The 57,671-nt window shown below is 46.1% G+C and carries 43 protein-coding genes and 4 pseudogenes (1 of these 47 running past the window's edge); 7 read left to right on the forward strand and 40 right to left on the reverse strand.

The features are described from left to right. A partial coding sequence (locus L1028_RS19555) for an IS30 family transposase (RefSeq protein WP_234538209.1) occupies positions 1 to 556 on the forward strand: 556 nt, incomplete at its 5' end. A 183-nt stretch (positions 557 to 739) separates the two neighbouring features. Here L1028_RS19555 and L1028_RS19560 read toward each other — a convergent pair. From L1028_RS19560 to L1028_RS19590, 7 genes are all read right to left on the reverse strand, one after another. Next, on the reverse strand, positions 740 to 889 hold the full coding sequence (locus tag L1028_RS19560; protein ID WP_234538212.1) for a hypothetical protein: 150 nt from the start codon (positions 887 to 889) through the stop codon (positions 740 to 742). Positions 890 to 911: 22 nt separating this feature from the next. Further along, positions 912 to 2,639, reverse strand: a complete 1,728-nt coding sequence (gene cydC / locus L1028_RS19565) for a thiol reductant ABC exporter subunit CydC (protein ID WP_234538231.1) — start codon at positions 2,637 to 2,639, stop codon at positions 912 to 914. Further along, positions 2,636 to 4,468: a thiol reductant ABC exporter subunit CydD gene (cydD, locus tag L1028_RS19570; protein ID WP_234538245.1), complete on the reverse strand. Its 1,833-nt coding sequence runs from the start codon at positions 4,466 to 4,468 to the stop codon at positions 2,636 to 2,638. The genes cydC and cydD overlap by 4 nt, the downstream gene beginning before the upstream one ends. 68 nt (positions 4,469 to 4,536) lie before the next feature. Further along, complete coding sequence (locus L1028_RS19575; protein WP_234538260.1) at positions 4,537 to 5,553, reverse strand: cytochrome d ubiquinol oxidase subunit II; 1,017 nt, start codon at positions 5,551 to 5,553, stop codon at positions 4,537 to 4,539. Then, entirely contained in the window at positions 5,550 to 6,914 is a 1,365-nt protein-coding gene (locus L1028_RS19580; RefSeq protein ID WP_234538262.1) for a cytochrome ubiquinol oxidase subunit I, read from the reverse strand. The genes L1028_RS19575 and L1028_RS19580 overlap by 4 nt, the downstream gene beginning before the upstream one ends. 538 nt (positions 6,915 to 7,452) lie before the next feature. Continuing rightward, complete coding sequence (locus L1028_RS19585; protein WP_234538264.1) at positions 7,453 to 8,304, reverse strand: GNAT family N-acetyltransferase; 852 nt, start codon at positions 8,302 to 8,304, stop codon at positions 7,453 to 7,455. Between the two features lie 59 nt (positions 8,305 to 8,363). Beyond that, positions 8,364 to 10,214 carry a M28 family metallopeptidase gene (locus L1028_RS19590; protein ID WP_234538267.1) on the reverse strand — a complete coding sequence of 617 codons (1,851 nt, stop codon included), beginning with the start codon at positions 10,212 to 10,214 and terminating at the stop codon, positions 8,364 to 8,366. An 80-nt stretch (positions 10,215 to 10,294) separates the two neighbouring features. On the opposite strand from L1028_RS19590, the gene L1028_RS19595 reads away from it, so the two are divergent. Beyond that, on the forward strand, positions 10,295 to 10,624 hold the full coding sequence (locus L1028_RS19595) for a TetR/AcrR family transcriptional regulator (protein WP_234538269.1): 330 nt from the start codon (positions 10,295 to 10,297) through the stop codon (positions 10,622 to 10,624). 35 nt (positions 10,625 to 10,659) lie between these two features. Further along, a complete protein-coding gene (locus L1028_RS19600; RefSeq protein ID WP_234538271.1) occupies positions 10,660 to 10,929 on the forward strand; it encodes a hypothetical protein in 270 nt (89 codons plus the stop codon). 164 nt (positions 10,930 to 11,093) lie between these two features. On the opposite strand, the pseudogene L1028_RS31860 reads toward L1028_RS19600, so the two are convergent. From L1028_RS31860 to L1028_RS19655, 12 genes and pseudogenes are all read right to left on the reverse strand, one after another. Continuing rightward, a pseudogene (locus L1028_RS31860) lies at positions 11,094 to 11,663 on the reverse strand (chitinase N-terminal domain-containing protein); the annotation flags it as partial. 246 nt (positions 11,664 to 11,909) lie between these two features. Beyond that, a pseudogene (locus L1028_RS19605) lies at positions 11,910 to 15,638 on the reverse strand (CBM96 family carbohydrate-binding protein); the annotation flags it as partial. 178 nt (positions 15,639 to 15,816) lie between these two features. Further along, entirely contained in the window at positions 15,817 to 17,550 is a 1,734-nt protein-coding gene (locus tag L1028_RS19610; protein ID WP_234538285.1) for a hypothetical protein, read from the reverse strand. 89 nt (positions 17,551 to 17,639) lie between these two features. Continuing rightward, entirely contained in the window at positions 17,640 to 19,226 is a 1,587-nt protein-coding gene (locus L1028_RS19615) for an extracellular solute-binding protein (protein WP_234538295.1), read from the reverse strand. A gap of 62 nt (positions 19,227 to 19,288) precedes the next feature. Continuing rightward, positions 19,289 to 20,179: a carbohydrate ABC transporter permease gene (locus L1028_RS19620; RefSeq protein ID WP_234538298.1), complete on the reverse strand. Its 891-nt coding sequence runs from the start codon at positions 20,177 to 20,179 to the stop codon at positions 19,289 to 19,291. A 4-nt stretch (positions 20,180 to 20,183) separates the two neighbouring features. Further along, on the reverse strand, positions 20,184 to 21,158 hold the full coding sequence (locus L1028_RS19625; RefSeq protein WP_234538300.1) for an ABC transporter permease: 975 nt from the start codon (positions 21,156 to 21,158) through the stop codon (positions 20,184 to 20,186). A 201-nt stretch (positions 21,159 to 21,359) separates the two neighbouring features. Next, positions 21,360 to 23,672 (reverse strand): helix-turn-helix domain-containing protein, encoded by a 2,313-nt coding sequence (locus tag L1028_RS19630; RefSeq protein WP_234538302.1) that lies wholly within the window; start codon positions 23,670 to 23,672, stop codon positions 21,360 to 21,362. Positions 23,673 to 23,857: 185 nt separating this feature from the next. Beyond that, complete coding sequence (locus L1028_RS19635) at positions 23,858 to 24,661, reverse strand: polysaccharide deacetylase family protein (RefSeq protein WP_234538304.1); 804 nt, start codon at positions 24,659 to 24,661, stop codon at positions 23,858 to 23,860. A gap of 194 nt (positions 24,662 to 24,855) precedes the next feature. Next, on the reverse strand, positions 24,856 to 25,770 hold the full coding sequence (locus L1028_RS19640) for an N-acetylneuraminate lyase (protein ID WP_234538306.1): 915 nt from the start codon (positions 25,768 to 25,770) through the stop codon (positions 24,856 to 24,858). A 30-nt stretch (positions 25,771 to 25,800) separates the two neighbouring features. Further along, positions 25,801 to 26,640 carry a carbohydrate ABC transporter permease gene (locus L1028_RS19645; protein ID WP_234538309.1) on the reverse strand — a complete coding sequence of 280 codons (840 nt, stop codon included), beginning with the start codon at positions 26,638 to 26,640 and terminating at the stop codon, positions 25,801 to 25,803. A 115-nt stretch (positions 26,641 to 26,755) separates the two neighbouring features. After that, a complete protein-coding gene (locus L1028_RS19650; RefSeq protein WP_234538311.1) occupies positions 26,756 to 27,700 on the reverse strand; it encodes a carbohydrate ABC transporter permease in 945 nt (314 codons plus the stop codon). A gap of 84 nt (positions 27,701 to 27,784) precedes the next feature. Beyond that, positions 27,785 to 29,158 (reverse strand): ABC transporter substrate-binding protein, encoded by a 1,374-nt coding sequence (locus L1028_RS19655; RefSeq protein ID WP_234538313.1) that lies wholly within the window; start codon positions 29,156 to 29,158, stop codon positions 27,785 to 27,787. A 239-nt stretch (positions 29,159 to 29,397) separates the two neighbouring features. On the opposite strand from L1028_RS19655, the gene L1028_RS19660 reads away from it, so the two are divergent. Together L1028_RS19660 and L1028_RS19665 are read left to right on the forward strand one after the other, a co-directional pair. Then, on the forward strand, positions 29,398 to 31,197 hold the full coding sequence (locus L1028_RS19660) for a sensor histidine kinase (RefSeq protein WP_234538315.1): 1,800 nt from the start codon (positions 29,398 to 29,400) through the stop codon (positions 31,195 to 31,197). Beyond that, entirely contained in the window at positions 31,178 to 32,773 is a 1,596-nt protein-coding gene (locus L1028_RS19665) for a response regulator (RefSeq protein WP_234538316.1), read from the forward strand. The genes L1028_RS19660 and L1028_RS19665 overlap by 20 nt, the downstream gene beginning before the upstream one ends. Before the next feature lie 100 nt (positions 32,774 to 32,873). On the opposite strand, the gene L1028_RS19670 is transcribed toward L1028_RS19665, so the two are convergent. Further along, the gene (locus L1028_RS19670; RefSeq protein WP_234538318.1) at positions 32,874 to 33,437 is read right to left on the reverse strand and encodes a hypothetical protein; all 564 of its coding nucleotides are present in this window, start codon (positions 33,435 to 33,437) and stop codon (positions 32,874 to 32,876) included. A 411-nt stretch (positions 33,438 to 33,848) separates the two neighbouring features. Here L1028_RS19670 and L1028_RS19675 point away from each other — a divergent pair, with 411 nt between their 5' ends. Beyond that, entirely contained in the window at positions 33,849 to 35,315 is a 1,467-nt protein-coding gene (locus L1028_RS19675) for a LamG domain-containing protein (RefSeq protein ID WP_234538320.1), read from the forward strand. Between the two features lie 216 nt (positions 35,316 to 35,531). Here the strand turns inward: L1028_RS19675 and L1028_RS19680 are convergent, their stop codons facing one another. The 10 genes and pseudogenes from L1028_RS19680 to L1028_RS19725 form a co-directional block, all read right to left on the reverse strand. Continuing rightward, complete coding sequence (locus tag L1028_RS19680) at positions 35,532 to 36,518, reverse strand: alpha/beta fold hydrolase (RefSeq protein ID WP_234538323.1); 987 nt, start codon at positions 36,516 to 36,518, stop codon at positions 35,532 to 35,534. A gap of 231 nt (positions 36,519 to 36,749) precedes the next feature. After that, positions 36,750 to 40,046: a chitinase N-terminal domain-containing protein gene (locus L1028_RS19685; protein ID WP_234538325.1), complete on the reverse strand. Its 3,297-nt coding sequence runs from the start codon at positions 40,044 to 40,046 to the stop codon at positions 36,750 to 36,752. Between the two features lie 172 nt (positions 40,047 to 40,218). Further along, on the reverse strand, positions 40,219 to 42,159 hold the full coding sequence (locus tag L1028_RS19690) for an AraC family transcriptional regulator (protein WP_234538328.1): 1,941 nt from the start codon (positions 42,157 to 42,159) through the stop codon (positions 40,219 to 40,221). Positions 42,160 to 42,292: 133 nt separating this feature from the next. Beyond that, positions 42,293 to 43,240 (reverse strand): ABC transporter substrate-binding protein, encoded by a 948-nt coding sequence (locus tag L1028_RS19695; RefSeq protein ID WP_234538330.1) that lies wholly within the window; start codon positions 43,238 to 43,240, stop codon positions 42,293 to 42,295. 28 nt (positions 43,241 to 43,268) lie between these two features. Continuing rightward, positions 43,269 to 44,315, reverse strand: a pseudogene (locus L1028_RS19700) (NAD(P)/FAD-dependent oxidoreductase). 26 nt (positions 44,316 to 44,341) lie between these two features. Beyond that, positions 44,342 to 45,646, reverse strand: a complete 1,305-nt coding sequence (locus L1028_RS19705) for an NtaA/DmoA family FMN-dependent monooxygenase (RefSeq protein ID WP_234538350.1) — start codon at positions 45,644 to 45,646, stop codon at positions 44,342 to 44,344. 217 nt (positions 45,647 to 45,863) lie between these two features. Next, complete coding sequence (locus tag L1028_RS19710; RefSeq protein ID WP_234538352.1) at positions 45,864 to 46,661, reverse strand: helix-turn-helix domain-containing protein; 798 nt, start codon at positions 46,659 to 46,661, stop codon at positions 45,864 to 45,866. 176 nt (positions 46,662 to 46,837) lie between these two features. Next, on the reverse strand, positions 46,838 to 47,125 hold the full coding sequence (locus L1028_RS19715; RefSeq protein WP_234538363.1) for a HesB/YadR/YfhF family protein: 288 nt from the start codon (positions 47,123 to 47,125) through the stop codon (positions 46,838 to 46,840). Positions 47,126 to 47,148: 23 nt separating this feature from the next. After that, positions 47,149 to 47,508, reverse strand: coding sequence for a HesB/IscA family protein (locus L1028_RS19720; RefSeq protein ID WP_423803064.1), 360 nt, complete (start codon positions 47,506 to 47,508; stop codon positions 47,149 to 47,151). A 56-nt stretch (positions 47,509 to 47,564) separates the two neighbouring features. After that, positions 47,565 to 47,870: a hypothetical protein gene (locus tag L1028_RS19725; protein ID WP_234538365.1), complete on the reverse strand. Its 306-nt coding sequence runs from the start codon at positions 47,868 to 47,870 to the stop codon at positions 47,565 to 47,567. A gap of 310 nt (positions 47,871 to 48,180) precedes the next feature. Here L1028_RS19725 and L1028_RS19730 point away from each other — a divergent pair, with 310 nt between their 5' ends. Beyond that, positions 48,181 to 48,846, forward strand: a complete 666-nt coding sequence (locus L1028_RS19730; RefSeq protein WP_234538367.1) for a helix-turn-helix transcriptional regulator — start codon at positions 48,181 to 48,183, stop codon at positions 48,844 to 48,846. A gap of 347 nt (positions 48,847 to 49,193) precedes the next feature. Here the strand turns inward: L1028_RS19730 and L1028_RS19740 are convergent, their stop codons facing one another. The 10 genes and pseudogenes from L1028_RS19740 to treC all read right to left on the reverse strand — a co-directional run. Continuing rightward, positions 49,194 to 49,382: a hypothetical protein gene (locus tag L1028_RS19740; RefSeq protein ID WP_234538369.1), complete on the reverse strand. Its 189-nt coding sequence runs from the start codon at positions 49,380 to 49,382 to the stop codon at positions 49,194 to 49,196. A 131-nt stretch (positions 49,383 to 49,513) separates the two neighbouring features. Next, positions 49,514 to 49,783, reverse strand: coding sequence for a hypothetical protein (locus L1028_RS19745; RefSeq protein WP_234538371.1), 270 nt, complete (start codon positions 49,781 to 49,783; stop codon positions 49,514 to 49,516). A 171-nt stretch (positions 49,784 to 49,954) separates the two neighbouring features. Then, complete coding sequence (locus tag L1028_RS19750) at positions 49,955 to 50,212, reverse strand: glutaredoxin family protein (protein ID WP_234538373.1); 258 nt, start codon at positions 50,210 to 50,212, stop codon at positions 49,955 to 49,957. A 233-nt stretch (positions 50,213 to 50,445) separates the two neighbouring features. Beyond that, the gene (locus L1028_RS19755; RefSeq protein ID WP_234538375.1) at positions 50,446 to 51,372 is read right to left on the reverse strand and encodes a hypothetical protein; all 927 of its coding nucleotides are present in this window, start codon (positions 51,370 to 51,372) and stop codon (positions 50,446 to 50,448) included. Continuing rightward, positions 51,326 to 51,559: pseudogene (locus L1028_RS31730) on the reverse strand (hypothetical protein); the annotation flags it as partial. The gene L1028_RS19755 and the pseudogene L1028_RS31730, both read right to left, overlap by 47 nt. 72 nt (positions 51,560 to 51,631) lie before the next feature. Beyond that, the gene (locus tag L1028_RS19765; protein ID WP_234538377.1) at positions 51,632 to 51,982 is read right to left on the reverse strand and encodes a metal-sensitive transcriptional regulator; all 351 of its coding nucleotides are present in this window, start codon (positions 51,980 to 51,982) and stop codon (positions 51,632 to 51,634) included. A 116-nt stretch (positions 51,983 to 52,098) separates the two neighbouring features. Next, positions 52,099 to 53,544, reverse strand: coding sequence for an MFS transporter (locus tag L1028_RS19770; protein ID WP_076283737.1), 1,446 nt, complete (start codon positions 53,542 to 53,544; stop codon positions 52,099 to 52,101). A 577-nt stretch (positions 53,545 to 54,121) separates the two neighbouring features. Continuing rightward, entirely contained in the window at positions 54,122 to 54,841 is a 720-nt protein-coding gene (treR, locus tag L1028_RS19775; protein WP_234538379.1) for a trehalose operon repressor, read from the reverse strand. Positions 54,842 to 55,004: 163 nt separating this feature from the next. Continuing rightward, complete coding sequence (treP, locus tag L1028_RS19780; RefSeq protein ID WP_234538397.1) at positions 55,005 to 56,975, reverse strand: PTS system trehalose-specific EIIBC component; 1,971 nt, start codon at positions 56,973 to 56,975, stop codon at positions 55,005 to 55,007. 50 nt (positions 56,976 to 57,025) lie between these two features. Continuing rightward, positions 57,026 to 57,671, reverse strand: partial view of an alpha,alpha-phosphotrehalase gene (treC, locus tag L1028_RS19785; RefSeq protein WP_076299797.1) — the end only. The gene runs 1,058 nt beyond the window's last position; the window shows 646 of its 1,704 coding nt (coding positions 1,059-1,704); the start codon falls outside the window, past its right edge; it ends in the stop codon at positions 57,026 to 57,028.

Here is a 57,671-nt window from a genome sequence, read left to right on the forward strand (position 1 = left end):
GCGTAAGCCCATGGAGACACGCGGACGCTTTCTCGTAGGAAAACCCATTAGCCAGCGTCCTAAAGAGGTGCGGAAACGAGAGTCTTTTGGACACTGGGAATTGGATACAGTCGTATCCAGCCGAGGAAAGAGCCGAGCCTGTGCCGCGACATTCATCGAACGCAAGACACGTATGTATCTAGCCCTGAAAATGCCAGACCGAACGGCTCATTCGATGGAGATCGCTTTCGGTGTAATCGCTAGCCAGTACCCTCAAAAAACGTTCCTAACAGCTACGACAGATCGAGGGAAAGAAATCGCCTGCTATGACGCCCTAGAAACCTTTCATGGACTGGATGTCTACTTTGCCGACCCCTATTCGTCCTGGCAACGTGGATCCAATGAAAATGGGAATGGACTTCTTCGGGAGTTCTTTCCCAAAGGCCTTGACTTTGCACAGGTCACCGATCAGGAACTAGCTCATGCCTTACATCTCATTAACCATCGTCCACGAAAATGCTTAGGCTGGAAATCTGCTCATGAATCTTTCATGGACCATGTGTCGCACTTAGCTTGACAATCCGTCACCAGAAAAAAGACAATGTATTCTTAGGGTTGCAGCCGCATTTTTCCCACCTTCCCAACTGATTGCCTTATTGCGGTCATAGTTTAATTCAAGAGTCAAGTCAACATTAATTCAACAAAAAAGAGGGGTTCGCCGCCCCTCTTTACTATTTCCACCAATACATCTCCGATTTAATTATCCTTCCGTACTAACAGTGAACAGCACTCCACATGTGTGGGCTGCGTGCCAAGTTAGTCTGGCGGAAGACGCGCCACCGATGACAGTGTTGACCATGCCCTTCGGACCGTCCCCTTTTTTCCTACGGGTTACTTCTGATTTCTTCAAGTAAGATAGTTACAGGAGGTTATCAGACGCCAACCTCTCCGATCATTTGCTGTTCGATTTTTTTCATCTTATAAAAATAGCCTTTTTGTCCCATCAACTCCGAATAGGAACCCGTTTCGACTACCTTGCCTTGGTCCATGACCACAATCTGGTCCATCTCTTCCAATCCGGTAAGCCGATGACAAATCAGGAGAAGCGTATCTTTAGCAGCCTGCGCGTAGAGATGCTTCAAAACGTGCTCTTCTGTCACATAATCCAGCGATGATGTTGGTTCGTCCAGAAGCCATACCCGTCCTTTGCGGAGCATCGCCCGCGCCAGAGCCAGCCGCTGCTTCTCGCCGTCTGACAGATTCTCCCCTTTTTCATACACCATATCGGTCAACGCTGTATCGGGCAGCTGCATTTTAGCCAACATATTCAACAATTGTTCGTCAGCATATTCTTCTCCATTCAGCAGCAGGTTGTCCCGGATCGTTCCTCGGAAGAAATGACTTTGCTGAAATACCACATTAGCCGTTTGCCAAATGCTCGACTCATCTAGTTCCTTCACCGAAATGCCGTTTAATCGTATATCGCCAGCCGTTGGTGTTCGCAGTTTGAGCAGCAATTCGATAATCGTTGATTTCCCTGACCCACTCGGCCCGACAATCGCCGTTTTGGAGCCAGGTAAAATGTGCAGGGACACATCCCTGAGCGCTGGTCTCCACTCCCCTTCATATTGAAAAGTAACATCGGATAGTTCCATCGTAACAGCATGATTAACAGACAATGTGCCACTTGGCTGCGAAGACTGCTCATCAAAAGGCTGAACTGTTTCCGTCAGTCGTTTGGCTACGTGTTCGCTATCCTCTTTATACGAGGGTAATGTGGCCATAGCCGTCGCTTCTTCGAATACGGTTTGTGATGCCATGACCAACATGGCAAGAAATACGCCTGCAAGCGCACCTTCCATAATTAAATAGGCGCCAAGCGTCAGCACTCCCCAGGAAACGAGAAACGTTACAAAAGTGTGCATCGATTGCCCGCGTAGCAAGTGCCCGGCTGCTCGTTGCTGTTCAGCTGCCAATACAGCGGAAGCATGCTGAAGCTGCTCCTCCCGCTGTGCCAATTGACCGTATACTTTCAAATCCCGGAAACCGTACAACACTTCGGTAACTTCCGTGGACAGCTGCGCTCTCTGCTCACGAACGCGTCCATGTATTCTCCGCTGCCCAAGTAACACAATTCCCGGCACAACGAATGCTGTTATCAGCATACCTAGTACAAACAAAACGGCAATCCAGATCGAAAAGGTAGAAGTAAACAGCACCGTAGCCAAAAACACCATGACGACCATGATCGGGGGATATGCGACTCGCAAAAAATAGTTTTGCAAACTTTCCACATCCCCAACGATCCGAGCAAGCAGATCCCCGCTTCGATTTTTGTTCAATATACCCGGCGTTAAAGGAATTAGCTTGGCAAAAAAGGCTGTACGTAAACGGCTAAGCATGGAGAACGTCGCCCGGTGAGAATACAAGCGTTCTCCATAACGGCTCGCCGCCCGAAGCAGACCAAGCAGTTTGACCATCGAGGTGAGCACAATTAAAGTATAAAGCGGTGGCCCAAATACCGTTTGCGAAATTAGATACCCGCTCGCAGAAAAGAGTGCCACACCTGCTATGCCGGCGATAAATCCACCCAAAATTGAAAGAATGATATCCTTACGCTCCTGAATCATCGCTTTTGACAGAACAGCTAGCTCATTCATGAGGATACCCTCCCTTTCCGCTCTACATCAACCATCTCGGCATACTGAGGCAGGCGCTCCAGAAGCTCGTCATGTCGTCCGGAGTCCACCAGCACTCCATTGTCCATAAACAAAATCTTGTCGGCTTGTTGAATCGTATATAATCGGTGAGCCACCGTAATCATCGTAGCCGTTTTTGCCAGTTTGGCAATGGAGCTTTGCAGTACCCGCTCGGTGTGCAAATCCAGTCCAACTGTGGGTTCATCAAACAAAATGATGGCAGGGCGCTTCAAAAAAGCGCGTGCCAAGGCAAGCCGTTGCTTTTCCCCACCAGACAGTCCTCTGCCTCCTTCACCAACAAAGGTATCAAACCCATGATCCAATTGGGCTATAAGAGCTGCGAGTCCTGCTTCCTCCCCTGCCCGCTCAATTTCTGCCTTGGAGATGCTCCCGCGAGCACCAATCGCGATATTTTCAGAAAATGTGCCTGCAAAAATATACGGATGCTGTGTAATATAGCTAACATGTTCGAACCATGCGGTCTCTTCGTATTGCGAGAGTGGGCTTTCATTCACCAGAACCGTTCCCGATGCTGGTTTCAGCAAACCGGCAATGAGATGGAGCAAAGTCGTTTTGCCTGAACCGCTTTTGCCAACAATGGCAATGTGTTCTCCTGGACTAAGCTGGATCCGACCCGTCTTAAGCTCGAATGAATCTGGAGCATATTGAAATCGAAGATGGTCAATTACGATAGATGGCGGCAATGAAAGGTCTCCGGAATGGGTAAGTTCCAATTTGCTTACCCTGTCGACTCTATCCATGTTGTCGATCACGTCGATTCCATCGGATGTTAATGCTCCTTCATTGTCATTCGCGTTCATGCTCTCCCCTGACGTTTCTTCAAGCATCTGTTCCACCTTACGAACTGCCCCCATACTTGTGCGGCCACTGTGAAAGGCTGTTCCCGTATTCTTTAACAGGCTGTAAAACTCGGGAACGAGCAGCAAAACGAGAAAGGCGGTGTGGAACGTCATAGATTTGAAAACGAGCAACTGGATGGCCAGTTCGAGAGCGACAATGCCAATGCTTAGCATCACGATCGATTCCAGCATGAAGGTATTCGTAAATGCAATCTTCAAAATGCCCATCGTGGCATCACGGTAACTCAGGCTACTACGTTCAATTTTCTGTTGCTGACGGTGAGCCCGTCCAAATATTTTCAACGTCACCAGCCCTTGAAGAGAATCCAGAAACGTACCTGAAAATTCGGCCAGTTGTGCATATTTTTCTTCAGATTTGTTCTTCGTTTTCATCCCTACCAAAATCATGAACAGTGGGATGAAAGGAGCTGTAAACAATAGAATGAAACCTGTGTTGGCATGTTGGATAAATGTAACGACCAAAATCAGAATCGGGATGATAGCAGCTTCCATCATACGCGGCATGTACTGACTGAAATAACTATCAGCCTCATCCACAGCATCCAGAGCAATACTGACCTTCCCTCCCGTCTGTCCAAGAAGGGTTGAAGGCATGGAAGCATGAGTCAATTTTTGCAGCACGGCTGCGCGCATATTTGTTTTGGCAGTGGCAGCCATATGCAAGCCAACTTTACCGTTTCCATACGACAACAGTGTGCGAACAGCCATAACGGCCAGAAGAATGCCGAGCAGCAGGTAAACCGATGAAAATGAAGCTTTCTCCACGAAAATCCGTTGGACTGCTTCAGCAAGCAGTCCAGCCTGACTCACAATAGTTATACCAAGCGCGAGCGAAATGATCGCAAGCAGTGCCATATTTTTCCTTTGTGAAGACATTTGCTGAGAAACCAGACTGGATTTCCTCTTCACAGATCACACCTCCTCTATATATAGGCTTGTAGAGAAACCTCAAACACGCGGTAATAGATCAATCAGCTTTATTTTTTCCCTTTTACATATTCAGCATCAAACAGGAAGAGTCTGAAGACCAGAACGAGGGATGGGATCAACAGGCATAGACCGCCGATAAACACAACAACTAACGCTAAGCCCATGGCTGGTGAAGTTGCACTGCTCTGAATCGTGATATACGGATCAAGAATATAAGGGTATTGCCCAATACCATAAGCGAAAAAGGCACAGAAAAATTGCAACATGATACATATAAAAGCTAATCCGTAACGGCGTCCGTTATATAACAGCCACATCGCGATCATGAAGAAGGCAACGGAAAGTGCCAGCAACCACCATAAATCCATCATATTTTGAAAATGCCGCTCATTGTGTTGACCCAAATAGATAAATGCTGTCAGTGCGAGAATTATCGTTGGTGTACTCCAAAACAGAGCGTAGTTCCGCATCAGCTTCAACGCCGAATGATCCTCTGCCCGGGATGCGTAAAAAGTCAGAAATGAGCCGCTTATGAACAAAACGGACACGATAGCCAGTCCAACGATGCTCCACGATAACGGATTGGTAAACAGCGCCCAGTAATCCAGAGAAACCGTCTCAGCCTGCTTCACAATAAAGCCGCCTTCAGACAAAGTTAGCGCCACTGACAACGAAGCCGGAATAAGCAGACCTGTAGCTCCGTACAAAAAAAGATATACTATGTTTTTCTTGGAACCGTAATTTTCAAAAGCATAGAACGAACCGCGAATCGCAAGTAGAATCACTGCAATGCTTCCCGGAACAAGCAGCGCGGAGCCATAATAATAGGCCGTGTCCGGAAAAAATCCGACGATGCCAATGTAGAAAAAGATGAAAAATACATTTGTGATCTCCCAAACGGGTGATAAATAACGGGAAATCAGACGATTAATGAGATGATCCTGCTTCGTCAAACGAGCATAAAAGGCGAAGAATCCCGCTCCGAAATCAATGGAAGCTATAATTAAATAGCCATACAAGAACAGCCAGAGCACCGAGATGCCAATTAATTCGTAACTCATCATTCAGTGCCCCCCTTTTCTGTAGATTGATTAGGATGATTCTTCATCCATTTCTCCATCTCAACTTCTGCCGGATTATTGTTGAACAAGCGTCTTAGCACGATTACACACATACTTCCGAGTACGATGTACAAGAGCAATAAGGCGAAGAATATAATTCTTACATTCGGTGAAGACGTGGCAGCCTCCTCAACACGCATATATCCACGGATAATCCACGGCTGTCGCCCAACCTCTGCATAAAACCAGCCCAGCTCTACAGCTAGAAAAGCGAGCGGTGCGATCAGTGCGATGATGCTAAGCATCCACTTGTTAAGCGCATTTCGTTTTTTCCAGAACACAAACAGGAAGTATAGGACCGCTATCCCGAGCAGAGCAAATCCGATTCCGACCATTAAATCGAACAGGTAATGGACGAGAAGCGGTGGCCATTCATCCTTGGGGAATTCCTCGAGCCCCGTTACCTCTGCGTTAAAGTTACCAAAAGCCAGGAAGCTGAGCAGCTTCGGCAGATGAAGAGCCCCTAGAACTTCATGCTCTGCATTCAGCCATCCCATTAGAACCAAATCCACACCGCTACCCGTCTCAAAATGCCACTCTGCCGCTGCAAGCTTTTCTGGCTGATGCTCGGCCAAAAACTTGGCGGACACATCTCCGGCTAACGTGTTCAGCAAACCGAACAGCAAAACAACCGCCATCATGAGATTCAAGGATTTTTTGTGGTATGCGGACACCCCTTTTCTCAGCATCGCAAAGGCTGCGATCCCGGCTAACAAGGCAGCTCCTGTCAAATAGGCTGAACTTAATACATGGAACACCTTTGAGAACGTCGCAGTATTCAGCATCGCTTGCACTGGATCAATCGCTGTGAATTGACCTGCTTCCATAACAAAGCCTCCAGGCTGATTCATGAATCCGTTCACTGTTGTAATAAAAACGGCAGACATGCCTGCCCCGGCAACAATCGGAATCGTCAAAAGCCAATGGATAATCGGATTTTTGAACCGATCCCACGTATACAAATAAATGCCCAGAAAGATGGCCTCAAAAAAGAACGCGAACACTTCCATGAATAATGGAAGTGCAATAACATTCCCAGCCAGTTTCATAAAATTCGGCCACACCAGGGCCAGTTGTAGTGAAATCGCTGTACCGGTCACGACACCAACTGCTACAGAAATGACAAATCCTCGAGACCACCTCTTCGCCATAAGTGTATAATGTGGGTCCTTCTTACGGATCCCGATGAACTCTGCAATAGCGATCATTAGCGGTATACCGACGCCAATCGTCGCAAAAATAACGTGGAACCCGAGAGTTAAGCCTGTCACCAGCCTGCTCCATAGCACCGTATCAATTGCCATTCTTTACTGCTCCCTTCAAACTCTGTTCATTTTTCGTCATAAGATTATGCTTATTATTAGGCCTTCTAACTGTTGGGCGAATTTAATATCAGGATTAGCAAGGCTCAGCGACTTCGATGCCTGTTCGTTTTAGTATGACGTTCCTCGTCCTTTGCTATGTAAAAAAGAGAAATTTTTCACAAAGAAAGAGTTGGCGAGACTGATTTACCTGATACTGAGCAGTCAAATTAATAACGCGACCTAATAATTAAAATCATCTTATCTTAAATTGCAAGTAATTCAATCACTAACATCTCTTAATCCTTAAACGTTCAAGAAAGGGACAAATCTTTCTAACAACTAAGTGAATAACACAAATAGCACCCGAACGAGCTATTGATTCATTAGCGTATATGTGATGTTACAAGTTTCCTCCTACTTCGATGTTAGAAAAAAAGATATTTTCTCATTTAAACTCTAATATGTACCCCCTTTTGCAACAAAAAAAACACTGACTCAAATCATCAGTGTTTTTGAATTAAAGCTAATGTCATCTTCGTCATGACAAATCTTTCTCCATTTCATATTGCTCGATGTATACGTCAAGACCAACGCCTTGAAGGAAACGTATAGAATTTGTATCTCTTTTGTCTACATTATTGACAGTGATGATCGAATGTCTCTCTCCCATCCAATGAAATAAGGAACGCCCAAATCCCCGGTTTCTTTTTTCTCGCAAAATACCGAACTGTAGAACTGCTCCGTTGGCCGATTTTATTACCGCGTATCCACAAATCTTATTCTCTTCCCTTATCGTGACCACATCGTATAAATGCGGGTTTCGTAAAATTGCATGAACAGATTGTTCCCAAGAAGGTTCAAAATTCCAATAAGAATGTACCGATGTCCAATCGAATTCTTCCAGTCGAACCATAGTAATGAATGTATGTCTATGATCGGCCGGAAGGGTTACATCAACACGCCCCTTGAAACAAGCCAATTCTCTATGGATTTGAAATCCTATGGCGGTATACGCTTTTATAGCTTTATCATTCGTTTGAATCACTTCAAGCAAACACTTTTGAATATGAGCTTCTTTAAGGATGGGAAGAGCATGACGATATATTTGTTCGACTAGCCTTCTCCCTCTATAAGAAGGAACGACCCCTGTACCAGTATTAAATGCAGTACTTTCGCCATTACGATCCCCGATGCCATGCATAACAAATGCAACCAGGTTCTCTTGATCAAAAGCACCAAACGAGATCTGATAATTAACTCCCGCACCTGCAAATTTATCAGCTAAATACTCCGAAGAAACATGAAATGGAATTACATAATCGGAGAAGGCTTCGTTAAAGCAAGTTGTAAACTCTTGTAATTCAAGATCCTTAACACTTTTGATCAACATGTAGTTTTTTTCTCCTTTTCTTTTGGTACTAAGTTCTTCATCAACAGCCAATCTCCAATTCATCTTTTAGTACGGCCATAGAAAAAAGAATACCCATCTGACTTCCCAAGCTTATTCGTCTCCGTTGCGTCCACTAGCTTGACCGCTTTCAGCAACGATACAATTTGCGTATGCATAAGCTTTGCATCAAATTTGTCCATCTCTCTGTCTTCACTATCCACGAGCAGATAGTCGGGCATTGGAATGAAGCCAATCACTGGTATCCCAGCTTCAAATAAAGGCTGACTCTCTCCAAACTCAAACTTGTTATGTCCACGTAATAATACAGTACGTGTGCCGTCTGTCTTTTCAATAGCCTTCAACCAAATGACTGCCATCATTTCATTGCCCGCATAGGTATATTCTGTACTTATTTGTCCAGTTGGTCCATAGTGACCTGTATCATCGTCCTTCCACTCCATGCTGCCTAAATGCTCAACCGTAATTCCAGCTACAGCTTTCATATGGCCGTTCGCGCCATCCCAGAGCTCTCGATGCCCCTCCATCCAAGTGGAAGTCGCCTGAGAGGATCCTTTGAATTCCGGTAATCTAAAATGCCCTGTCACAAAAGCGAAAATCATCGTGCGTTCCGGCTGCTCCTGCTGTAAGTAACGAATCATGGACAGCATGCCCACAGCACCATTTTCCTCCACCACATTTATCCCATCCGTATGGGTATTTACGATAATCGCTTCATCTTTATTTTTCCCGTCAATTTTCACAAAAAAGGATTCTGTTGGAGCATTTTTTTGTATTTCCGCTGCTAAAATAACCGTACCTTCTTTGTGCTCCTGGGCTGCACTGATCACCTTTTTCCCTTCCGTTTCATTGACCCAGATCGCAGGAATTCCAGCATAATCTGTAGTAAAAGGCACATACTGCTTTTCAACCTTATCGTCGGATACCCCTTTCCAGACAACAACAACAGCTTTCACACCCATTTCCTTCGCTTGCTCCAATTTAGCTTCTTTTAAAGCTGTAGTGAGGACTAGATCGCCTTCATTTGGGGCAATCTGGTTTTGCATTGGTGATGAATCCCGCATGTTCATTACAATCCCAATTGGAAAATTTTTAAAATTTTCAATTTCAATGACAGCAATTTTTCCGCTGGCCTGGTCATATTCACCACGCTTCGTATACACCAGTTCTCCTGTTACACCCTTTTCGTCAGATTCCCCGGAATAAGGAAAAGCTGAAGAGACATGAATGGGCTGCTGATCAATCATTAAAGAACTGCTCTTTTCTTCCCATCGGTCAAAAGTATAGCGATCACGATAAACTTTCAGCCCCATATCTGTTACCTGTTGCTCCAGCCATGAAACAAATTGATTATGTCCCTCAGAGCCGGTTGTACGGCTTCCAAAAGAATTCATTACTTCAATATCCTTCAGCATCACTGCTGCAGAATCCACTTTACGTTCATCGATCGTCACAGCCGCATCAACTGCTAATGCCACAGGTGTTGTAATAGGTTTTGCATAGATTCCAATACCCCATAGTGCAGTAACGATAAGAGCAGCAATGCTGAATAACACTTTACGAACCACTGTAAATGGAGTGACTCTTCTGCTCACTTTTTGCCCAAAGAGTCCTCTCCATATGCCCGCTACGATCAGCAGCAGGATAGAAAGCGCGAGCAGCCAAAATTCTCTTGTTAGTAAGAATAGCCCTTCTGCAACTATCGCACTAATAAATACCAACTGTAAATTCTCACGCTTCTTTAAAAGTAAAAAGGAGATGCCTACTTCCGCTAACAAAAGGATAATGGTCACTATTGAGATTCCCGTTTCTTTGCCTATAAATACCGTAGCACAAAGTGCTAGGATCAAAAGCAGTCCCGCTGACAATCGTCTATACAAGTTCACTAACATGACGCCCCCCCATTGTATCTAACTACTATTTTGACATTACATTTGTAATGCCGTATGGTTTTAGCATATTGGTAAGACTTATGAAAAACAATAAAACGAACACCAGAATGTACAAACGGAGGGGAAATGTCATCTCAAATTATGAATTATACAGCCCAAATACCTCTCAGCATCATTCCAATAAAGAAACCAACCGTTTGACAAGAGAAGCCATCTGCACGGCATTAGTCTTCTTGATCCAGGAACAGCCTTTTAACAAAATCACCATCACCGATATTGTGAAACGCGCAGGGGTCTCTCGAACGGCCTATTACAACAACTATTCCTCCAAGCAAGAGATCCTGGTGGATTTGGTCGATCGCTTATTTTCGAGATTAATCAAAAACTATTGCCTTACACCAATGAAATAACAGGCAAAGCCAATGAACCTCGAAAATTTATCAAAGTGCTTTTTGAAGTTATTTTTCAGCAGCGTAACATCTACAAAGCACTTCAAAGCGCAAAGTTGGATCATGTGATTCTGGATTGCTTGAATGAAATGATGCTCTCTACTGCTCACGACAAAAGCGATGAGAATGTGTACCGAATATACTTTAAAGCGGGGGCCCTCTATAATGTTCTCCTCAAATGGATACAATCCGACTTTGCAAAATCCATTGACGAAATGACCAAGATTTGTCTAGAAGTGTACCATACTCCGATGTCCCAGGAATAAGGGGTATTATCAACAAAAAACGTTCACTCATCAATTGATGGGTGAACGTTTCAAGCCAAATCATCAAGTAATATGCAGCTGCGGCAGAAGCCCGAATGCTCAACATGTTGAAGACGCCAATACCACGTGATGTATTGGCGTCTTTGTGATTTAACGGTTAAGGATTATTGCACGTGCACGGTGATCGTATTACTCGATGTCACACCAGCTTCGTTCACAAGCTCGCATCGATATTCATACGTGCCCGCCGGTAGATCATGGAACTCCGTTACTGCCGATTGCGCTTGAGGTGTCTTATTTGTGAGTGTCTGGGTATTGATGAGCACGCCGTTCTCATAAAGCCGGTACGACGACCCATTTGTTCCCCACCACATGTTCATGCTCACTTTGAAGGTTCCATCCCCATTCCAGTTATCATGTGAGAGAACCGGTGGGCCTGGATCGGCATCGGTCACGCGCACAGTCAGTATGTTGCTTCTCGTGGTACCGAATGCATTTGTCAGTTCAGCGATATAGCGGTACGTACCGTTTGCCTTGTACGTCACGGAGGTGACTGTGGATTGGGCTTGAGGAGATGCGTCTTTGAGTGTTTGTGTATCGATGAGTGCATCATTCTCATATAATTTGTAAGTTGTACCGTTGTTTCCCCACCACATGTTCATCTTTACGTCATAAGTTCCGTCCATTAAGCCTGTATCATGGCCGTTATTGCTTGATAGTTCGGGTTTACCGGGACCCCCAGAAGCATTCGCCACGATGTTGCTTACCTCCGCTTTCGCCGTACCGGTGTTCCCTGCTGCATCAACGAATTCGAATGTGAAGATGCCATTCTCCTTAAACGTATAGCTATCTGCTCCCTCATTGTTATTTATCGTAACCGGCTCACTTGCCGTCATTGTAGCGATGACCTCTTGTTTGGTCGGTTCCGTAGTGCTGTATACAATTGATGCCGTTGGTGCGGTCCTGTCTATGCGGAAGGTGATTTTCTGGTTTGCCTCCACATTTCCTGCTCGATCCATCGATCGATACAGTAGGGTATATATACCGTCTTGTTCAAAAGTCAGTGGAATCGTGTACGGCAACCATATTTTCCCGCCATCTAGACTGTATACCACGGATGCTACACCGGACTTGTCATCGGTTGCGCTCAGGGTCGCTTGAACGCTACTAACATACCAACCGTTGCGTTCCGTCCCTTCGAGTGAAGCGTTCGTCGTCGGAGGGGTTACGTCAGTAACAATCCACTGCATGGAACGAAACTTGGAAGATAACTTCCCGTCGCCGATTCCTCCTCCCCATTCAATGAACCCTTTCCTGCCGGATCCGTCATTGTCATTAACAAGCAACGAGAAGCTGATGTTCCCGTTCTTCTCCGGCTTAATCGGTGCGACTTCCGACCAAGGGAGAGATAGTTCGTAGATCGTATTCTGCTCTTGATCTCTTGTAATAGCTAGCTGACCATTGGTGATCGATCCTTTAATCACGCCCGGAGGCGCATTCCAACTGTATATTTGCGGACCATCAGGTGTTTGAGAAATTCCGATTTCGTACCAATACGGTTCTTCACCCGGAAGGCCATTCGCAATGGCAAACTGAATGCTGTCATTGTTCCAAATATCGGCACCCAGGAAAGAAGAATAATGCACATTGTCCTTTACTTTCGCAGATAGATAGAGTTGGTTTGCATCGTAACTGATCCAGACATTTCCGCTTAAATCTCCTGCCCCTTGATAGCCTGTCATTTTGACCGTACCCTTCGACAGATCGATCGGAGATGCGCTGGCTGCCGTGTCCGGATCCAGCACTCCATCAACTGCAACAGACCTAAGGGGCACAGGATTAAATTCGGCAGATCCCGTGTAGGTATAGGGATCAAAGCCATCGACATTAACTGTCACTTTAATTGTACTACTAACACCAAGGCTCATGGCAGATAGGGGGAATTTCACGGAGGTAGATGCATCAGCTGGAACCGAAACATTCAGAACCTCCGATCCGGATTGGGTTCCGAATTTCCATTCCACTTTATTAATCTGAATCGGCTTGGTTTTGGATTCGTTCTTAATTGTAACCATAAGTGCTTTGCTGCTATCCGCTTCATTAAGAGTAAGTCGTACCTGAACGTTATACGATGAAAGTGTCGATGCCGAACTTCTCAACAGGCCGACTCTCTCGCTCCCATTCATCAGTACGCCTGTAATAAGACGAGTACCCGGTTCATTACCACTCGGCACGCTGATTGTTTCCGTCGTTTGCTGACCGCTAGGCGTGGATACCGAATAGTGTTGACCTTCTACAACTAGGTTGAAATCAAAGTCATCGGTCATCTTGTTATCCGTCTCTAGGGTGAGTGACATCGAATCACCTGCGTGTGATGACTCACTTGTTAACGTAAATGTGGAATCCTTCTCAATGGTTGTAACTTCCCCATCCACATATAACGGTTCATAGCTTAATGTCACAAATACGTTGCCATTATACGGCATATATGTGTGCGTATTTCCCATCATATCCGTGATCTGAATCGGGCTCGTCGTACGTATGACGACTGGAGTCGATGCGCTTGTTGTCCATATGACACGAACCTGGTCACCATTCTTGTCAAACGTATAACTTCGAATTTCATCTTCCGTGACATCACGCGTAACGAACTGTGCGTTGTTCAGTATCCTTGTCATGGTCGCAAAACTCGTATAGGCAGGCTTCGGCGTAAGGTTCCCTAATGGATCGTTCGGATTCCGCAAAAGCCCGAAGTTATCTTCATTAATATTTTGGATCCCGTCATTGATCAGGTCGTACCAAACAACCTGATCCACACCATTCGCGATTGCAACAACGTAGGCGCGAAGCAAATAATTGGCTTGGGTCTTCTCATCCACACCGCGGGCATCAAGCTGGGTTGGCCATCCGGTCTCATTAATCCAGATCGGCTTCAGATTTCCGTTGTTGTACTTCCGAATCAAATTTTTCAAATCAGTAATCTGGGTTTCATACCCTTCCGGCGCACCGGGATATAGATAGGGATGAATCGAGAACCCATCCATATATGACATGCCACCCAGCTTAAGCACATCTTCAATCCATTTGAGATTACCCACTGTCGATGTGCCAAGAATAGGCAGTTCAGGGTACATAGGTTTGATCGTCTCATACGTTTTCTTCAAGAGTGGATAATAGAATTCTGGTTTGGAATCGGCTGGCCCATTGCCGCGATCTCCGAAGCTGCCATAAAATTCGTTGTATACTTCAACGGCATCCATCTGGCCTTGGTAATGATCGACGTAAGCTTTCATATAATTGGCGAATCCTGTCCGCCCGGCATCTGTATAAGGGGTACTGTTATTGTCGTAATTGGGGTTAGTGTATCCGGATACGTAAAGGAAGTCAAAATCGTCTGAATCTAGCATATTCATGTAATAGTCCGGCTGAGGGGTAAAGGTGTAGTTCCCCTGCTGTCGCTCGATGCCAGGCCACTCATAGCCGCCCCGCACCATGCGGATGCCGGCATCCTTCATCAGCTTCACGATATCAGGAGTCATGGCCTGTGGAAAACGATGCAAATGCGTCGATACTCCGAACGGAGCATGCTCATTTCCCGTTGCATCACGAGCGGCAAGTACAGTGAATGGTGTTTTAATTAATACAGGATCGCTCCCTGCAAGATCGGCTCTGACATGCAGTGTGAAATATCCATACGTGGAATGTGGAACAGTCCATATGGCTTCGTTATGAACCGTTGGTGCCACGCCTTCCGATACAAATGCTCCTTGATAATCGTAAACAGACCATGCGACAGATGGCCTCGCCGTTCGGACTTTGAACTGAATCGGCTCATTGTTTGTATAGACATTCCCTGGACGGGTCTGGATCAGCTTCGTCGTTGGTGTTGCTGCCGTAACATACGGACCATCATTGCTCCATTGATTCTGTGCGTTTCCGGCTTCCACTTTGAACGTATAATACTGACCGAGCTGCAATCCCGATACGGTGTAAGAAGTCGTTGTTCCATTCACCGTCCCTAAGATGCTGCCATTTCGATACACCGTATAACCGGTCACGCCAACTGGGTCGGTTGCTGTGGACCATTCGAGCTGTAGACCAGACTCCGTTATATTGGTGACGCTCAGTGCTCCACCACCTTGCCAACTCGGTGCATTAGCATTCGTCCTATTCGGAGAAATCTCCAGGTAGGGCTGGTTGACAAGGTTCTCCCTGCTGTTGATAGAGACCGAATGGCCTTGCGCCGCCTGCTGTATCAATGCTAGGCTTGCTATACCGTCTGCAGCCTTTTGCTGTTTGACAAAGGCCGTTACATCCCATTCTTGCCAGCTTGCCGTCTTGCCGACATTAGCGGAGGACAAATAATGATTGATGTCAGGTTTATTGTTCCAGGTCACTGACTGCTCTTCCCAGGTGTCGTCCTCCATGCCATACGCTTGAACGCCGATCGTCGAATTCTCTGTATCAATGGCATATACCTTTATTTTGGCCGTGCCAATCTCTCCGGTAATGGAGCTAAGATCGAATTTCAAATACGTTTGCCGATTTAAATTAATATCCGCGTTATAATTTTTGACAATGAGCTGATTAGAGGTCCCATAATTTTTACTCGCATTCCCTCCAGCATTGACATAGGTATCTTCGAGCGGATTCAACTGGACAACCGTGGGAGCAGTATTAGCAGAAGCGATAGATGACGTTACGAACATCGGTGCAGGCCATGGCAGTACAAGACTATGAAGCAAGGCTAACGACAATGTTAATCCCAAGATACGATTGGAGGCTTTCGTTGAGCTCTTATTGAACACCCTTCTCACCTCAATTATTTATTGTTAATCTACTTGATTTCACGTTCACAAACTCCAGAACTTACGTCCTCCTTATTTGTTAATTATGAAATAATACGACCCGTTCGGCTGGCTTCTTCGCTAGTTTCAATGTTAGCGATTGGTCAGGCGACTCCAGCGATGTTTGAACTTCATGTTCCGAGATAGAGAGCGACGACCTTCTGTCGGATTCCTCGTCCGGTCCGCAAAGCGTCAATGCAAACATGAACAACGCTTCCTCCATCGCATGGAAGTCAATCGTTGTGGGGTCTCCTTCGTACAGGACGTAATCCAAGCTAACAACCGGACCCTCTTCGACCAATTCCCAATGAAACGCACTGAATTCATCCATCGTACCATACAAAGCCTTGACCGATAACGTCATCTCTCCAAGATACGTTTGGAATGCATCTTTGCCGATCTGTTTCCATGCAGGTACATCACCAATACTGCCAATTTCAAGCCGGATTCGCAGATCCGACGCCGTCATCCGACCGTGGATAGGATCCAAATTCACATGTGTATCTCCGCCGTCCAGAGCGAATTGGATGCCATATAGTACGGAAGCTTGCTCCTGCACACTTGTATACACCGCCGAACAGAAGTCGTAACCGTCATGCAGCACCCGAAGCTGGATATAACTTCGCCCCTGATTTCCGGTGTGAACGTAACCTAGCAGATTTCGGCACTGCTTCCACATCACATTATGATTGAACGTGCCAAGCGTAAACTCAGGAGTCATGTACGTATAAGCCTTCCGCGTCCGGAACTCGTGATAGGGAGGTAAATCCTGCCTCAGTTCCCGCTCAACAATTCTGGTGAACAGTCCATACAGCCGCTCCGGACAGACGATGCCTTGCGCATACCATTCCAGTCCATATAAGAACTCGTCATCGCTCACAAATGACACGTCACCTTTACAGGCCATCTGAAGGAATGAGAGATGCGAATTACTTAGGAATGTCTGGTATGAACGGGCGTGAGGTCCGGACCATTGCTTCAGCAGCGGGTGGAAATGCTCGGCAACCGTCAGCCAGGTCGCCTCTAACATCTCGTTCGCCAACCGCTTGGCCTCTGCTGTATTCGAATACATCACAAGTGCAGATAGTTCCAGAATGGCTACTGTACTGTACGCCGGGCTATTATATTCGAGAAATGCGCCGGTCTGCATAGAATAATCGTATAGCCGCGTGAGTCGTTCCAAGCCATACTCGAAATAGGTGCGGTTCTTTAAGCGTTCGCCTGCAATCAATGTAACGAATGCCCCCATAATTGCAATATTCGTGTAATCAGGTCCGACGTTTCTTTTGATGATGGCTTCGCAGCTATGGGAGATCGCCTGGCTTGTTAATTGCTCAAGATCGCCCGGAAGTCGGATGCTATGACGTATCAACACTTGCAGTAGTCGCCTCCCGATGAAATCAGCCCAGTTCCAATCCGGCGGTGACATCATGGACAGAGGCTCCTCGAAGTACCATGACCATATTCCGAAGGTAGGCGAATCCGGCTGCTGATCCTGAAGGGATAGAATCGTTCGCAGTATTTCGAACGCCCGATCTTTATAAGGATCCTCATGGCAATCCAGAATGGCCAGGGCATAATCCAGAGACTCCCGGATGGGGTGAACATTTTCTACATTTCTAAGCTTCGTATGATACCCAGGACTCGTAAACGGTGTGCGAAGCAACTTGATCTCTTCATTGTAATTCACATGTTTTGGTTCCAATGCTTTCTTAAGGAAGGGAAGCCACTGGGTTTCCTCTTCGTGTATTCTGCTGAATTTCGTGCTCGACATGTTTTTCCTCCTTAGCTTTACCTGGTTACGGTATACTTCTGATCCTTTAGGCAATCAGAAGCATACCTACCGGGTGTTCCAACAGCGTTCTAATTCAGATTATCTTTGTTTGCGTCATACCACGCTTGCGCGAGCCTCTCCACATTGTCGCCGCCAAGACGCTTCCATTCTTTCTGCAACTCGTTCAGACCTTGTGCAGGCGTCATCGAGTTTCCGCCGGTCACAACCTTCGCTTCAATCTGTTGTGCGATCGGATTAAATGTCGCGATTAATTGGGTCAATTCAGGGAAATCGGGATTAAAAGGGATATCTCTGCGGTATTTATTTTTCATGACCAGTTCGAGCGACTTTCCCTTCTCTTTGGCATAATTTTGTGACTGCTCATCCTTGGCCGCCATAGCGAGGAACGTCTCTGGGCGTAACACATTATCGAGCATGATCGCATATTCAGCAGCATAGGCAACTTCAATCTTGAACTTATCCGGGTCGATTTTCTGCCGGACGCCTTCGACCATGTTAAAGTGGGCGTTTTCTTCGCCATATCTTAGCGGTTCCCAACCATCCTGCAGCATCCAGTCGATAAATTGGATCGCTGATTTAATTTGCTCTTCATTCATTTTGCTATTGAACGCGGTGAAGACGCTCGGCGGTGCCTCTTGATACAATCCGTTTTTGCCATATTTGCTGCTGAGCGACTCCAATGGAACTAGCTTTGCTGTGGGATCATTTTTTATTAAGTTATTATTCAACTCTTCGATATCCCAGTTGGCAAGGTAGATGCCAGCTTTGCCTGTCGTCAGCAGTTGACCTGAGCGCTGGAAATTCGTATCCGTGATATATTCCTTGTCGATTAATCCTTCGTCGAAGAGCTGCTTCTGGAAGGTTAACGTATCCACATACCGATCTAACGTTCTGCCGAATTGCAGTTTGCCATCCTCGACGTACCATTGGTTCTCGCTAGTAAAAAAGAAAGCTTGATCAATTGAGTTGGAACTCACGCTTAATGCGATCGGTACGGTGTCTGCTTGACCATTACCATCCGGATCCCCCTCCTTGAATTTTCGGGCAACATCGATGAACTCTTCCACGTTTGTCGGCGCTTTCAGTCCAAGCTTATCCAACCAGTCTTGACGGATCCACATCCCGTGGTTGGCAAGCGTTTCCCGTGCGAACGACACCGCATAAATTTTTCCGTTAAAATTCAAGTAGGGCTGTAGCTCAGGATGCTTCTCTAGATACGTTTTGTACGTCGTACTGTATTTGTCGATATAATCGCCAATCGGTTGGATTGCGCCTTGATTTGCCAACTGACTGATGTAATTCCGATCGTATTCCCAGATTAGATCAGGTGCTTCACCAGCGGCGATGAGTGCGTTCAACTTCGGCTGTGCTTGGTTCCGTGCAATAGGAACCCATTTCACATGGACGGGTGATTTCTCATTGATCCACTTCGTCCAGCGATTATTCTCGTACGTCCCTTCCTCTGTCGGCACTTTCCCACGATCAAACATCGAAATGCTGATTTCTTTCTTGTTTTCTTCATTTACTGAGGTAGCTGTGCCCGATGAATTAACCGGTTGCTCTGATACAGTTTTGTTCGAGGTGCATGCGGCCAGCATCGTCACGGACATCGTGATCACCATCATAGTCATCATGGCTTGTTTCAGCTTCTTCATCGTTTCATCCCCTTTTTGCTATTGAACTATATCAAGAGCCTTCAGCCCTGTGATATCAGTCGTCAACCCTTGACCGACCCAATAAGTACACCTTTGACGAAATGTTTTTGTAGGAATGGATACATACATAAGATCGGCGTGACAACGATGACGACGGCAGCCGCCTTCAGCGCCTCTGGTGTCAGGAGTACCTGCTCCAACGCCTCATTTCCCCCCATGTTGTTCAATAAGTTACTGTCCACCAGACTAATCATCTGATACAGCTTGACCATAACGGTCAGCTTCGTTGATTCTGTGATATACAGCATTACGTTGAAATAACTGTTCCACCAGCTGACAGCGTAGAACAGAGACAACGCCGCCAAAATCGGCTTGCATAGCGGCAAATAGATTTGTAAAAGGATCCGCCAGTCGCCCGCGCCATCGATGGATGCCGACTCCTCAATTTCCTCCGGCAACCCTTCCATAAACGTCTTCATCACGAACATGTTATACGTACTAATCAAGCCTGGAAGCCATACCGACCAATATGAATTCATAAGCCCAAGCGACTTAATCAAAATAAAATTTGGAATCAACCCAGCGACAAAGAGCATGGAGATTGTAATAAACATCAGCAATACGCTTCGTCCCACCAATCTCTTCCTTGAGAGCGGGTATGCTGCCATAATCGTCATTACTACGTTTAATAGTGTTCCGATAATCGTAACGACGACGGTATTTCCCATCGCTTTGATGAGCTGTCCATCATCGAATAGCCGGCCATAAGCAACGGTATTGAATTCAATTGGCCACAAGAACACTTCTCCGGACGTAATTGCCCTGCTGCTGCTGAAAGATGCCACGATTTCGTACCAGAAGGGAAATAAGGTTAACAACGAAATAACACCTAGGATTGCGTAAGCGCTTACCATTGCAAGTTTATTTAAGAGTCTTTTTTCGATTCGTATCATCGGATCACCACAACCCCCGTTCCCCGAAAAGTCGGATCAGTCGATTGACGCTGAGAATAAGAATGACACCAATGATGGATTGAAACAAACCGATGGCCGTCGTGTAGCTGTAGTTCATGTTCTGAAGCCCTACCCTATACACATACGTACTAATGACATCGGCCACATCCAGTACGGAATTATTCTGGAGAACAAGGGTCTGCTCCAATCCGACATCCATCATTTGTCCCATTCGAAGAACGAGCAAAATGGCTATGGTACCGCGAATACCGGGCAATGTGATATGCCAGATTTGCCGCAGTTTGGCGGCGCCGTCGATTTTAGCTGCTTCATAGAGCTGAGGATCAATCGAAGCCATGGCCGCCAGATAAAGAATTGTTCCCCAACCAGCTTCTCGCCAAATCCCTGCAATGGTATAGGCAATAGGCCACCAGAACGAATCTGCCATAAAATAGATGCTTTCCCCGCCGGTTATTTTCTTCAATAGAAGGTTCACGATTCCCGTACTCGGAGATAACGCAGCAATAACAATGCTCCCTAGCACTGCCCACGACATAAAGTGGGGAATGTACAGCATATTTTGCACGATCCGCTTATACCAGTTACGACGAACTTCATTTAATAAGAGAGCTAGTAGTATCGGAACTGGAAAGCCGAACACCAGACTATATAAGTTAAGAACAAGCGTGTTTCTTAGAATCCTCCAAAAATCTGAGCTTGCGAAAATCATTTGAAAATGTTTGAATCCAACCCAAACGCTGCCGAATACACCGTCCGAGAATCTGTAATCTTTAAAAGCAATGACCTCTCCGACAATGGGCACGTATTTAAACAGAAAATAAAATCCGATGACAGGCACAAGCATAAGATATAAATGTTTGTCCTGCAGCATTCTACTCCAGATCGACCGCCTGTGTGTTCCGTTTTGTACTACATGCGATCTGGCCTGCGATTTCGCTGTCGCTAACCTCCCCTTCATATGTTCTCATCCTTTCACATCATCTCGCCTCACCCTTTCGCATGAAGACATGCGACTGATGAGTGCTACGATTCAAATTGTAGGATAAGAAGCCTTAACCCGGAAAGTGACGCCTTATGCTATGAGTGACTTTTCTTACAAGATGTCGGGTCGCATTTTTTATGCTTCGTTCATTTTTTTGTGATGAGATTCGTAAAAATCTTATTCCACGGCGATTTCGGCATTCGTATCTAGCATCCAATCCCGATGTTCCGAAGGCGTCATGCCTGTATATTTCTTAAATGCCCGTAAAAAGCTTCGAGTATTGTTATACCCAACCTCTTCGGCAATATCGTTGATTTTGCGATTCTTATCTATGAGCAAACCAACAGCAGCTTTAATCCGTGTCTCAATCAAGTAATCAATGAAGTTCTTCTCGGTATGCTCTTTGAACAATTTGCTGATGTACGTAGGCGTGAGCTCAAACTGATCAGCCAACTGTGCAAGTGAAAATTCGCTTTCTCTATAATGCTCCTCGATATAGATCAACATGGCCTCGATCAATTTATTACTGCCCCGTTGCTCCCGTTTCTCTTTAACTTTGCATGCTATCTGCGTTAGCACGTCCAGCACGATATGCTCCAGCACCTTCCAATCATGACAACGGTTCATTCGTTCGTGAAGATTGCCCATGCTATCTAGTACTTTGTCAGTTTCAATGCCTGTCGCAGCAATGGCCTGCAACGATTTCATCACCAGCTCATAGGATAAATGCCGGATGAGCTCCGGCGACAGACCGTTCCCTATCGCCTCCTGGTATAAGAGTGCAACAATTTTCCTGATTTTCTCGATCTCGGTGTGCCTAAGCGCTTCAATAATACGCTCTGTCATTTTAATGAGCCGGTAATAATATTGATTATCCGAGCCGGTCAAATCTTCAAATGAGATAACGGCATGGCTGCCGAACACCATGCGATATTGCAGTGCTTTTTGTGATTGTTCATACGATGTCGGAATATCCTTCATATCGGAATAACATCTACCTACCCCGGCCGTTACGCGTAATCCGAACTGATGCTTCATAATGTCCAGGATGAGTTCAAGAATCGTTAAGGCTTGCAAATGGTTCTGTTCCACTTCTCCTTCTGCGAAGCTGAAAATAATGGCAGATCTACCTGAACCTAAATCGATTGCAATGCCGGCGGTCTCCATATTGATCAATTCTTCGGCGACATTACAGAGCACGTAGGTATATAGTGTCTCATCCTTGGAGCTCATACTGCCTTCTTTCTCAATCTCGGCCGTACAGACGACAAACATGCTCGGATGCAATGGAAACCCAGTAAATTCTAATTGGAGGCTTACGGACGAATACTCAGTTCGATAACCCGCTAACATATCCATCACGATTCTCCATTTCAGGATTGGCTTGGAATCCCGAACTCGCTGCTCCAACTGCTCGCGATCCATGAACATTTGGTCAAACACCGTCTCTAAATAATCAAGTCTGGCGGCGTGCTCCGGCTTCATTGGCTTGAATGCGCCAGTCATTTTATTTGCCAAGCGATCCAGCGGTCTAAAGGTTCGACGGTTCACGAAGAACAGCACGGATAATGCGAGTACGACCATCAAGACAACAATCCCGATCATGAGATTTCGAATCGATGCCAATGGATGGTACAACTGAGTCTCAGGAATAACACTTACAATTCTCCAACCCGTATAATTGGACTTCGTATAGAAGATGGACTGCTTGCCTCCATTCCATTCGACTGCGAATTGTCCATTCCCCTTCTCGTCTAATATCCGGTTGATGTAAGGAATGTCTGTCATATTCTTATATAATTGTGATTTGTCATCATGCGTCACGATGTTCCCTTTGTTATCGATGATGAACGTATGTATTCCCTCTTGATTGCCCTCGAATACATCGCTAATCATGCGGTAGAGTACCTCTTCATTAATATTGACAGCTACAAGACCTTTCCGGTAATCTGGACTACTTATTAGCGGATAGGGCCGGATCAACGTGACGACATCCTGCATTTTCTCTCCATCCCATATTTTGTGCGTCGCGATCCACTTCGTATAACCATCCATATCTAGATAACTTTCTAACCAATGATCTTCTGCTTCGTTTTTGTTGATATAAGCTTTATCTGTCAATACATCACCGCTCGTATTCGAGTAGACAAAGACGGAGGAAAATTGATCGTTGGCATGAACCATCGTTTTTAATTTGTTCGATAAACCGAAGAAATTCGCATACTTCTGTGAGACATCATCGAAACTGTCATACATGAAATACACATATTCAAGTTGTTCAGACAAATTCAGCAAATCTTTCTCTGTTGAGCGAAACACGAGTTCGATCTTATCGTCGATCTGCTTGAGTAGCGCAATATGTGTATCTTTCAAATCGCTCCGCAGACGTCCTACCATCCCGAAATAAGACAAGCTAAAGGTAAGGATAATAACGATGATAAAGATCGATCCATAAATCATCATAACTTTCCCCGAAATACTTAAACGCATAACATATCCCTCCCTCAGCAGATGATTGGATGTTGTTCATTTCGTCGTGAATTCCTATATCACTCTTTAAAATTCTAGAGATAGGAAAAATTCCCTCCTGTTCCATCGTTTCTCTCTTATTAAGAGCCTTGATGGACAAAAGGGAATCTATCTTGATTACGAATTCGTTGTTTTGCGTGAGCAGATTACCGTACCAGTATTACTTGACTACCGCCTTTCACTTCAATGACTTCACCATTCACTTCTAACCATATCGAATGATAAGAGGAATTGTATACAAGATCCATCGCAGCAGAAAAACGTAGGCTCTGATAGATTCGCATGTAATCTACGATTTCGATGTTCGTCGCATACCATATATCCTCACGACCACTAACCGATTCACAAAAGCTCTCGATTAGTTCCCAATTATTGTCTTGATCAAACTCGTAGCTGTGTCCCCAGATATACATTAAATAGAGATGCTGTCTTCGACCAAATTGCTTGAATGTCTCAGTCAACGCAAGAAGGTTTTGGTTGTGGTGACAGGTCGGGTTCCACGCGAAGTAATCATCTGGCAGGTGAAAATCGCCATGACTTAGGACAGTTCTGGCATATTCGATCCCGAGGTGTGGGAGCATCTCTTGGATCTGGCGGTTGAATGAACCGTTAGGATAGGAAAACCCTCTGACCGGGTAGCTTGTGACTCGTTCTATAGACTTCCTGTCTTCAATCACCTCACCGACGATTTGCTCCCTTGAACATCGTGTTAGTGTCGGATGCGTAACCGTATGCACCGCGATTTCATGGCCTTTGTACAGATCCTTGACTTCTTCCAAAGGAATTCGATCGTGATGTCCGGCCAGGCCTGAATTTAAATGGAAAGTTCCTTTAATGCCATATTGATTGAATAAGTGCAACAATCGTCTATCGGCTGATCTTCCGTCATCATAACTCATCGTGAGTACCTTATGTTTCCCCTCAGGGAACGTCAGTTGTACATTAGGCATAGGATCCTCCTCACATTCACCGTCTTATCGATCTTCCGCTGATAGACGTGATCCGCTTGTTTTATTGTTCCCTTTCAAAAGGCTCTATTATAAATGTAAAGGATATCCCCCCTCAAAACTTGGGTAAATGTTCAGGTTTTATGGGGGGATTTCCAAAATAGCAAGGGAGCGGTTCCATTGTCATCATCAATTTATTACACTTGATAAGCCGATACCTTCAAAACAGCACTTTTTTCATAAAACGTTCGGATTGCCGCTGTCTCTACCTCCGTCAGTTGCTTTAGCGGCTGCCTTGCTCTGTACGAGCGGATAATGCCTTGTGCATAGCAAATATACTTCTCGTAAGGGATCACGTCGAAAGATACCATATTCGCAATGACCTCATTCGCCTCGGCCTGCAGTTCTGACAGACTTGACCAGTTCCCAAGCTCCGCTTCTTGATACATCTGGACGAATAATGGAGCCATCATATTATAAGTGCTGCCTATAGCGCCGTCGGCTCCAGTGAGAGCGCCTGCCGCATACACCTCATCATGTCCGTTGAAGATCAGAAAGCGGTCTCCACAGCGTGCACGAATTTGCTGCATCTCGAACAGGTTGAGCGATGTGAATTTGACGCCGATGCATTGGGGATGCTGGGCCATCTCCTCGTAGAAATCCATCGATAATTGGACACCTGTCGCTCCCGGGTAATGATAGATAAGCATCGGCAGCGGGACAGCGGCCATAATTGCAATATAGTGTTCCTTGATCTGTTCTACTGTCGTCTTGTAATAAAACGGCACCACTGCCGACATCGCATCGACGCCCTGCCGTTCGGCATGACGCGCCAACTCGATCGAAGCTTCTGTACCTATGGCTCCGACGTGGGCAATGATCGTTGACTTCCTCTCCGCCGCGCGGACGACTGTCTCGAGCACCTCTTGCCTCTCCACCGTATTCAGGATGAAGCCCTCACCAGTACTTCCGCCAACATAGAACCCTTTAACGCCCTGGCTTTGCAAATGTCGAACTAAACGGGCAAGTGACTCATGATCAATACTGCCGTCATCGTGCATCGGCGTAATAAGCGCGGTATACACGCCTTTGAAATCATACGAATTAGTCATCTTTATCGGCTCCTTTTTTTAAAAAAACTATCAACCCTTTACGCTCCCTGCGGTCATTCCCTCAATCAAATATTTCTGAATAAATGAGAAAATAACGATAATCGGTAAAATAACGATAACCCCGCTTGCGAGCAATCCGCCCCAGTTGGTCGAACCCATGCTTTCCATCAATTCGGCGATGCCGACTTGAACGGTCTTCGCGTCGATTGAGCTGGTTAAAATGAGCGAGTACTGGTAGTCGTTCCATCCGAGAATAAATGCATATAGCGTGATTGACACCAACCCCGGCAAACTAAGCGGAATAATGACCGTGAACAGCGTCCGCCACTTGCCTGATCCGTCAATCGCCGCTGCTTCCTCCAGCTCGGGCGGTATGGTGCGGAAAAACCCGCTCATAATCCACACACCAACAGGTATCGTCAGTGTCCCGTAAATTAAGACCAGAATCGCCTTCGTATTCAGCAGTGAAAACGCTGCCGCTATTTTGTACCAGGGAATCATGATCAACGGCCCCTGAATCATCTGGGCCAGCACGATTAGCACGACGACCAGGCTGACGCCGGGCACCTTATAACGGGCCAGACCATAGCCGCTAATGCAGGCGATGGCTCCTGTAACCAGTGCGGTGATACCGCATACGATAATTGAGTTGAGCAGCAGTCGGGGCAATTGTAATCCTACATCGCCAAGCGCCCAGCTGTAATGATCCCAAGTCAAATGGTCCACGATCCATGTCGGTATCGTTGAGAACATTTCCGTGTCCGACTTCAGCGTCGTGACGATCAGCCAAGCGAACGGCAGCAGCGTGAATACCATCAACAGCGCAAGCCAGACATAATTTGCCGTTCTTTGAGCAAAAGACTCTTTCATAAGTCGCACCTCGAATCATGCATCGTTGTTAGTGGTCCTACCCGGCATAGTACAAGCAGGACCAAGACTCGTTAGAACATCGTTTTAATCGGGTATAATATCGTTCCTCTGATGCCTATTCTAGGTTTCGGCCGAACAGACGCGAGTAAATACCGACGAGAATCAATACCATCGCCATCGACAGCGTAGCGATGGCCGAACCTTTGCCGAGATCGAAGTAAACGAATGAATTCGTATATAAATACGTCGGCAAAATACTGGTCGAATAGCCCGGTCCACCGTTCGTCAGCGCCCATATCATTTCGAATTTGGTCCAGGAGGAGACAATGCTGACAAGCCCAGTCACGTACATGATCGGCTTGAGCATTGGCAGCGTAATCCGGGTAAACCGCTGCCACGCGGAGGCCCCATCCATATGCGCCGCCTCGATCATTTCCTGGGAGATGCCCGTGAGTCCAGATAGCATCATCAGCGTAATATAAGGGAATCCTTTCCACGCCGATGTTAGCAGCAGTGCGGGCCAGACCAGTTGTTCATCTCCAAGCCAGACGATATTTTCCGAAATCAAGTGAAACATTTTTAAATAATGGTTGAATAGTCCGTAATGACCGTCGTAAATCCACTTCCAGACAATGCCGATAATGACGACCGGCGATACCCATGGAACCATCATCAATCCACGCCACAGCCCTCTGAACCTTATCTTACTGAACAGAATAATTGCGGCGGGTATTGCAATCGCGAATTGAAGGGCAGTGGAGCCCAGAACCCAGATGAAGCTGTTCCAGAAAATTTGCCAGAAAGCTCCGTCATTCACGAGCAGCTCCTTGTAATTGCCGAAGCCGTTGAACGACATGCCACGTCCGGAGATGAGCGAATAGTCGTACAAGCTCAGCCGGACCGTTTCCACAAGCGGATAAAATTGAAATACCACAATATAAAGGACTACGGGCGCCAGCAAAAAATACCCGAAGCCGAATTCCCGAAAAAACGCCGAAACGCGTCCCCGCTGTCGGTTAAGCGGCGGATCCTGCCTATCTAGCCTCAGTATGTCGGACATTTCTTACGCTTCCTTTCCTTCACCGGTCCCTTAACATCCCGTGAAGCTGCAATGGCTCGGCATGCAGGTCCACGGGAGTCTGGCCTATTCCAGTTTTGCCTTGATTTTGTCAATGCCGTCTTTGATGGAGGCATATGCCTCTTCAACCGTCACTTTGTCGTTTAGCAGCTTGGCCATCTGTTCCTGAACGATGACTTCCATTTCGCTTTGTCCCGGAATTTTGTCCATCGGAACGCCGGATTCATCCAGCAGCTTGCTGAAGTCGTTCAGCATCGTCTTGTGCCCCTCTATCGCTTTTGGATAAATTTTTTCCGACTTCTTGATAATTTCATCGAGGCTTGTACTCTTGATCGCCGTCACGTTGACGACGGATGCTGCCGTGCTGTTAAATTCCTGGGATGACCATTCCTGAATGAGTCTCCAGGCGACTTCCTTGTTTTTGCTGTCCTTGAACATCGCGATGCCGACGTTCGATACCGGCGCTTTGGCTGATGTGCCTGAAGGCCCCTTCGGATACGCAATTGTACGGGAGACATTGACGATATCTGGGTTGATGCTGTATACATTGGCTGTAAAGAACGTTCCCGCCGTAATCATGCCAACCTCGCCATTGCTGTATGCGCGGAACATTTCCGGGTAACCCCAGGTCAGATGCGCTTTCGGCTGATAAGGCTCCAGATTTTTGAAATGCTGAAGCGTTTCCAGGTATCTGTTTTTGCTCTCAGCTGACGTATCGCTCAGCAGCAGGTTATTGCTATATGCGGCCGTGAACGGCACACGGAATGCGAACCGGGCTGTTCCAAGCGGATAGCCGAAACCGTACTTGCCGTCTTTCGTCATCGCCTTGGCTGCTTTCTCAACATCTTCCCACGTTTGCAAGTCCTCCAGCTTCATGCCTGCTTCGTTCAGCATTTTCTCATTGACGATCATCGTGAAGGAGTTCGCTAGATTCGGTACAGCGTACAGTTTGCCGTCCTCTTGGGCATATTCCATCGTACCCGGCAGAAAATCGTCTTTCTTCAAATGCTCGCCTTCTTGTTCAAAATAGGGGGTCAAGTCTTCCAAGCCGTTCAATCGAACCAAATTGGTGATGTCTTGCGTTTGTGTGAGATCTGGGACGTCCCCCGAATTTAACATGACGGATAGTTTTTTCTCCATATCGGCCCACGACAGATACATGTACTCAATATTGACGTTCGGATATTTTTCCTTCATTCTCGCCTTGAACTGTTCAGCCAGCTCTTTCTCCGCCTCCGAAGTTCCCGGATAGACGAACCGGATGTCAGCCTTGACCGTGTTCCAGTCGATGGCCCCTCCACTTGCCGCCGTAGATGGCGGCTGGCTGTTCTTTCCATTCTCAGCTGCGTTTTTCCCGCCAGATGTTCCGCATCCGCTCGCTAAGAGCGACAGTGCAACAACCGCCGCACCGAACCCAAATCTCTTTTTCCCCCTGCGCATATCTGCTCATCCTCCCGTTTGGACTTGTCTTGCTTGTGCACAATCCCATCTTACCCGCAGATTCGATACGCAACAATGCGGCAATTTCAAGGTTTAGTGGACTTCGTCAAGGAACTGGTTTCGATCTTCTACCTCCATATTGAATGTAGAGAAAGGATTTGCTAATGTAACAGTATTAAATGTTTATAGCATTATTTTCCTATGCGGATGATCAAGCGCCGCCTGTTGGGAGGTATTCCATGTTCGTATTCAGACATCTGCAAACGAAACTATTCTTATCCTTTGTACTACTCGTCCTCATTCCGCTGCTGACGCTCGGCTTCTTTTCGTTTCGAATCGCAACCTCCTCTCTAGAGAAGGAAACGGAGCAAAATCAAGCTCAGACGGTACGCTTGATCGGCAACAATATCAAGCTGATGCTGGACGACGCCGGCGACATTACTTCCTACATTATGAATAACGTTAGCTTACAAAGCTTGCTCAGCCGGGATTATAACGGACCGGTCAACACTGAACAGGCTGCCGCACTTGCTTATCTCGACAACATCAAAGCCGCCAAAAAATACGTTAGCTTCCTTGTCATCTACGGCCAAAACGGCTTTTTGTACCGTGATTTCAGCGAGTTTTTCCGGCAGGTCATCCCTTATTCCGACTTCGCCGAGATGCCGCTATACACCGCTGTTGCATCCCGGGACGGCGAGGCATTCTGGACGTATTACAGCACCCCCCTATTTACATTCGGGCACAGCTACAATGAAATTATGATTGGACGGCGAATCGTCGATTTATATGACCCGGACAACAAGCTCGGTTTGCTTTTTATGGGTGTTAATCGTGACGCTATCGGCAATATCATTCAGGACATCGAGATTGTGCGCTCGTCTAACATCTTTATTTTTGATGACAACTACAATCTTGTATCGAGCAAAAGTCAGGACAACATGTTAAAAAAAACGCTGATGGACGATCTGAAACTCAAGCAGCAGCTGTCACTCAAGTCGCATTCGGAGATCTATGATATTAACGGAAAGCGTTATTCCGTCGCCAGCACGGTCGTAGAACCTTATAAATGGAACATTGTGAGCCTCACGCCGCTGGAAATCATCCGCAGCCAACACCGCATCATGCTTAACGTGACTCTGGCGCTATCATTATCGCTGCTCGCTCTCGTCGGGTTCTGCTCGGTATTCCTATCACGCAGTATTACAAAACCGATTAAGAAGTTGCTCCGTTCCATGAACAACTTCAAACGGGGCGACTTCAACCAGAATGTAGAGGTCACCTCACGAGATGAGATTGGATTGCTTACCCAAAAGTACAATGATATGGTCATGGAAACGAACAGTCTCATTCAGAAAGTGTACATTAGTCAGACAAAACAAAAGATGATTGAGCTTAAGACGCTTCAGACTCAGATCGAACCGCACTTTCTGTACAATACGCTGGACTATATTTTCCTCAAATCCAAAATGAACGGTGACGATAATACAGCCCAGGTAACGCAATCCCTGACTGAGCTCTTCCGTCTTTCTCTTAACAAGGGGAAGGATTATTATACGATTCGGCAGGAGCTGAGCCAGGTCAAGGCCTATATTCATATCCAATATGCCCGCTTTCCGAACCGATTCATTCCTTGTTATGAGATCGATCCTGACATCATTCATTTCTATATGATGAAGCTGCTGCTGCAGCCATTGGTGGAAAACGCGATTCTGCATGCCTTTAGTACAAAGCGGGCACAGCCCGGCACGCTCTCGATCAGAGGAAGAAAACTGGACGAGCAGCGGGTTGAATTTGTCGTCAAAGACGATGGATGCGGCATGAGCCCGGAAATGGCAAGTTCTCTGCTTGAAAGTGATACCAGCGGCACCGGTTATGGCATCCGTAACGTCAATGAAAGGCTGACGATGATGTTCGGGCCGGAATACGCACTACGTATTGAGAGCGAACTGGGGCATGGCACTCGTGTTATCCTGGTTATCCCGCTCATATCAGACGAAAACCAATGGAGGCTGCTTTATGAAAATCATGGTCATTGACGACGAACCCATCGTGCCTCAAGCCCTTCGTGCCCTTATTCCATGGGAGGAGCACGGTTTTACTTGGCTTCCGCCTGCCGATAACGGAGATGAAGCGCTGGAGCTCATCGAGCGAGACAAGCCTGATCTGCTGTTACTGGATTGCCGGATGCCGGGCAAAACTGGCCTGGAGCTGCTGCAGGAAATCCATGAGCGGGAACTGCCGGTTAAATCGGTCATCTTGAGCGGACACGACGAGTTCACGTACGCACAGCAGGCGCTCAAGCTAGGCGCCCTGGATTATTTACTAAAGCCGCCGGATCTCGACCAGCTGCTGAATGTTGTCCTATCCATCCAACAGCAATGGAAAGATGAGCAAAAGCTCAAAAGTCAACTTAAGGACCATCTGCCGCTGATCCGTTTCCGTTTTCTTACTTCTTTGCTTGAGGGCGCCTGCTTCAACGACGATCTGTTCGTGGAAAAAACGGAGTTCCTACACATCCCTCTACGGATCGGTCCCGTATATCTAGCAATCATCGAGCTCGACGAAGATCCGGACTTTCCGAAAAACTACTCTTACGAAGATCAGCAGTTGATGAACTTTGCTGTTATGAATATAGCTGAGGAGACGCTTGCGGCATGGCCTGACAAATTCTTGATTTGTCCTGAGCACAACCGATTCATTCTGCAGGCCAATGTCACATCGTCGCAGAAGGCTCAGTTTCGGGAGGATTTGTGCAGACTGGTAAGTAATCTGCGCGAGGCGCTTCACTATATGGTGATGATCGGGGTATCGGTGCAAGGGATGAGCCTCAATACGGAGGGCAAACATCTCTATCAATCGGCTCGGACGGCGTTGGAGTACAAATACTATACCGGTCCAAACCAAGTCGTGTTTGTTGAGGATCTGGAATGGGAAAATACCGTCTCACCGAATCAGATGTTTCCAGCTTCCACTCCAGTTGACGAAGCGCTTCAACTTGCGCTCAAAGTCGGTAATCCCGATCAGCTCACCCGATGGCTAGAGGACTTTATCCAACATTTGAAGAGCCGCGACTATCCTGTACAAGTGACCAAATCCATTGCACTTCAGCACATGGTGGCAGCTGCGGACTCGCTGATGGGCATGCACCCGAAGCTGGCACTCGACGAACTGCTTCCCGCTGGTCAGATTACGATGTTCTTCGAGACGTCTACGCTGGAGCAGTTAGTGGAAGAAATGCGACGCTATCTGGATGTACTCCTGCGGCGGACCCTCGATTTTCGCAAAGTCGGTAAAAACGCGATCGTGGAAAAGACAAAGCGATTTATCGAGGATCATTTCAGGGAGTATGTGACGCTGGAGACAGCAGCACAAGCAGTCTACTTGTCGCCCGTCTACCTAAGCTTTTTGTTCAAGCAGGTCCAAGGCATCAACCTGTCGGATTACTTGACCGAAATACGGCTTGCCGAAGCGAGACGATTACTTGCGGAAACCTCTCTGAAAACCTATGAGGTGGCACTCCGCTCCGGCTACCAAGACGAGAAATATTTCTGCCGTCTGTTCAAAAAAAGGACTGGCCTGACACCGACCGAATACCGCAATCGCGAAACTTGATCGGCCATACCGCCTAAAAGATTAATATAATCTACCAAATCTAGACTCTATCCAATAGGTTAGAAAGAGTTGATTTGGTATGATTCTTAATGTAAGCGCTTTATATTTTATGTCCAAGGAGCTGATGATTCTTTTGAAACAAGCTGTTTCCTGTTTGCTGCTCGTTTGTCTTATGGCGGCTTTGGCTGTGCCAGCAGCCGCTACCGGTTACCGTGTCGATCCGAAACGGATCTATGCAAATGATGGCACCAATGATTTCTGGTGGTCTCATTCGCGTTGTGCCACCCTGCCGGGACAAGGTCAAAAGGGCACTCCGGCGATATTGTGCACGGCATCCAAAGATTTGAACGACAACCACTCCGACGTGTTTTATGACATCGCCTACACGGTCAGTACTAATCTTGGTGATAGCTGGACGCCTTACAACGTTATCCCGCAATACGATTGGAAGACACTTCCGAATGGCTACAGGGGCATGCTCATCGATCCCGTTCCTGTCTATCATGCTGCAACCGGCAAGATCATACTGCTTGGCATGGCGCAGTCGTACGACGCCAATTACGGCAAAAAGCAAACCTATCCTGCATACGCCGTATTCGACCCAACTATCGAAGCCTGGAGTGCAGATTGGCAACTTTTTGATTGGCCGCAAGTATTCGGTCATGCGGGAAGCTCTTATCCGCACATAGACGAGCAGACGGGCAAGGTGTTATGGCCAATTCATTCGACCTCCGGCTCTGGCGCGCTGCAAGTTGTGACCGCCTCCTTCGACGGGACCTCATTGATATACGAAAGCATGAGCGGTACTGTCCCGAACACCGGCGTACACGGCAATCGTTCAGGTATCGAGGCTTCGCTGACCAAGTTCGGCGGCGAATACTTCCTGACGAGCCGTGATGACACGAATAATCGTTTGACCAAGAGCGTCAACGGTATCGACTGGCAGCCCGCCGTTGATCTACAGTGGGAAGACGGCACTCCCATCGTCGGCAGCATGAATACGCAGATGCATTGGATTACGCGACCGGACGGCTTGTTTCTCGTTTATACTCGGCAAGATCCCGTCAATTCGGATGTGTTCCGATATCGGGCGCCTCTATGGATGGCCAAGATGAATCCGGAGACGCTTAGGCTTAAGAAGGAAACAGAGCACAACGTGATGCCGAACACGACCGACCGTGCGCAGCTCGGGAACTTTGGCACGCTGGATGTTACGCCAGAGCTAAGTATTGTGACCAGCAATGAATGGAATTCGCTCCAGCCTAACAGTACCATCGTGTCGCGTATCTGGTGGAAACGCTCATTGCTCGGGAGCTGGCCGCTGTACGAAACAGCCGGTATGACGGCCGTTGATACATCAGGTGCAGGACACGACGGATCGATCTCAGGTGCAGTACCGGGCGCGGAAGGGCAATTTGGTCCAGCACTGAGCTTCTCCCAAGCTGCCGATCACGTCAACCTTGGCCATTCTGCGGACGGCTCGTTTGACTTCGGCTCGACGCAGGACTTTACTGTCTCGGCATGGGTCAAGACAAGCCATACCGGATCGATCCAATATATCGTGAACAAAGGCGATACCAACGGCTCCTTCTGGCTTCGCTTCGAAGCGGACGGCTCACTCCGATTCTTGCTCGATTACGGGAGTACGTTCGATGCAGTGCAGTCCGCCGTTTCCTTAGCGGACGGTAAGTGGCATCATGTCGCTGGCGCGGCAGACCGCGATGCCGGACTGCGGTTATACGTCGACGGATCGATTGTCGCGCAATCGTCTGCGTTCCTGGGAGGCGACATAGCTAGCAACCTCCCCCTGACGATTGGTTCTAATTCAGCTTTGACGTTAAAGGGGCTGATTTCTGAGGTTAAATTATTCAATTATGTCTTAGAAGAACATGATATGCTTGCTCTTGGTGGTGTCGCTGGCAGTTGGAGCTTTGACGAACCGACGGTGGGAAGCGGCATTATCACAGCCAACGATATAAGCGATTACGAATACGGGATGCTTTTGAATGGCGTGGCTCGCTGCTCATCAGGCAAATCAGGTGGAGCTGTCCAATTCTCGGGAAGTGGACAATTCGTCAAGCTTGGTGATCCGGATTCCGGCATCTACGACTTCGGCACAGACCAAGACTTTAGCCTGACCGCTTGGTTTAGAACCAATGTTGTCGGGACGCCGAAATACATCATAAATAAAGGGGATACGAACGCTTCCTATGCCCTGCGAATCGAGAGCAACAATACAATTCAATTCTGGCTCGATTACGGTAGCACTGCCGATGTCGTGCAATCGACCCAGACGTATACAGACGGCAACTGGCATCTTGTCGCGGCTGTAGCGGATCGGGACACGGGACTGAGACTGTATGTAGACGGTATATTAGTTGGAGAAAATAATTCGCTGCTCGGAGGTAACATCTCGAACAAACTGTCGTTGACCGCCGGACATAACTCGTCCTCCACAATGAACGGTCTAATCGACGAGGTTCGGCTGTACCGCTATGCGTTAACGGAAGAACTTTTACTGAACGAAATTGTAGGTGATTAAATCAGTGTACAGTTCCTTGTAGGACAAGTACTTGGACCTTAACGCTGATTCTCTCTTGATCGGCAGATGTGACACAAGAATTGGAATCAAACAAAAACACCCTAATGCATTATGAAGTGCACCCCTTAGAATAGACATTGGATAAAACCCCTGGTTTATCCGATGAAATTCTAGAGGGTGCACTTCAATTTCGGCACCACAGTTTAATTATCAACCCTACAATTGGATTTGTTTCATGTAAGCTTTGAATTCCTCAGCGATTTCTTTGTATTTTGTATGATGCAGGTAATGAGAACCTTCCATCGGGATCATTTTTCCCTGTGCGGATTGTTTGACTTGCTCTTCATGAAGCGGAATCCACTGTTTATTGTGCTCATTATTCGATTGAACAAAGAGAAGCAACGGCAAGTCTTTTGGCATTGTGAGTTTTTCTCCATTTTTAAAATTGGAACCGAGGTGGCTCAGTTCATTCATCAACGTTGGATTGGTCGCGACTTGATTCGATATCAAACGCATCTGTTCTTTGGTATGCTCATCGAATGCAAGCGATTTATACGCATCTCCGCTCACTTTTTGGAACAATCTCATCAGACCTGATTTTTGAAGAAATTGCATGGATTTCAAAGGTAATTTGACATCCATCCCGGGTTGATTGGGGACGCTGCTATCGATACCGACAAAAGCAAGAACTTCATCCGGATAAGTGTTCACATAGGTTGCTCCGTAAAGTCCCGCGATGGAATGTCCCATTAGAATGTAATTGTCAACACCCAGTTGCTGCAGAGCTTCGTGAACCTCACTTACTATATTCTCCGTCGTTCTTTCCTTCTCGGTTTCATCGCTCAAACCATAACCGAAAGGCTCGACCAACACGACTTTATAATTAGGGGTAATTTCATCGATCAGCAATTTGAAATCAAGTGCAGGCGACGGGGTTCCTTGTCCCGGTAGGAGTACAACGGTTTGTTCTCCGCTGCCTTGAATGAGCACATTCATCTTTTTCCCATCCACATTGACATACTGGCCATAGGATTCGATTTTCTTTTTCTCTATCCCATCGCTGATTGCATCAACGATAAACACGATGCCCATGAACAGCACGAGCGCCCCTACAATACCTCCGATTATTTTTAACCATAGGTTCCGTTTCTTGTGGCTCTTAGTCCCAGTTGTTTTTATTTCTACCTTATTTGCCACGTTCATCTCTTCCCTTCCTTGTCTCTGTATCTGAAGTGCCGCCTTGACGACATATTCAAAGTGTAATCAACTAAGATGTACTCATCGTGACGACAATGTGAACGGAATATGAACATGTCAAAAAGGAGGCGTTATATCTGAAAGATATAAGCACCTCCTGGAGACATATTTAGATCAACAGCAAATCGGAATGCAACATCATGGAATACTTCTTACAAGATTTAATCGCTCATCGTATTAATTGTTGACGGTTACCTTGATGATATCACTTATGGTCTCTCCCGCTGCATTAACCAGCTCTGCCCGGTATTCATACATACCGGAAGCGCGGCCAGTGACATCAGTCGTAGCGCTCTGCGCCGAAGGCGTGTTGGCGTTTAGCGCTTGCGTGTCGATCAGTTGCCCGTTCTCATAAAGGCGGTACTCTGTGGCATTAGTGCCCCACCACAGATTCATCGTTACTTTATAAGAGCCGTCTCCGTCCCAGTTGTCATGGGCCAGGACCGGCTTGCCCGGTGCGGCATCGCGGATCGTCACCGTGAGCGGCTGGCTCTTGGTTGTGCCGTATTTGTTGGTAAGCTCCACTGTGTATATATAGGTGCCATTCGGCTTACCGTGAAGCGCTGTGCTTGCCGTCTGCGCGGACGGAGATACATCCTTCAGAGACTTGGAATCGATCAGTGTGCCATTCTCATAAAGCTTGTAGCTGGTAGCGTTATTGCCCCACCAGAGGTTCATGGTGACGGTAAAGTTACCGTCACTGAGTCCATAACCGTAGCCGCTGTTCGAAGACAACACTGGCTGCCCAGGCTTGTCAGTTGCAAGTGCCGCTCCGCCAGTAATTTGGAACGTGTAGCCCTTTTCGGCAGAATTGCCTGCGGCGTCGGTCACGACATAGTTTACAGTATGGGACCCGGCACCCAGCTCCGCAGCATTCAGGGTCTGTCCGTCAGCTATGGGCTGTCCATCCAGCAGAAGCTGCTTGGAGGCGACGCCGGACAGATTATCTTCGGCAGCCAATACAAACTTAAGCTGGGTTTCCTCCTCCACATCGCCGAGCGCATGACCGGACTCCGTCAGCTCCGCTGTCGGTGATACCGTGTCGATATTAAGGCTCAGTGTCTTAGTTTCTTCTGCCTTTCCCTTGCCTGAAACCGCATGATAAGACAGCGTATGCCGTCCATCTTTGCTTACGGCCAACGGAGTGCTGTATACGGCTTCCGCACCGCCGTTCAGCGAGTAATAAACTTTAGCTGTATCGGAGTCGGCCTTCAGGGTCACTTCGGTGGGCTGGTTCAACCAGCCGGAAGCGTTCGGATTTGCCGACAGCGTCGCCGTCGTTACCGGAGCCCCCACTTCTTCCACAATGCTGAAGTCTCCGAGATTTCTAGGCTTTAGTTGGTATACGTCTTTGAAGATCGCGGCTACGCCCGTAATATCGAGCTTCTGCCCTTCCGCATAAGGGAAGCTGTCTTTCGTGATGCCCGTCCGGGCATCCACCCGGATGTGATTGCTTGTCCCGCCATCGGCGATGGCGTCAAATTCAAAGGAACCGCTTGGAGTGGCGGTGATAAAATTTGTCACTTTCACGTCTTTAAGCTTGAGCAGCTGACCTTGATTGGTATCGTTCACTGCCGGCACGTCAACGGACTCGGGCAGCTTCGCAGTGCCGGTCTTCTCGATCTGCACAACTTCGGTCAACTCTAGCTCCGAATTGTACAGCGCCGTGGACGCTGATACCTTGACCGTGTCGCCGGCATGGAAGCCACTTTGGCTCTGGTAGACATAAAGTCCGCCGGTCTCATCCTGCAGATAAAAGGTTTGCCCGCCGAAAATACCCGGCTCAGTCGTTACGACCCCCTCAACCGTCACCAAGGATCCAACAATCTTGGTCCGGGCTTCGCCGATGGAAACGGTCGCCGGAATCGGATCTTCCTCGTCCGGCAGCGGTTCTGCTGGGACGTTACCGAGCGTGACTGATTCGGTCTTCAGGTTCGTTCCGTTCTGGCGCAGACGCAGGTTGGATGCAGCCGTGGTGCCCGGTTTGATCTGCACGGTCAGATCTTTGTAGGCATGGCCGTTCAGGTCTGATGTCAGGCTAAAGTTGGCGCTGTAAGCATAGCTGCTCGGCCAAGTGCCGTCACTGTTTTGGATCTTGGCGATCTGGGCACCGCTACTCACCTGGTAGATACCCAATTGGAAGCCTGATACACTCGTATTGGCAGGGAGATTATCTGCGCTGACACGAATCTGGAAATCCTGCGCGTTCGGCAGCACCGTTTGGTGCGTGAAATTGTACACCGCACTTGCAGTAGCCGCCGGTCCGCCGTAAGAGCCCGCCTTGTAGCTGGTGCGGTCAAACCATTTGTAGCCGGCATTCGGGGCGGCCCATGGCTCTGGCTGAGGCTCGGTGGAAAGCGCCGGCTCTTCGAACGGCAGCAGCTGCGTCGGCTGATCCAGCGTCAGGCCACTTACCTTGGTGAAATCCGTATAGCTCTCTTGTTCGGCGAGCCAGTTAACGGTGTTCACTAGGAGCTCAGCATCGTCAGCCTCCTTGAAGCCATCGTAAGTCGTTTTTTTGGCACCAGTATCCTCGCGCAAATACTTCGGTGTGGCATCCTCGACTGGGGAGGAGTCGCCGAGAAAGGCGGCTTTGCCGGCACCTTTTTTCGCCACGGCCACATAAGGACCTTCCGCTACGCCGCCGCCATTGTAGACACCTTGGTCCACCGCGTTGCCCCAAGCATTGTTGGTTTTCGGCAGATAGACGATGCCCTTCGCCCGGGTCGGGTCGAGGATTGCCAGCGTGGAGCCGGCATGCATGGCTACACTTGATACTCCTGATGTAATACCGAAGGCCTGATCGGGAGCCACGATGTTGGTCGCGTTAATGTCACCTAGCGCATTGAAGCGGAACCGGACACCGAACTCTTCCGCCAGCCAGTCGGAGCTGACCACGCCTTGCATTGCCGCGGAACTGGCCTCTTCGGTGCTCATGCCTTTGGCCGGGTTGTCCCAAGCTCCGCGGCGGTAACCGTTGAATGCCTCATTGCCGTCCCAGCGGTTCTTATTGCGGTCCGCATTGTAATGATCGCCGATGAAGAAGATGCTGCCGCCGTTCTCCACGTAGTCCGCCATAGCTTCCTGCTCGCTGGATTTATATGGAATGTTAGATTCAGCCACGACGAAGACGTCATAGCTGGAAAGATCGCCTAACGTAATCGGAGTGGTCTTACGAAGCTCCTTGACGTAATAGCCTTCTTGCCCAAGCGCATTGCCAAAGTCGGAAAAAGCGCCATCAATAACCCAGTCGGCCGCTCCAGCCGTCTGCGCGTGGGTATTGTCAAACAGAATTTTCTGGCCTGCATGCTCGTTGACCACTTTGGCTTCAATGAATGGGGCGGGGTCGCTTGGCCCCTCAGCGTATATCGCCGAGCCGGCTCCGAATGCGAACAAATGCAGGGGTACGGCAACAGATGCAACCAGAATTCTTTTTAGCAGCTTCTTATTCCAACCTGAATGCTTCTCCTTCATATTCTTCCTCCTTAGGATATAGGTCGGTGGATTTTTCCATAATTGTCCACCGCTTTCGTCTAATATGCTATCTCATAAGGATTAGGAAAAACATAGATTTTTGTAAAGTGTTGTAAATTTATACTTTCGGCCTATACAGTGGGTGAAAACAAGGTCGAATCTTGGAAATAAGCTATGAAAAAAGTCTTAGTGTTACTGGAGTGCCGAGTAATAAATTGGTAATCGTATCAAGCTGAAGCTCTAATGAAAAAGGGTCCTCCATTACGAATTCATCATGATAATTATCACCATACAAATAGACTTTGCCATTTTTCACTGCAGGTATGCCTTTCCATATGTTACTTTCCATTGCTTTATTGGTTGCATCAGCATCGCCATTATAAACAAAAACATAATCTCCTAAGTATTCTGGAAGCACTTCAAGTGAAATCGATTCAAACCCCTCCGCCATATTTTTTGCACTTTCTGTTGGAGGCAGCTGCAGCATATCATATATAGTGGAAGAACCATAGTTTCCTCCCTTTGCCGCTAAGACGTACACCGCCTTTTGTGAAAACTGAACAATCGAAACGGTTTCCCCTTCCTCGATAACCCCGGCGAGTTTCGACTTTGCTTCAGCTACTTTCTGTTCGTATTCTGTAATCCATTCTTCTGCTTCTTTTTCTTTTCCAAATATTTTGCTTACACTCCTGAATTTATCAAGCGGCCCTGCGGTTGTTAACCCCTCCCAATAAGGGAGGAAAACAGTGGTCCCAATTTTCTCATATTGTTCTATGTTCTCATCGATCGAACCGATAATTAAGTCCGGATCTAGCATCGTTAATTTTTCCAGGTTTAAAGGGAAATCCCCTAAATCCTCTATTTTCTCGATCGTTTCTTTCGGAATGTCCGCCTTTTCCATCCAGCCCTCATCTAGCATAAATGTTCTTGCACCGATTGGAACAATTCCTAATTTCAATAAATGCCCCATATATTGGTCAGCCGCCACTCTTTTCGGCTCAGCTGGTACTTCCACATCTCCTTTAGGCGTTGATACTATTCGAGTGCTCGTACTTTCTTCTGATACTGCTTGATTTACGGTTCCAATCCCATTACTTTGTTCCTTCGCAGCTGTGCCTGTCCCACTTGAGCAGGCACTTAATAATAGAGAACCGCAAAGCAGCAAAGCTGCCGTCGTCTGAGATTTTGTCATTTTAAACATATGTAATTCCCCTTTTTCCGTATTATGATAATGATTATCATTATTAATATACTGTTGAACGATGTGTTCAAAAATAGAGGATGTGGGGAAGTTTGATGGACTTTCTGCAACTTTAGGTCGCTGTATCTCTCTAGTTCTAAAATGTGCAGGGGATACACCTTTTCTTTTCTTGAAAATTCGGCTGAAATAATATACGTCTTTATAACCAACGCTTGCTGCAATTTCCCCGACAGAAGCCTCTGTTGTCATTAAAAGCTCTGTTGCAAACTCAAGCCGAAAACGAATTAAGTAATCAATCGGACTCATACCTGTGTACTCTTTAAACAAGGATGACAAATGATAAGCACTGAAATTAAATACTTCCGCAAGAGAATCTAATGTGATTGACTCCGCATAGTACTCCTGGATATAGGTGATTACTTGGACTGCAACACTTGTTTGTTTCACCTCAGTCTCTTTTCTATGTAATTCTATTAAAACCTGATCAATGAATTGATAAAACAGTGATTTAACGTTGAGTCTCTCTTCTTGCTTGTTCCATTTTTGATGCATCAGTTGCATTTTGTTATAAAGTAAAATGGGTGCATCAGGGGAAAAACAATATTGTGTTTGGAACAGATCCTCTTCTTGAATCCATGCACGGTAATAAATGATATAGTAAACAAATTTCTTACTTGTCGGAACAATATTGAGTGTTGCTCCTTTCCCGCTATGCAGGACTTGAAATCCTGTAAAAGAAAATTCAGACTGATCTAACTGAACTTGAGCGCTCCCATGTACCGAAAGTAAAAATATACTGGCAGGAATCTTATACTTATGAAGAATTTCGCCTTGACCCCTTTCAATATGGCGCACATCCAATAACTTGACTGTCGCTTGATCCCAAAGCAATATTTGATTGCTTTTGTGCATAATGACTACCCCTCCGTTATCTGTCTAATACTCATCATAAATGATAACCATTATCAATAACAGTCAAGATATTTATCTTAATCACAAAAATCCGATCGCTCTACAGGGAGCAATCGGATTTTTGTATAATAAATTATTGTTCAGCCGCCAATTGCAGAAAATGATCTGCAGCCAAACGGACAGCCAGGATACTTGCGCTGTTTAGTGAATTATCAAAAATAAGAACATGATTGTTTTTTACTGCTTCCAGTGAGTTCCACGCTTTTGAAGTTTCCTTCTCCTTGATGGCCGCCTTTGCGATATCCATATCATGTTGGATAATAATATAATCAGGATTCATGCTGTATAGACCCTCCAGAGAAAGCGCCCCGCCCTCCTCGGGATATCCCTTTGGCGGCAACAACCCAAAGCCCACAGTTTGATTGTAGTACATCGTGTTTTTAGAGCCTTGAGCATTAAAATTGGCTTTTCCATCGACCCGTAGCAAGGCAAACGTCTTATTTTCAAGACTATTTAACTGTTTTTTCGTATTGGCAATCATTTCTTGGGTTTCCTTAATGGCTTGTTCCGCTAACGTCTCTTTTCCAACAATCTGAGCACACAGCATCGTCGTTTTTTCCCAGGTATCGGTGTAGTCAATTAAGATGACAGGTGCAATCTTATTCAACTCATCATAATTGCTATCAACAGAACCCTTGAAGGTTACAATCACATCAGGCTTTGCATCCATGATCATTTCCAGATTCGCATTGCTATTGCCCAAATCAATAATCTCAGCAGTTCCGGCATAAGGCTGTAAAGTAGCGAAATCTTTCATTGCTTCAGCTGCGTTAGTTGATGCGATTGGAGGAGTATCAAGAGCAAAAAAGTAATCCAAATACAAAGGATGAAGAACCGCTATACGCTCAGGTCGTGTCTTGAGCACGACGCCATTCTCGCTGGCATCCGCAATTGTTCTTGGCCATCCCGCTTCCTCGATCTTTCCGACTTCAGGTGCAGGTGTGACTGAAGTTTCGGAACATCCAGCCAGTAATCCTGCAAGTATAATTAAGGATGCAATCCATCCAAATAATCTATTCATTTGCCTCCCCCTTGAGTTGTTATCATTACTATCTGTATAAATGCTTCATTAAATCACGGTTTTTCTGTATGAACAGGTCATTGTGCGAAGACACCATCCCGGTCGAATTTGCCTCCGGCGTGATGTATTGTTTGGCCTGGTTTACCGCATTGGCAGAATCCTGGAACGCTCCCGCTATCAGATGCAGCTTCCCTTCATGATGCAGAACATCACCTGCCGCATAAATGCCCGACACGGAAGTCCCGCTCATTGCTGATCCTGAAATCCCATGTTCCCACTGATCCATTTTAATTTCACTGTTCACCAGCAGTTCTTTGTCACGTTCATAGCCGTGATTAATGATGACCTCATCAACGGACAGCTCAAATGCTTCTCCGTTGTCATTGCTTTTTAGCAGTACTGTCCCTATTCTTTCGTGATCCGGTGTGGCAATCAATTTTACGATTGAAGTATTTAACAAGCACACTACGCCATTGTTCGCCAAGCGTGAAATATCAGCTTCATGCCCCTTTAAGTTCTCTTTCCGATACGTTAAATACACCTTCTTGGCAATCGGGGCCAGTTCGTTCGCCAGTCAACAGCAGAATGTCCGCCACCCGATATTAGAATAGTCTTCTCTTTGAAGCGGGCAAGTGACTTCACCGTATAATGCAAATTTGTGATTTCAAATCTTTCGGCACCCTCAATTTCAAGCTTGATCGGCTTCAGAATGCCTCCTCCAATGGCCAATATTATAGTTTTAGTGAAATGCTTCCGGTTTCCGGCCGTGTGCAATATAAAGTAACCTGCTTCATCTTTCGAGATGGATGTGACCTTTTCACTAAAAGCAACCTCCGGCTGGAACGTCATCCCTTGCGCAACCTTTTTGTTCAATAAGCTGCGAGCCAAGAATAGGTTGTAAGCCTCCCACATCCCAGATCATCTTTTCAGGATAGACATGCACCTTGCCGCCAAGTACAGGCTGAAATTCAATGATTTTGGTCTTCATTTCGCGGAGTCCACTATAAAATGCAGCAAATAATCCGGCCGGACCACCGCCAATAATCGTAACATCAAACATTTCCTCTTCATGCATCGTTCAATCGCCCCAACTCTCTTTTGTTAAATCCCTAGATGCTCACGAAAAGTGCACCCCGTATATTCACTTCGGAATAAGCCTCTCTCAACCAGCTTCGGTACCAGCTTCTCAAAAAACAGTTCCATAGATTGTTCTGAACCGCCCGGCAAGGCGATGAAGCCATCCATTGCCCCCGCTTCAAACCGCTCAATAATATCGTTCAGTACATCCTCGACTGTCCCGACAGATACCCAATGAGCAGATCCGACAACCTCGGGCCTGTCCAGGATCTCTTTCACTGTAGGCTGATTTTTGATAATATACCGCCGCAATAATTCGGCATGTGTCCGGCTGCGGACGGCCTGATTTGGATCGGGTAACATATCGGCAGTTACGCGCCTATCTATGGTACAACCGGTTAAATCAAGACCTAACACCGATTTAAGCGAAGCATGTCTGCGCTCAAGACTCAAATTCGCATGTGCAGTTTTATGTAATTCAAGCGCTTCTTCGCGCGTATCAGCCAGGAAAAAATATAAGCCCGGCAAAACTCTGATGGCATCCGGATCACGTCCCTGCTCTGCCGCTCTTTTTCTCAGATCATTCCTTAGCTCCACTCCTGATTCGATATCCGGCATTGCTGCAAAAATAGCATCTGCAACGGAAGAAGCAAAATTCCGTCCAATATCTGAAGCGCCAGCTTGAAATAGCGGAGGCGTTCCTGACCTGTGAGCAGGCAAAGTAAGCGGCCCTTTTACACTGAAAAATTCACCGGAATGATTTATAGCAGTCACTTTATCCTTATCCGAGAACATACCTGACTGACGATCGATAACAATCGCTTCATTCGGAAAACTCTCCCACAGCTTGCATACAACATCCGTGAACTCTTTTGCCTTGGCATATCTCTCTTCCGGTGAAGGCATAGGTGAATCGCTGAAATTATCGGCGCCTTCAATAGAAGTGACAATATTCCAGCCGGCACGTCCATTGCTGAGCCAGTGTAAAGACTGAAGCTGTCTTGCTACAACATACGGCGGATTAAAAGTGGTAGAAATCGTCGTCACCAGTCCGATCCGCTCGGTTTCACGGGCTATCGCTGCAAAAAACAATGCAGGGTCCGGGCTGCCGAAATTAGAGGAATCCCCTAACATCTGCGGGCTAACATACAGATAATCAGCCCTGAAAAGAAAATCGAGCCTTGAATTCTCCGCCATTTTTGCCAAATCAATATAATATTCAATAGCCCCCATCTTTTCGACTTCGCTATCCGGGTGTCGCCAGCCGTCTCCTTTCATCCAGGTTGCATTTAAGGACAACCCAATACATAATTGTCTGTTTCCTGTCATATCTACCAGCCTTTCATTTATAAATTAATTTACTGATAATGATTCTCAGTTATAAGGGTGAGTTTATCAAAAATTTAAATGAATTCAAATGTACAAATCTGAAATTCTACATGCATCATTATTTAATCTAAATAAAAAAAGTCTGCACTTCTGGTTTATCACCAGTAGCTGCAGACTTAATTCAAGTATAAGAAACTCGATATGTATATTATCTAATTCATTTATAGGCAGAGGGAGCAACACCGAATTTCTTTTTAAATAATCGGCTGAAATATAGCGGATTGTCATAACCGACACGGTCTGCAATCTCGTGGATAGGGAAATTACCTGCTTTGAGTAAGTCACGGGCTCGTTCCATACGATAATTAACGACATAGTCGATTGGACGCAGCCCCGTATATTTGTGAAAGAAGTAAGAGAAGCGGTTCGTACTCATTGCATGCCGTTCCGCTAACTCACCAAGTGTAAGTGAATTCATATAGTGGAGTTTAATGTATGCAAGGGCTTCGTCTACCATCCTTTGATTCGGTGAGCTATTATTCTCTCTGTTACTGCAAGCAAGCAGAACCTGATGCATGAGGCTTAAGAACAGCTCCTTGATACGCAGCTTTCCAATTTCTCCGGATGGATGGGTATTCTGATGAAGCATGATTAGTAATTCAATAATTTTTAGATTGGCTCCTGGCTCCAGCTTGAAATGAGAGTCAAATTCGGTAGTACAATTCATTTCTTCTGGCATATCCAATTTATAAAAAAGTGAGTAATACTCAAGCTCTGATTGTCCTATAACCTGCGAATCCATCTGCATGCCTGGAGCCGCATGAAAAACTGACCCTGGCCGTAATTCATATACCGTTCCATTTACACGTATTCTGGCTCCCCCGCGAATGATAAACAGAAATCCATGCTTAACGGTGGTGAATTCACTTAATAAACTTTTGGGCTGGATGACTAAGCGGCTTCTATCTTCTATTTCATAGACACCTTTAGTAAATGCCTTTGCTAATTTGTCCAAATTTATCAATGTTCTGCACCTGCTTCCTAGCACCATGCTTCTTTTAAAATCAGATCCAATTCTTATATTTATTTAAAATAGTATAGACAATAGTGTACAAAATTGGTAGAAGAGTAGATATTATAGTAAATTCTCCAACCAGTTAAAGATGATTAACATTGCATGCAAGAAGATGCTCAACAGGAGATTTTGTTTGAAAAAATGCCGTTTTCATTACAATCAATTTGAAGAAGTTCATCCTGTAAAATCCAAACATCAGTTTTTTCAACAAAGAAATGAAATCCGCCAATGGATTGAACCCATGCGGGATCGATCGGTGTAGCACTTGCATTAATTCCAACAGTGAAAGCATCTGAGCCTCCACCGGCATATTTTGCATAAATCCTTACATATTGGCCCTCTTCCAAACCCCATTCATTCTTAAATGAATCCAATGCTTTTTCGGATACTGCAAATGATATCATTCCCCTTCTCTCCTTTCTACTGGTTAATCACATTTTTTTATTTCGCCACGATAATTGGCCATTCTGAAACTGGCTCCGCATCCACATGAAGCCTTTGCATTAGGGTTATTCATGGTGAATCCGCCTACCATTCCACTTTCTTCATAGTCAATTTCAAGCCCGTCAATATATGGAATACTATTCGGGTGAATCAATATACTAAAATCTTTTTTATTTAATACAATATCCTCTTCTGCCTGCTGTTCATCCACGACTAGGGTATAGGATAAACCACTGCATCCCCCTTCATCAACACCCACTCTAAGAAAGGGATTTCGGATATTCGCACTTAATAAGATTTCGGTGATTTTTTCTGATGCCTTATCACTGACCTCGATGATCATCGTGAACTCCTCCTTCGTTTATTTGTTTTTCAAACTTAAAGATTGAATACCTGTTCTTATCTGTTTAGCTGTATGCTAGTATAGGCAGCGAAGAACAGCCCGCGTGTTGCCAGAATAGCTGGCATGCCTCTTCGAAACGTAAGAGATCCCTTCGATAGCAGTTTACGGAGCAGAAATATCATAAGTACTAAGCCGATACTGACTAAAGAAAACCCCATAACGCTCGGAAGCATGCATAGACCAACCAAGAAAATCCCAGTACCCATCGTTAACAGTAACGCCATCCAAGTTGATGAAGCTCCGATATATTCATGCGTCTTCGGTGTCTTTAATTTCGTAAACGCAGCTAAAACTAACATCATAGCTCCGGCACCCAAACCCTGGATGGCCGTGATCCTAGCATGGTATACATAAGCCTTCGAATCCAACGGCCATCTCTGACAGAATAATACCTATGGATAGTGCAAAATAACATTGGCGAAAATGCTTTGATGAATAGACGACATGAAATGTGACCTCCAAGGAAATTGGTATGTATACATCGTATCCGGACACTTAGTAAATGTTTTTGTTTATAATATCTAAGCTACAGTTCAGCTTTGACTTTGTCAACATTTTTGTTTAAAATGTAGTCAGTGATGTAGATTTAGTTGTTTCAGTAGGAGGTGTACCATGAGCCGAAATCAAACCAAAAAAGATGTCTCAACCAAGACCCGAAGAGCAATCATTGATCTGTTAAAGCAGCAAGGGGGAATGGATGTTGTGGCACTCTCCTCCCAATTTTCGCTATCTGGAATGGCTATTCGTCAACATTTGAATGCGCTGAAAGAAGAAGGGCTGGTTACTAATAAAGAAGAGTCCCGTCCCATGGGTCGACCCACTAAGTTATGGATCTTAACACCCGCGGCTGATCGGTTTTTTCCAAGCGGCTATTCGGATTTATCCGTCAGTCTGATCAATTCCATGAAAGAAGCTTTCGGAAATGAGGGGCTGGACAAGCTGCTGGCTGTTCGAAATAAGAATATGCAAGAACAATATCTTCAGCATCTTGGTGATACAGCAGATGTAAGAGTGAAACTGGAGAAACTGGCTGAGATACGAACAAATGAAGGTTATATGGCTGAGGTTAAGGAGCAGGATGATGGCAGTCTTTTATTCATTGAGAAGCATTGTCCTATCTGTGAAGCTGCTGCTGTATGTACAGGGTTATGCAAGAATGAGTTACATCTATTTAAAACTGTTCTAGGAAATAATGTTCATATTGAACGGGGAGAGTACATTTTAGCGGGAGGTAGAAACTGTGTATATACGGTTAGGCAAAATAAGCTGCTGTTTTAGCTACTTTTAATGGGACTATCACTTGCCCTACACCCGCCCTTTTCGATTCCCTTCTGTTATATATAATGCCATAAGATGGACAACTGACCTGAGGATCCTTTTAGCCGGATTGCTTCTTACCTTAAAAAAACGGATCATTTATTTACAGATGGTCTCACCCTATTTACAAATGTGTTGATACAGAAAACGATATACTTATTTTTAAAATTGTTATTTCGATGAATCTTGGTATTCAGTATCACTTGACGAAAGTACGCTAACATTATCAGCGGGATTTGTCATTACGTAACAATTATTTTCTAAGCCGATCCAGAAAAGGATCGGCTTATTTAATAGCCTTTTTAAGATCAATCTTGTCTATTCTCAACAGATTTCATGCGATTTTGATCATCTGGCACTCGGTCATTACTGAATTCCTGGCCTGCTTCTTCTTCACCATGACCGGAAACACTTCGGGCAAAATTTGTGAACTGCCTTTTCTGCTCATCTAGCTTGTGTTTACTTTTAAGAAGCTCCTGCGGATCTTGATTTGTCATAATTGTCACCTCCCAAAATGGAATCATGCTGTATATTCGCACTACATAAGTTTTCCATAATAGAGCGGTGCTTATGCAAGATAAAAAAACTCCTACTCACCTTAAGCAGAAGTTTTTAAACGAAGTTTTATTCAACGAAAAACAGCAATTATTTTAATCAGAACAATGTATTCCAAAACAACAATCCCACCGCAAATGATTATAAAAAACTGAAGTCTTGCCGTATTCATTCTATCCTTCCAGTACTCTCCTCGGAATAATGAAATGATGTTAGGTGTAAAAGTATGTCTAACCGTTTCGTTATAATCATCATTATCAACGAAGAACACGCGAAATAAAAATTTATATACTGGAATATTTAAAAACAGTAACAAAATGATCATCACAAGTTCAAGACTCAATATCCTCTCCTCCCAAGATCCACTTATTCTAATTTTACCACATAAATAACTCTAGACATTGGAGGTCGATGACAATTTTATAATCGCTCTGTGCAAAAAAGCCCTTCCTTATATAGGAAGGGCACTCATCGCTAATCTCCTTTGTCAACCATACTAGCATCATTTTAGCAGTCAAGTTTGCAGAAGATTGCTTATCTCGTTCAAGTTTTCAGAGAAACCAACGAACACCTTGTCTTGAATGACAATGGTCGGTACGATCTGCTTGCCTGTCAGTTCCAGCACTTCCTTCGCATAATTCACATCTTCTTCGCAGTTGAATTCGATGTAGAGAATTTGATGCTCATTAAAGAAGCGCTTGGCAAATTGGCAATCGCTGCAAGTTGGAATCGTGTAAATTTTGATCGGTGTTTTCGAATCGATTTTCAGCATAAATGTTCGCTCCTTTACGCGTTAATTCGTTTTAACTGCTCGATTTAATTCGGTCCACAATATGCTGAACTTTTCTTTCCCTTTCGCCTGCTTCTTGTACAAATCGATCGTGTGGATACTACAGGAACAAGCCGTACTCATCTTGGCAAGCAAATTCGGCGTAAAGCGACTTCCCCCGACTTGAATGGTAGATGATACCGCCTGTTTCGTCTTTTATACCATGATCTTTCGCCTTACTTCACATCAACGACGAATGGTACGGTGAACACTTCCCCGTTATGCTGAAATTGTCCCCATAATTTGTACGTCCCGCTTTGCGGAAAAGATGTCGCGAATTTCGCATCCGGTCCCGTCGCTTTCTCATCGATTGGATGAACATGAAGATACTGATTCGCATCTTTCGATAGAATCACAACATGGCCGACCGCTCCCAAATAAGGCTGCAGGTTATCAATTCCCTTCTTCGTCTTCGCATCGCGAATGTTGAAGGTCAATGTCACTTCTTCGTTCGGTTTCGTACCACTCAAGTCCAATTCGATTTCCTTGCCACCTACTTCTTTCACCAACTTCGCTTCGGCCGTAATCGCGGCATGCTTGCTTTCCTTGCCTTCCACCTTCACCCACTCGCTAAGCGTGGAATTGGCGCCGCCAGTAGGAATAAAGTCTGCAAACACCTTGTACTCACCTCCAGCCGGGAACGAAGTGTTCACTGTAAATGTGCCGTCTCCTTTAAACTCGGGATGAATGTGGTTAAAGAACGACAAATCGTGATTGACGATGATGAGATGAAGCAATTTCTCATGATTGACATCATACTTATTAACCGCCTTCCCGTTCTTATCCGTAATTTTAATAGTCAATTCCGTTTCTTCGTTTGCTTTTGCGGCGCCTGCAGGAAAGCTAAATGATACATAAAGATCCTCCGATGCAGTCTTCGCAGCTGTGCCATGATCGCCGTGTCCGCCTCCGTGCTCCATGTTTCCCGCCTCCTTATTCTCATTTTCCGTACGTTTCTCGGCGTTCTCTTGCCCGCTGCTTGCTGTATGCCCGGCAAGGTTATTTCCGTTTTCTGGCTTCTTGTCCCCCGCCGCTTTGCCGCATGCAGCCAATACGCTAAAAGCGACCACCACAGCAGCGACGAGGAGTATCTTCTTCTTCATGGTTATAGCAACTCCGTTTCATTATAAATTCGAAGATGCAGAGCGCATCTTGACACGCTGCAATCCAAGGGGCGAGCAGTCCGATCACGGCAATCGGAATTCCAAGCGAGTTGTAGCCGAGTGCCCAGAACAGGTATTGCCGGATATTGTGCATCGTTTTGTGGCTCATGTAGATCACATCCGGAATATATGTGGGGCGCCAACATCCGGAAGGTCTAGCCTCCACTTGATTACTTTATTACTGAAAGCGGTCCGACCTTTATTTCATCAGTTTATTGATCGTCGTCATGAATTCCGTTAATACTTCCGTATCCCCTACTTGAATCCGTTCGATGACACAACTTTTCATATGATATTCAAGTAGCAGCTTTCCGACATCATTCAATGATGCTTGCATCGAAGAGATCTGATTCAACATATCGTCACAGTAAATATCTTTCTCAATCATGCCTTTAATGCCGCGAATCTGTCCTTCGATTAAATTCAGTCGGTTGAGCAGATCGCTATTGGCTTGATCGGAATGATGGCTCTTGCGCTTATCCTCTCCAGGTGAGCAAAAGCCCGGATCTTGCTGTATCACTTGTTCAAAGAGTATCGATTCTTTGCTCATCGGAATCCCCCTTTCTTTTAAAATACTCCACACCCCTATATACATAAAATATAAGTTGTTAATTCGATGGAGTCCTGTCAACTCCGTTGATTAGGCACTGGAGCTCGATTCATTGGTTACATAGCTACCTTGTCACTTGCTTCACCCTGCTTAGGTGAACGGATAAATAGAAACGCTAGCACAGCACCTGCAAGAGCGACTATACCGGACCACATAAAAGCTTGTTGAAAGCCTTCGTTTAGCACGGAGACCGGGTCAATACCGGTTTGGGAAGCAGTTGTTGAACCCGCAATCGCAACCATGATGGCCAAACTGATAGCTGACCCAATCTGGTAGCTCGTATTGGCGAGACCCGATGCAAGCCCTGCTTCTTCGGGTTTAGCACCCGACATGGCGGACATCGTAGCCGGAATATAGGCAAGTGACATGCCAAGTGCACCAAGCAAGGAAGCTGGAAGCACGTTGGCGATAAAGTTTCCATCAACCGGCGTATTGCTAGCGAACAGAAGCATCGAACCCCCGAGTGCAATCAATCCAATGACCAAGTTTGTTTTTATTCCGAATTTTCCGATTAATTTACCGGTAATCAAAATCATGAAGATAGTAATTAGGACCGTCATCGGCAGTAAGCCGACTCCGCCGGCGAAAGCAGAAAACTTTAGCACCTGCTGCATATAGAGATTGAGGAAATACCACAGTGGAATCCAACTCCCTGCCAGCATAATGAGCGCGATATTGCCTGCAGCCAGATTGGGTGTTTTAAAAATCTTCAGTGGAACAAGCGGTTCTTTTTTAGTTGCCTGAACGATCAGGAACAGGATAAATAACACGATTCCTGAAATAAGCGTCCACAACGTGGATGGCGCTCCCCATCCATTGTGTTCTGCAGTAACAATGCCATATACCACCAAAACCAAAGCCGCTGTGACGAAGATGGAGCCAATGACGTCAATGCTGCCTTTTCTTCGCATTCCCTTGGCTAAAAGTCCAGGCGACAGGAGTAATGCAATAATGCCAACGGGTACATTGATGAGGAAGGTCCATTGCCAGCTGAGCCACTCGGTAATGACCCCGCCAAGAAACACGCCGGCTGAACCGCCAGCAGCAGCTGATGCGCCCCAGAAGCCTAATGCTTTCCCTAGTTCTTTGGGGTTGCCACCGAAGAGCATCATAACAATCGTTAACGCGGATGGGGCTATTAACGCGGAACCAAATCCTTGTAGGGCGCGACCAACATTAAGCGCTTCCTCGTTCCAAGCGAGTCCTGCCAGCAAGGAAGCTAACGTTAGAATGGAAAATCCCCACATGAATATGCGGCGCTGACCAAATAGATCGGACAATCGACCACCAAGTAACAATAATCCGCCAAAGAATATGACATACGCATTAAACACCCACTGTAAACTTGCCTGCGTATAGCCGAGCGCTTCTTTGATGGCTGGCAGTGCAACGCCGATAATGGATGTGTCCATGATCACCATGAAATTGGCAAGACATAGTAAGGCCAGCGCCATCCAGCGTTTGGGATCTGCTTGCGGTAAAGTCTGTGCTTGATTATTCATAATTTTCTTCCTCCTCCTTTGGTAACCAATAATTAAAATTTTTAATACCAACGCAGTAATACTATACCCCCCTACCCTATAATGTCAAGTGTGGATTTTCGTATTCTCCTCAGTTCCAGAAGAATTTCAAAACTGAACTAGGAAAATGATCATTACAAGGCTGTTTATTGGCACCCAGAAGACGATTCATGGTTTTGCCTTCAACCATAAGAAAATTGAAATCAACTTTCCTTATCCACGTCATCAACATTTACGCGTTTTTTGTCTCTACCCCTCTACCTCATTAAGAGAAAGATGGGAATAAATCTCTCTTCCTCTTCTTTTCACAGAAGCGATTAACTATAATTATCATATAAATATATGAGAGATGCTTTATGAGTAATGAGGAATCGCCAGGGGTAGCTTGTTATTTTGAACGTCATATAAAAAGCTGCCTCTGAGGGTAGCCTTTTTCTTAATATATCGTTATTTGCGAACGTAGGAATGAACTTCTCATGCGTTCTTGTATCGGTAATATACTGCCTTTTCGGAAAAAAAAGGCGTATCCCAAACTGGGATACCCCTCTTTAAGCTAAGTTTATCGTTTCACCCTTCGAGCAAAATCCACGAACTGAAATTTATCCAGCCGATGCCTGGACTCGGTATATTGGAAAAGCACCGTGTTCTCCAAATAAACATAGTTTCGTACTACTACAATATGCGTGTAACTCTTCAAATCAAGCAGTCTATGATCTTCCTCGGTAGAAGGCTCAACGGATATGAGCTTCTTCGCATAACTGATTTTAAGCCCCAACTCCTGCTCCAGATATTCATAGAGTGAGCCTTCCGCGATTTCCTCGCTTAGGAATGGAACAATATCCGCTCGGAAATAATCCTTATCCAAAATGATCCGATCGCCTTCAATCTCTCTGGCACGAATAACTTTCCAAACCAGGGTTTCAGGCGGAATCTGTAGATGTCTGGCGAGCGTGGAGCCTGCCGTCTCATTTATCGTCCGCTCTACCAGTGTCCGTGAGGCAGTACCCAGTGTATCGGCCATCTCTTTAAATGAAATCAGACCGGTTACGGGGAAATCCATTCTCGTCATATCAAGCACAAAGGAGCCTCTGCCCTTAATTTTGTGAATGTATCCTTCACGGAACAGCAGGTTCAGCGCTTTGCGAACGGTCTCTCGTGAAGTGCTGTAAGCTTCAGCAAGTTCACTTTCAGAGGGCAGTTTGGTTCCCGGTACTAGTTGTCCAGAAAGAATTTGGTTGCTGTACTCATTATAAATTTGCAAATATTTATTTTCTCTCAATTTTGATCACCGCCCTTTATTGTATCACGTCATGCCTTTGGAAGCATCGATTCAATTGGAGGGAAATTTATAGCGTGAAACTTATGAATTCTTATATTTACAGAAAGACAGCCCCCAGGGGCTGTCTTTCTGTAATATAAAGTCTTTGCCAATATAGCCTGTATTAACCTTTGAGATGAATAGTCAAGATGCTAGATTGTCTAGCTGCAGCTGGTCCAGTCTTCTCCTCAATCTTCTCCACCATATCCTGACCTGCAGGAATGATGATTGGAGTAATCAAAGGGTAACCTGCTGCGCTGATAGCTTCCATATCAAATTCCAGCAGAAGCTCACCTGCCTGCACCTTGTCGCCAATATTCTTATGGGTGGTAAAACCACTGCCTTTAAGCGACACCGTATTAATTCCAACGTGGATGAGTATCTGTACACCACTGGCATGCTCCAATATAAGCGCATGTTTGCTCTTGATCACATGAGCTACTGTAGCATCAAAGGGTGCATATACTTTACCCTCAGAAGGTTCGATTGCAATGCCTTCGCCCATCTGCTTCTCGGCAAAGGCAGGATCAGGCACCTGTTCTAGAGATACTGCAGTTCCACTGAGCGGAGAGATAAGCTCCAGAATATTCACGGAGTCCTGTGACTCTTGAACTATAGGGCGGCTGTTCAAATTGTCTGTCTCGCTCACAGTAGTAGTAGCCTTTGTAGCTGTGTTCTTTTCGGAACGCCCCACCACAGATCGGCCGTAGAGTACAGTAGCGACAAATGGCATTATGAGAACAATAAGCATGCCCATGAAGAACACGCCCCACTGGTTCGGGAATATCGAAAGGAAGCCGGGAATCCCGCCTACGCCAATGGAAGAAGCGCGAACCTGATTAACGGTAAGAAGCATACCGGCAATCCCTGAGCCGATCATCCCGAAGATGAAAGGATAACGATAGCGGATATTCACTCCGAAGATCGCCGGCTCCGTCACGCCGAGGAATGCAGAGACGGAAGATGTAGCTGCTAAGCCTTTTGCCTTCTGTTCTCTGACTACGAACATCATTGCAAGTGCCGCGGCACCTTGTGCAATATTGGATAATGCTAACATCGGCCAGAGGAAAGTGCCGCCCTCGCTGCCGATGAGCTGCACATCAACCGCCAAGAAGGTATGATGCATACCAGTGATGACTAGAAGCGCATAGAATCCGCCGTAAATCAAGCCACCAAGAAGCGCAAAATGATCAAATACAAAGATCAGGCCGGAGGTGATGGCATTGGCAATGCCAAACGTAACCGGACCGATAACGGTGAAGGCCAGAAAACCGGTAATCAGTAGAGTCACTGGCGCAACAACCAGCAGTTTAATGGAGTCATGCACCCGGCGGTTGAGGAACTTCTCCAGCCTTGCCAGAATATAGGCCGAAACCAGCACTGGCAATACTTGTCCCTGATAACCGATCTTCTCCAAATGCCAGCCGAACAAATTCCAGGTTGGAACAGTACCCTCAGTGGAAGCACTTGCATAGTTATAGGCACTTAATAGATCTGGGTGCACGAGAATGAGACCCAAAACGATCCCGAGCAGAGGACTGCCGCCGAAACGTGTAACAGCTGCCCAACCGATAAGTGCTGGTAAAAAGGTAAAAGCTGTGCTGGCAATCGTATTAATAATCGCAGCAATGTCTTTCCATGCGGGATAGACATCCACCAGCGACTGATTATCAAAGAAGATACCAGGCCCGGTCAAAATATTATTGATCCCAAGCAGCAAACCTGCGGTTACGATAGCTGGAAGAATAGGAATAAATATATCAGCCAGCGTCTTGATCGCACGCTGCAGCGGATTCTGTTTTCGGGCAGCAGCGGATTTCACTTCATCTTTGGAAGAACGAGAACCGCCAGTGATCTGAATCATTTCATCGTATACTTTATCTACAGTTCCCGGTCCGATAACGATCTGAAACTGCCCTTGGCTAGAAAATTGTCCCTTTACTAGTTCGTTGCGGTCCAAGGCTTCCGAATCCACCTTGCTCTCATCATACAGCGAGAATCTCAGCCGGGTTACACAATGTGTCGCAACCTCTATATTCTCCTTGCCCCCAACTGCCCGTACAATATCCTCAACATTTTTGCGGTCTATAGCCATATTTTCACTCCTTACATAATTGATTTGTGCTCCTTCTCAAGTACACCTCGTTAGCGGATTAACCACATGTAGGAAGCATAAGGACTAAGCTGAAGCTCTTGTGTTAATGCAGGTGTTTCTGTTGTATTTCCAATCAGAAGCTCGTCTTTACCACTTGATGATAACTCTGCCCAGTGACTATCTTCAAAGCGGAAGGTAATCTCTTTACTGCTGAAGTTCGAGACCACTACAAGCGCCTCTCCATCACCTGTTCTGGCGTAAGCGAACACTTCAGGATGACCATCATCGAGTCTCTTGAATACACCTTCAATGAATATCCCATAATCCTTGCGTAGCGCAATCAGCTTGCGGTAATGATGGAAGATGGAATCGGGATTGGCTAGCTCCTTCTGCACATTGATGTCCGAATACCGCTCATCAACTTTCAGCCATGGAGTACCTGTGGTGAATCCGGCATTTCGGCTGTCATCCCACTGCATCGGCGTACGGGAATTGTCCCGTGAACGTTCCTGAAGAATACTCAGGGCAGTCTCAGGGCTTTTCCCCTGTTCACACAAAATACGGTACATATTCAGTGACTCAATGTCACGGAACTCATCGATGCTCTTCCATACCGGATTTGGCATCCCGATTTCTTCCCCCTGATACACATAAGGTGTTCCCTGAAGGCCATGCAGAGTTGTTGCAAGCAGCTTG

Source organism: Paenibacillus pseudetheri, assembly GCF_924513355.1.
GTDB lineage: Bacteria > Bacillota > Bacilli > Paenibacillales > Paenibacillaceae > Paenibacillus_AQ > Paenibacillus_AQ pseudetheri.

Excerpts from the sequence above, each read along its gene's own strand:
- cydC (WP_234538231.1), bottom strand. The coding sequence starts at position 2,639 with ATGAATGAGCTAGCTGTTCTGTCAAAAGCGATGATTCAGGAGCGTAAG.
- L1028_RS19575 (WP_234538260.1), bottom strand. The coding sequence starts at position 5,553 with ATGATGAGTTACGAATTAATTGGCATCTCGGTGCTCTGGCTGTTCTTG.
- L1028_RS19580 (WP_234538262.1), bottom strand. The coding sequence starts at position 6,914 with ATGGCAATTGATACGGTGCTATGGAGCAGGCTGGTGACAGGCTTAACT.
- L1028_RS19585 (WP_234538264.1), bottom strand. The coding sequence starts at position 8,304 with ATGTTGATCAAAAGTGTTAAGGATCTTGAATTACAAGAGTTTACAACT.
- L1028_RS19590 (WP_234538267.1), bottom strand. The coding sequence starts at position 10,214 with ATGTTAGTGAACTTGTATAGACGATTGTCAGCGGGACTGCTTTTGATC.
- L1028_RS19595 (WP_234538269.1), top strand. The coding sequence starts at position 10,295 with ATGAAAAACAATAAAACGAACACCAGAATGTACAAACGGAGGGGAAAT.
- L1028_RS19610 (WP_234538285.1), bottom strand. The coding sequence starts at position 17,550 with ATGTCGAGCACGAAATTCAGCAGAATACACGAAGAGGAAACCCAGTGG.
- L1028_RS19615 (WP_234538295.1), bottom strand. The coding sequence starts at position 19,226 with ATGAAGAAGCTGAAACAAGCCATGATGACTATGATGGTGATCACGATG.
- L1028_RS19620 (WP_234538298.1), bottom strand. The coding sequence starts at position 20,179 with ATGATACGAATCGAAAAAAGACTCTTAAATAAACTTGCAATGGTAAGC.
- L1028_RS19625 (WP_234538300.1), bottom strand. The coding sequence starts at position 21,158 with ATGAAGGGGAGGTTAGCGACAGCGAAATCGCAGGCCAGATCGCATGTA.
- L1028_RS19630 (WP_234538302.1), bottom strand. The coding sequence starts at position 23,672 with ATGCGTTTAAGTATTTCGGGGAAAGTTATGATGATTTATGGATCGATC.
- L1028_RS19635 (WP_234538304.1), bottom strand. The coding sequence starts at position 24,661 with ATGCCTAATGTACAACTGACGTTCCCTGAGGGGAAACATAAGGTACTC.
- L1028_RS19640 (WP_234538306.1), bottom strand. The coding sequence starts at position 25,770 with ATGACTAATTCGTATGATTTCAAAGGCGTGTATACCGCGCTTATTACG.
- L1028_RS19645 (WP_234538309.1), bottom strand. The coding sequence starts at position 26,640 with ATGAAAGAGTCTTTTGCTCAAAGAACGGCAAATTATGTCTGGCTTGCG.
- L1028_RS19650 (WP_234538311.1), bottom strand. The coding sequence starts at position 27,700 with ATGTCCGACATACTGAGGCTAGATAGGCAGGATCCGCCGCTTAACCGA.
- L1028_RS19655 (WP_234538313.1), bottom strand. The coding sequence starts at position 29,158 with ATGCGCAGGGGGAAAAAGAGATTTGGGTTCGGTGCGGCGGTTGTTGCA.
- L1028_RS19660 (WP_234538315.1), top strand. The coding sequence starts at position 29,398 with ATGTTCGTATTCAGACATCTGCAAACGAAACTATTCTTATCCTTTGTA.
- L1028_RS19665 (WP_234538316.1), top strand. The coding sequence starts at position 31,178 with ATGAAAATCATGGTCATTGACGACGAACCCATCGTGCCTCAAGCCCTT.
- L1028_RS19670 (WP_234538318.1), bottom strand. The coding sequence starts at position 33,437 with ATGACCGAATACTTGCGGCCAATCAAAAAGTTGCCAATCTGCACTCCA.
- L1028_RS19680 (WP_234538323.1), bottom strand. The coding sequence starts at position 36,518 with ATGAACGTGGCAAATAAGGTAGAAATAAAAACAACTGGGACTAAGAGC.
- L1028_RS19685 (WP_234538325.1), bottom strand. The coding sequence starts at position 40,046 with ATGAAGGAGAAGCATTCAGGTTGGAATAAGAAGCTGCTAAAAAGAATT.
- L1028_RS19690 (WP_234538328.1), bottom strand. The coding sequence starts at position 42,159 with ATGCACAAAAGCAATCAAATATTGCTTTGGGATCAAGCGACAGTCAAG.
- L1028_RS19695 (WP_234538330.1), bottom strand. The coding sequence starts at position 43,240 with ATGAATAGATTATTTGGATGGATTGCATCCTTAATTATACTTGCAGGA.
- L1028_RS19705 (WP_234538350.1), bottom strand. The coding sequence starts at position 45,646 with ATGACAGGAAACAGACAATTATGTATTGGGTTGTCCTTAAATGCAACC.
- L1028_RS19715 (WP_234538363.1), bottom strand. The coding sequence starts at position 47,125 with ATGATATCATTTGCAGTATCCGAAAAAGCATTGGATTCATTTAAGAAT.
- L1028_RS19720 (WP_423803064.1), bottom strand. The coding sequence starts at position 47,508 with ATGATCATCGAGGTCAGTGATAAGGCATCAGAAAAAATCACCGAAATC.
- L1028_RS19725 (WP_234538365.1), bottom strand. The coding sequence starts at position 47,870 with ATGATGTTAGTTTTAGCTGCGTTTACGAAATTAAAGACACCGAAGACG.
- L1028_RS19730 (WP_234538367.1), top strand. The coding sequence starts at position 48,181 with ATGAGCCGAAATCAAACCAAAAAAGATGTCTCAACCAAGACCCGAAGA.
- L1028_RS19740 (WP_234538369.1), bottom strand. The coding sequence starts at position 49,382 with ATGACAAATCAAGATCCGCAGGAGCTTCTTAAAAGTAAACACAAGCTA.
- L1028_RS19750 (WP_234538373.1), bottom strand. The coding sequence starts at position 50,212 with ATGCTGAAAATCGATTCGAAAACACCGATCAAAATTTACACGATTCCA.
- L1028_RS19755 (WP_234538375.1), bottom strand. The coding sequence starts at position 51,372 with ATGAAGAAGAAGATACTCCTCGTCGCTGCTGTGGTGGTCGCTTTTAGC.
- L1028_RS19765 (WP_234538377.1), bottom strand. The coding sequence starts at position 51,982 with ATGAGCAAAGAATCGATACTCTTTGAACAAGTGATACAGCAAGATCCG.
- L1028_RS19770 (WP_076283737.1), bottom strand. The coding sequence starts at position 53,544 with ATGAATAATCAAGCACAGACTTTACCGCAAGCAGATCCCAAACGCTGG.
- treP (WP_234538397.1), bottom strand. The coding sequence starts at position 56,975 with ATGGCTATAGACCGCAAAAATGTTGAGGATATTGTACGGGCAGTTGGG.